This is a genomic window from Fischerella thermalis PCC 7521 (assembly GCF_000317225.1).
GTDB lineage: Bacteria > Cyanobacteriota > Cyanobacteriia > Cyanobacteriales > Nostocaceae > Fischerella > Fischerella thermalis.
In genome coordinates this window covers 1-41,125 of record NZ_AJLL01000017.1, presented here as the reverse complement: position 1 = coordinate 41,125, position 41,125 = coordinate 1, and the positions used below count along the sequence as shown (strand labels likewise).

Sequence of the window (41,125 nt, the reverse complement as noted above, 5' to 3'; positions counted from 1 at the left end):
GCGCTTTAAACAAGACTTGGAACACAGCTAATAGTTATGCACTTAAACAAGACAAGCGCCAAATCCACACTATGCAACAAAACGCAAGGTATGCCGACAAAGCATTTGCCTCTTACGTTATCTCTAACACTGAATAATTTGTTTTGTTCTTTCTTGCAACTATGCTTATGCTCTCGCCAAGATCCCACCACGTAAGAATTCGCCATCTAGCTTCCGGACAACTGCTTTCTTAGAGATTGTGCTTGGTGATATGCATTTCACATTTAACTTATTTCTTCATAATATTTTTAGTTACCCATGACCCTTTAAAGGCAAAGGTAAAAAAACACCTTATATTAGCAAGTTTGTTGCTGATTTTTTTATAACAGGTAGATAATAAAGGTCAAAACTCAAGCTTATTTCTGTGTTATCCAATTATTGTCAATACCCTTTCCAATAAAAAATATAGAGGGAGAATCCTTATTATAAATTACCTACGGGAACTTATTCTCAAAAGTTTCTCAGCTTTTAGTTGAAGCCGATTTTATGGGTTGTCTTGTTGATTACTTCCGAACTTGAGCGCCGAACCCAGCTGCTTTAAATTGCTTAAGCTTGAGAGGAGTGGGTTGATTTGCTGCTACGGAAATTCTTAATTCAAAATCACTGATACCTGGCGGTACTTCAGGTATGGAGCCAAGGCGGGTACGATTTTGCATGACTGGATCATTATTTGCATCATAGATGCGTCCAAAAATATCTGCATCGTAAACTGTTTTATAAGTTGGATTTTCAGCTTTCCCTATGACTAGAAAACAGTTAGCTGCCATTGTAGTACCACTAGTAACCGCTCCTTTTGCTATTTCTGGTGGACACTCTTTATAAGTTATGTCAAAGAGTCTAATTTGTGTCAGTGCTATGGCAGTAGGACTGTACACCCAGGATAACAATCCAAGTAAACAGGAAAAGAATATAAGCGTGAGCGATCGTAACAGCATAACGTACACCTTGGATAGTATTGAATAATAGCCAATCTACAACCCAGCTTATCAAACTTGGTAATTGTTGATTGTTGGTTGTTGGTTGTTGGTTGTCTCCCTATCACCCTTGTCTTCTTTGTCTCCCTTATCCCTAATTCGCCATGCCTAGCACTATCTAAAATATTAAACCTCCTTAATAGAAGATACTACTAAGGAGGTCAAAAATGGCACAATAATATCACACCCTGGGGTTCCTAGAAATCATCCAGATACTGACTCAGGCGGCTAATTACAGGATCAACATCTTGAGGAGGTGTGGCAGTATAAGTAGTTGTAACAGTATGATTTACAACCTCTGATACTGCTGTCGATGGTGTCGGTGACTGTATGGCTGGTGTCTGATGAACCATAATTGCCAGCTGTGCCACTTGTTGACTGAGTTGTGTCAAGTGGCGTTCCATCATCTCCAATCGATTAGATTCTTTAGCAAAAAAACGTTCCTCAAGGTCAGCTAGTTGCCTTTGTAGTTCAGATATTTGCAGTTCTACTCCTTGTGTCGGTACTGGTTGGGGAGTAGGCGGTGGGCTTGGTCTTACTGATTCCGGCACGCACAAAGCTTGCCACAGGGCCTCTTTACAAAGGTCGCTGAAAGTCTTGTTGGGATCTTTCTCCAATTGGCTTTCAATAAGCGCTAACAAACTCTCGTCAGCCACCCCTGGGTTGAACGTAACCGATTTAACCACCTTTTTTGACCATTGGAACATTATTTTTAAGCCCTAGAAGAGCGATTGGCGGATAGTTGTGCCTCTGCATAAATGAACTGCCCTAGAGCGTTAGCTTGTCGAGATGGTGATGCTAAGTGGGCATTAATTTTTGCTTCTTTCAACAGACGTTGAACGTCTTCCCAGAAGAACTCCCCACCGCCACCAGTGAGAATCACATCAGTGACGCGCTCTGGTAGCCATGCTAACACACGACTGCAAATTTCACGCGAAAACATTTCTATCAAGTTGGGCAGAAAATCATCTAGGTTGGCGGGTTTGCCTACACCTCTGGGACGGTAGTAGCGATCGCCTTTGGGACGGTTAACAGCAGCAATTAAAGCCAAAGATTGACTATCAGCCCCTTCAATTTCGGCGGCTACTAGTTCATAAAACTTACTCATACCAAAGTCTTCACTCTTAGAAGCACCTCGGGCAAAGCGGAAGTTATCTACCATCAAGCAATCGATGGTTTGATGTCCAATATCAACAATCGCCACTGATACTTTAGTAAAATCTGGCATTGCTGCGGTTTTCTTCGGTTGGGCTTCGCACCACAAAAGACTACCATAGCCTTCTGGCATTACCCAAACCTTAGTGATGTTTAGCGATACATCTTCACCGCGAAACTTCATTGTGTGAGGGCCACTCAATTGGCTGATTAGCTGGGCTTTTTCCTTTTCAAATTGTTCTTGAGAAAGGTAAGGCAAACCCAACACAACAGAAATATCATCTTTGAGCTTGAAGTAACCAGCACAAGCCAAAGTTTTTACAAGTGCATCTTCTACTTTAGATTGACCTACACCCAAATTAGCACCAAAATCGGCAGCTAGTTGACCGACAGCATATCCACTACCTTGATACTCCAACCACAAATCCATCAAAGGATCTGTTGCACGGGCTTCAAAAACGCCTCCCCGCACTTGTTCCATCGACATTTCTTTAACGTTGGCAGAGACGAATATTACATTTGCTGGTTCGCGACTCACACAAGCTTTTGTGGAGGTTCTACCTAAGTCAACACTAAGAATCTTTTTACCAGTGCTGCTACTAGCTGTTGGTGTAGGAGTAGCATTGATCGGAGTAGATGCCGATACTCTGTTCATTGGTATGGCAGCGGCATTCATCGGGGTGGCTGCGGAAGGTTGGTCTGTCATGAAAGCTCCTAATACTTACTTACCTTGAAAAAGTTACCATGCTCATCTTACAAAAATGCGTGTATCAGAAATTATTGGTAAGGTCAACATTTAATTGAAAACCTGCCAAGAATTACTTAATAACTTAGTGTGAGTTAATTTGCCAAGGCTATGCTGAGATAAAGTCAAATAGCAAACCATTTGCAGCGCTTTGTCATTTATAGCGCTACTTTTTACACCAAAACAGTTGTTTTTGGGAATCGTGATTGGGGGCAAGTTTTTTATCTTCTCCTACGTTTGTGCGTCCGCTTTAATACCAAGACAAGAAATGCTAAAAGTATAACCGCAAGCACAATTTTTGATACAGGAGCAAGGTACTTGTCCACAAGTTCATATTGACTACCCAATATATATCCTGAGTATGTTAGCAAACCTACCCAAACAGCGCTACCCACAGTTGTATAAAAAATAAAAGATGGCAAAGGCATATTGCTGAGTCCTGCGGGTACGGAAATCAAAGTACGAATTCCGGGTACTAGGCGTCCAAGCAGTACAGCTTTGTTACCTTGCTTGTCAAACCAATGTTTGGACTTGGTAATATCTTTACTAGTTACGGTTATCCACTTACCATATCTATCAGCCCAAACTTTTAAGCGGCTTTCCCCGAGAAATTTACCAGGATAGTACCAGATGAGTGCGCCTAGCACGGAGCCGAACAGTCCAGCTAAAAATACACCAGCAACACTGAGCTTTGTATCTGGTAAATTTGCTGTGTATCCTGCTAAGGGCATGATCAATTCTGAAGGAATAGGGGGAAAGAGGTTTTCAAGGAACATCAATAGGGCAATTCCTACATAGCCCATAGATTCGATAGTAGTTTTGATCCACTCTGTCATTGAGTCAATTCCTAAGATTGTTAAATGTTGTTTGTTGGTTGTTGTTTGTTGGTTGTTGCTGGGTTTTCCAAACAACAACCAACCATCAACCATCAACTATTTACATAGGTTAAAGGAGAGGGAAAGAGTAATTTCTTACTTCTCCCCCTCTCCTGATGTTTCACTCTCCCACTCTGCTTAAACAGTGGGTGTCAAAGATTGCACTCTCGATTCAGATTCCCAATCTAATGGGTTCCAAACTCTTTCTTCCAAAGCCATCTGCTCAATTAGACTTGCCAATCTTAAAGCTTTGAGAGCTTGTTCGCCACCAACTGAAGGTTGATTACCACCACGCACGCAGTTGACAAAATGTTCCAACTCTGCCCCCAATTTATCAGTATTGCTAGTATAAACTTTTTCAATCACACCATCTTGCTTGTAAAGCACTTGCCGATAGTCTGTCATAGAGTTAGCTATGGTATGACGATGAATCAAAATTTCATTCTTGAGAAAATCTGCCTCTGTATATGAAGTTTTACAATGGGCGACTATACTGCGGATTTTGCGGTGAGTGACTTTGCTGGCAGTTAAGGTGGCAACAATGCCATTAGCAAATCCTAAAGTTGCAGTCACATAATCTAAATAACCAGAGTCTAAGGTACGATTACCACTAGCCGTTAATTTCACCACTGGTGAGGCGGCTAATTCCAACAGTAAGTCAATATCATGGATCATTAAATCCAGAACAACTGAGACGTCGTTGGCACGATTTGAGTAGGGACTCATGCGATGGGCTTCTAACGCCAACACTTCCTCAGTCTTCAACACTTTGCTCAATTCCTGAAAGGCTGGACTAAAGCGTTCAATGTGACCTACTTGCAGAATACAACCAGATTCGGCTGCGGCATTGACTAGAGATTCTGCCTCAGAAATACTGGCTGCGATCGGTTTTTCTACCAAAACGTGAATTCCTGCCAATAGGCAAGAAATTCCCACAGCGTAATGTAGGCGCGTGGGAACAGCAATGCAGACCGCTTCCACATGGGGCAGCAGATCGCAGTAATCCTCAAAAAAACGCACCTTGTATCTACTGGCGGTTTCTAAGCCTCGTTCGACGTTTATATCTGCAACACCAACCAGTTCAACGTCTTTCATGGAACTCAGGATACGGGCATGATGTTGACCCATGTTACCCACCCCGATCACGCCTATGCGGATCGGGTAGGGCTGGGTACGGTGTCCGTGTCCGTTTTGTTCTCCTGCTGACATGCTGCTATCTTGCACTCTCATTCTCTCCTCAACCACCAATTTAGAGACGCTACAATCGTTGGCTTTGATACTTGAACTGCCACTGATTAGTCGTCTAAAACCATCCAGATGGTAACATAGAGGTTCTGTTTATGAAGAATTTCAAAGTTTGTTATGAGTTCCCACCATCTGGGTCTGTTTTATATACTCAGTAGAGTTTGATGTTTGTTTTTAAACTTAGCAAACTAAGAAAATTGGTGTTATTTTTGACCCGAAAAAGCAAGTATGATAACCACATATACTTAGTTAGTTACTTAGTTGGTTAAATTTAATAAATTAATTAGCGGTATAATTATCCAATTATTCCCAGTAAAAATAAATAACTTTTTTGTGAGTTAAATTACCAACTACAGAGAAGTTTTGATTTCAAAAGGCTTTATTGGAATAGCACGGGTCTGCATTAAGATCAGCAATTATTCTTGTTTATTAACCAGAGATGGGTTTAAGAGGGTAAAGGTGTAGGAGTGTAAGAGAAATCAATTTTATCTATGCCCCTACACTCATTCCTATACTCTCGCCTACATCCCCATACCTTATATCTCTACATCCAAGCGTGAATATGAAAGCCGTTATTTTATTGTCTGGTGGATTAGACTCTTCTACTGTTCTCTACCAAGCACTAGCAGATGGTTGCGAGTGTTACACTATTTCCTTTGACTACCAGCAACGGCATAAACGAGAGTTGCGCTCAGCATTAGCGATCGCAAAAACAGCAGGCGTAGTCCAAAATCAAATAGTAACCTTTGACTTACGGCAGTGGGGCGGTTCGGCACTTACAGACGACACTATTGATTTACCCCAAATGCGTTCCTTGGAGGAGATGTCGCAAAATATTCCTGTTACCTACGTACCAGCACGGAATACTATCTTTTTGAGCTTTGCCCTTGCCTATGCCGAAACTATTACCGCCGAACGTGTCTACATCGGTATTAACGCTCTAGATTACTCTGGGTATCCTGATTGCCGCCCTGATTATATCCAAGCAATGCAGGAAGTCTTTCGTTTAGGAACAAAACAAGGACGCGAAGGCAAGACCATTAACATTGTTGCACCTCTACTTCACCTAAAAAAAACTGAAATTATTCAATTAGGTAATAAATTGGGAGTTCCTTGGGAACTGACTTGGTCTTGCTATGCTGGTGATGATGTTGCGTGCGGTGTCTGTGATGCTTGTCAGTTGCGTCTTGCTGCTTTTGCGGAACTAGGACTTAAAGATCCACTAGTTTATTCCCAAAAATAAGGTGTAGGAGTATAGAGTCTAGAAAGAAAAAATATAATTCTTACACCCTTACTCAACTAATCTTCTTACCTGAATTTGGTGCAAACGGGGCCCTTCGAGTGACGTAACAGTTAATTCTAAATTTTGGTAACGTAAAGTTTCACCTAAGGCAGGAATTTTCTGCAATTGATATAGGATAAAACCTGCAAGTGTTTGGTATTCTCTTCGCAAAGGCAAATTAAGATGCAAGACATCGTTCAACTCTTCTAAATTTATTTGCGCTTGTACTAAGAATGTTTGATCATCAACAAACTCAATCAGCAATTCATCTTCATTTTCCGCAACACCGATATCACCAATAATTTGGGCAATTACATCTTGAATTGTTACTAGTCCAACTGTACCGCCAAATTCATCTACTACTATTACCATGCCCAACTTTTCTTGCTGCATCATTGGTAATAATTCACTTAAGGGAGTGTGTTCTGGTACAAATCTTACTGGGCGGATTAACGGTTTAATTGGTGTTTCTAAAACTAACTTGCCTGCAACTAGGGGTTTTGCTAAGTCGTGGAAGTAAACAATACCACGAATGTCTTCTAAAGATTCTCCGATAATTGGGAAACAAGAGTAACCAGTGGCTGCCATTTGTTCCAGAAAAGTCTGCAAGGTGGCATCTTGAGGCAGCGCTACTATATTATTGCGGGGAACCATGACTGCTTGTGCTGTTACTTCCCCAAACTCAAAAACATTTTTCAGTAGTTCTCGTTCCCCAGCTTCTAATCCAGTAGATTCACGTTCTGTAGAGATAATTAATTGTAATTCTTCAGGTGTAACAGGTGGTCTCCAACTTTGACCTGTATATTCGATGCCAAACAGTCGTAACAAATAGCGAGTTGATTGGTTAAGAATCCAAATAAAAGGATTAAAAAACCGGACAATTGCTTTAACAGAAGGACCTAAAAATCTTGCCAGCTGTTCTGAATACAGCATAGCCACTGATTTGGGACAAAGTTCTCCTAAAACAATTTGCAAGTAAGCAATGAAAAAAAAGGCAATCGGGATTGATAAAGAATGAGCGATCGCTATATTTATTCCTCCAGGAAGAGGCCACGATTGTAGCCATGATTTGACTAGAACAACAATTGTGCTTTCTCCAATCCACCCCAGCGCCAAACTTGACAGAGTAATCCCCAACTGAGTTGTAGACAACAATCGGTCTATGCTACGCTGTAGAACTTCAACGGCTAGTGCTTGTATGTCACCAGCTTCTACTAACTGATGAATACGCGATCGCCGTACTGTTACCATCGAAAATTCTGCCGTGACAAAAAAAGCATTTATGGCAATCAGTAGCAGCACTGATAACAATCGCAGCCCTACATCAGTCCAATTCAAGCTAGGAAACCCTATCACTACCAAAGCCCGTGTAAAATGCACACCCCATTTGGTAATAGGTGATTGATAATGGGTAATTAGTTGTTTTTTCTTATTATTACCTATTACCTATTACCCATTACCTATTACCTTCCTACAGGAATATCCGATACTTCCAACTTTAGTTGTTGAGCTGGATAATCTGTTAGAGAAAGTGAAATGCTTTTGACATCATCAAGTAAAGCTGTAGGAATGCTAATAGTACCAGTATATGTAGGGCTGTTATTAGGCAATTCTGATGGTAAACCATCTGTACTGGCACTCAGGGTTCGTCCTTTATCATCCGAGACATCTAAAAAACTATAGAGGAAGCGTACGGAATTTTTACCTTTGTTCTGCATTTTTACCCGCAGTTGCAATGCACCGCCAGAATAGCGGGCAGACTGTACCGAAAGATTTACGCCTTCACTTTCAGCAGAAACAGGAAATCCTGGTTGGGGTTTTTCTTCCACTTGTTCTTGGGGCTTTTCCTCTAACTTCTGTTTGTTGCTAACAGTCTCAGTTTCCTCTTCTTCTTCTTGCTCTGATTTAGGAGCTTTGCTTTTACCCTCTATTCTTGCCTTAACAGTTTTAAGAATTTCTTCCTCTTTTAAAAGCATTAGTCCTCCATGTTGAGAGTTACCCGTCTTAGCGCTGGCAAACTTGCTGGTGGGACGAGAATCAGGTGATGTTACGCCTTTGAGTGCTTTACTACCAATGTCAAATCCTAAAAAAGCACTTACAGAACCAGCTCCCAACATCAGGGCTAACAAAGTTAAAGTTAAAACTACAGTAGAATTTAGTTTCATTGCTGATAGGCTATGGCAGAAAAATATTGGTTTGTTTTAAACTCTGATTTCTAAGAGAACTTAATTAATATTAGTCTGCACTATAGCACTATCAAATTGTGTAGTGTTAAAACCTAATAAGCAAGTTGCGATCGCACGCAATTAATAAAATTGTGCTATAATTTATCAGACAACGACCAGGGTTGGCCGAGCGGTTGAGGCAGCGAACTCATAATTCGCCTTAGGCAGGTTCAACTCCTGCACCCTGGATTTAACCTAATGTTCAATTGATTGCCAGGATTTATCCGCTTTTTTGTACCCTGGGAGGAATAATTGGTCATTACCGAGTCTACGGACAGGGAACAGTTAACCAAGAAAAACTTCGTTCCCTGTTCCCTTTTCCCTATTCCCTTTTAATATTTAGCGAGGGGGCATTTGCTCAAACCGAAACTCAGTACCAATCTTAAGCTTGTTAGCATTCAAGCCTGGAGACATTAACAGGGAAGTGTTGTAAGGATTGGGTAAATCGGGAGTACGAAGATAAGGATCATTACTAACCTGCTGGTAGAGAACATCTTGATAGAGAATGTGAACCAACTCACTATCCCTAGCAATTTGATTTTCCGGAAAAGTATTTCGAGAAAATGAACCAGGTCCGAAAATATCGTTTATGTCACTTTGACTAGTGATACTACCGAAGAAATTAGGAGCATGTTTAAAATAAGCCCGTTCAAAAGCTTCATTTGGTGTCACATAGTCATCACTTAATGTTTGTGCCTTATCTTGGGCTAAAGCCGGAATAGCGATCGCGGTACTAAACAGCACCAACAACCCACCCAAAACTCTGAATTTTAAAGCCATTTTTATCGCTCCTCTGTGTTTGTGCGAATCTTAACTTATCCTTATTGTCAGAACTTCTAGTAGTGACTGTTGGTAGTTGTTAGTTAGTAGTTAGTGGTTAACAACCAACCACCAACCACCAACTACTAACATATTTTGTGGTTATGTTTTTTACCTCTCGTTACTGAGAAGTTCAACCATTGGTTTAGCACAAATTTTATTCTTTTGTAATGACCTACCAAGCTCAAACTCCTATCCATACTGACATTTGGGCAGTTAATGCTGATCTGCCGACCCTACGTAACAAATTACTGGATTTATTTTGTCAACTCGCATATCAAGAGGGTGATTTTGTCCTCTCCTCCGGACAACCTAGCTCTTATTACATCAATGGCAAACAAGTTACACTCCACCCGCAAGGTGCTTTAGCAATCGGTCGTATTCTCTTATCGCTACTACCACCAGACACTCAAGCAGTAGCTGGTTTGACATTGGGTGCAGATCCGATTGTGAGTGCGGTGAGTGTGGTTTCTGCCTATGAACACCGCCTAATACCAGCGTTAATTATTCGCAAAGAAGCTAAAGGTCACGGAACAAAGGCGTATATAGAAGGGCCAAATTTACCAGCAGGTGCAAATATAGTGGTTTTGGAAGATGTTGTCACCACAGGACAATCAGCGATGAAAGCAGTTGAACGCCTTAGAGCAGCAGATTATACAGCTAATCAAGTAATTTCTCTAGTAGACCGCCAGCAGGGTGGAGCAGAATATTACAAATCGGTAGGCTTAAATTTTCAGGCAGTATTTACAATTGAGGATATTCAGAAAAGATATCGGGAATTGAGGAATTAGTTAGGCGATCGCAGTTAGTAAATTTTATTAAACCCAGCATTATCAATCAAATTAAGGTTTGCTGGGTAGACTAACTGCTATGTAGTGGTGCTAACTCACAGCCAACTCGACGCCAAGTATAGTTTCAGATGCAGAATAATTGATTTAAATTCCCCTCTCTCAAGGCTTATCAAAAATTTTGACAAGATTTCGTTGTTTTTCACGAGGTAATAACAATTGGTTTCTGTCTGCGCTGCCAGTATTATAATTTACCTTGTAAAAAACATGGATATATACACTCAGAATGCGCATCTAGGTGGGCTTTGTTTGTTTAGCCCCAGACTGCTAGTCTGAGGGCTACTGGGAACACTGACTAACCCTGTGCTACAACTTCCTTATCCTTGGCCAAAAACTTCTCCAGTTCGGTCAATGCATCTGCATCCACCTTTGTCTGCATTGGACAGAACTTGGGTCCACACATAGAGCAAAACTCAGCAGTTTTGTAAATATCTGCTGGCAAAGTTTCATCATGGTATTCCCTAGCTCTATCAGGGTCGAGTGCTAATTCAAACTGGCGATTCCAGTCGAAGTTGTAACGAGCCCGGGAGAGTTCATCGTCTCTGTCTCTAGCGCCAGGGCGATGCCTAGCGATATCTGCTGCATGGGCTGCAATCTTGTAAGCAATCAATCCGTTGCGTACATCTTCAGAATTTGGCAGACCCAAATGTTCTTTAGGTGTAACATAACACAACATTGCAGTACCGTACCAACCAGCCATTGCAGCACCAATAGCGGAGGTGATGTGGTCGTAACCAGGAGCAATGTCTGTTACTAGCGGTCCTAGTACATAGAAAGGTGCTTCTGAACACTCTTCCATCTGCTTTTTAACATTAAACTCTATTTGATCCATCGGCACGTGTCCAGGGCCTTCAACCATCACTTGTACGTCGTGTTCCCAAGCTTTACGAGTCAATTGCCCAAGGGTCTTCAGTTCTGCTAATTGAGCTTCATCAGAAGCATCATGAGTACAACCAGGACGAAGTGAGTCACCTAAGCTAAATGAGACATCATATTTCTTAAAAATCTCAATGATATCTCGAAAGTGGGTGTAAAGTGGGTTTTGTTTGTGATGGTTCAGCATCCATTTTGCCAAGATGCCACCACCACGAGAGACAATGCCAGTCAGTCGGTTTCTGACCAAAGGCAAGTGTTCAATTAAAATCCCAGCGTGGATAGTCATGTAATCTACCCCTTGCTGGGCGTGTTTCTCAATTACATGCAGAAAATCGTCAGCAGTAAGATTTTCAATCCTGCCATGTACGCTTTCTAAAGCTTGATAAACTGGCACTGTGCCAATGGGAACAGGTGAAGCTTGAATAATGGCGGTGCGGATTTCATCCAAGTTACCACCGCCAGTAGATAAATCCATGACGGTATCAGCCCCATATTTTACCGCCAGTTTTAGTTTTGCCAGTTCTTCGTTGATATCAGAAGAGTTAGGAGAAGCACCAATGTTAGCATTCACTTTACACTTAGATGCAATGCCAATACACATTGGCTCTAAGTTAGTGTGATTGATATTTGCAGGAATAATCATCCGTCCCCGCGCTACCTCATCTCTGATTAGCTCAACAGGGAGGTTTTCCCGCCTAGCGACGTAGTGCATTTCTTCAGTGATCACACCCTGACGAGCATAGTGCATTTGACTCACATTGCTCTCGCCTCTTCGCTTGGCGACCCATTCTGTCCGCATATTTGCTTTCCTCAATAAACAGCTTCCCTGCGCCGGTATTACCCGGATTCAGGTGCAAAGGGTATAATCTCAGCCTGGATGCAGGCACCCCTAGCATGAAAGTTAATTTTAGCATTTTGTATAGTGGCTAAGAAGAGGGAATTAACATATTTATGACTAACTTCATAACACTAAGTTTTTGTCAATAACCTCATAGGATTATATCTATATAAATAGATATATTTATTACTTTTGCAAGGATGCCTATATTGTCATCTACCGATTTCAGTATTTTTTGAAATTTTGTTAGATAAGTTACACGTGTGTTAACTAGTGCTCCTATACGAAAATTAATAATTACTAAGTTTACTGATTTATATCCTCGTAAATAAATGGTTATTTTTTTTACGCTGCACTTTACTAGTAACTTGCTCTACTGGTTGTTAATCAAACTAAACGTCTATTTGTAAAAATATTAAACAATGTCATCAAATATTAACACGCCATAAAATTACCTAACAAAAAAAGTTATTTTTTTTACTTAATTTCTACAGATTTTTATACTCATAAATTTTAATTTAACCGATAACTAGCATGAAAAATACCAACCACAAAATATACTTTTATTAGCAAGTAATAAGCATCTTAATAAAGATCAAATGTGATATTAATAACATTGTATCTTTTTGTTTTAATTAAGATTAATAATTCTAGGTAATTACGGATAGCTTTTTAATAAAAAATTAAACATTATATTTATCAATGGTTTTAAGACAAAAATATAGTAAAACAATGCAGGCAGTGTAGGCAATTTTCCCAAAAATTGATTTTAATACTGTTTAGTTGTTTATATAGCTAACATAATGTCTAAAACCTGGTCTTTCCGAAAATAAGGATGTAAATAAGTTCATCCCTATTTATTGCTTGGTTTATCTTTTTTATGTCTAAAAATATAATTATCGACCCCAGATAAAGCTTAGTTATACTATCAGCTTTATTTAGATTGTGTATCGTAATAAAGAGTACACTATGTGGATTTATACTGCAACTAAATAATCATCTAATTTGACTTAGAGAATATGTGTGCAAATGCCTTCAAAAACATATAGTGCAGCTGATTGCAGATACAGTTGCCCTTTGTAACCCTAAGAATGAGTTTTGAGTCATCGCTAAAGGCTTCAACTTATTATCTTTTAAATCAAATAAGTTTGCTACAGATATTTAGTCACAAAGTAAATCCTACCAATATCAATATTTTCTTTAATTCGATACGAATTTTGACTTATGGGGTTAAGTTGATTTGCTGTTTACTTGAATTGCAAAGCTTTTATGAATGAATTTACCTTACCTGAATTATACTGCCCGTTTCCATATCAAATTAACAATTATGCCGACGTTTTAGAAAAACATGCTCTTGAATGGGTGCTTAAATACAACCTTTTAATTGATGAATCATATTACCAGTATTTCTGTAAGTCAAAAATATTTTTACTAATAGCAGGTTCATATCCTTACTGTGACTTAGAAGAACTTAAGGTGGCTAATGACTGGTTAACTTGGATGATATTTTTGGATGATTATTATGATACTTCGGATTTTAAAAATAAACCCGAATTAATCACAAAATTACATAATAGATTTTTTGAAATCTTAAGTGGTGCAGAAATCACAAATCAAGATACACCCTATAGTCATGCTTTAAATAACTTACGACATCGGACACTTCAAATCGGAAATCCTAGATGGTTCCATTTCTTTGTTTGCGCCCTTAGTGAATTTCTAGATGGGTGTGTTCAAGAAGCTCACAATCGCGCCAATGGCATTTTACCGGATATTGAAACCTATATTATTCTACGTAGGTTAACTGGAGGAATGGGGCCTTTATTTGAATTAATAGAATTTTGTAACCATTTGGAGATTCCCTATTTATTGCGAGAAAACATCATTTTGAAAAAATTAAAAATGATGTCAAACAATATTATTTGCTGGTGCAACGATATCTACTCTATACCCAAGGAGCTTAGAATTGGCGATCCGCACAATTTAGTACTGTTACTCAAGAATCACAAAAAAATTTCTCTGAAACATGCAATTACACAGGTTTCAGAAATGCACGATCAAGAAGTACAAAGGATGATAGAGCTAGAATCAACTCTTCCATGTCTTGGACAAGAGTTAGATGCTGAATTAGCTAAATATATATCAGGAATTCATGCCTGGATAGCTAGTCATTTTCACTGGTATTCCCATTCTGGTCGCTATGAAGTCACAGAAAAGCTAGCACTAGAAGAAGATGTGAAGCTGGTTAATGCTTAAAGAATAACAGTCCACTTATGAGCAACAATTACTCTGGATATCATGCTAATGCATGAGTAATTGTATAATTTATTTCTGGATAAAAATTTATATGCAATTACCCAATCGTCTTGCAATTCCCTCTTTTCTTCAAAAACTCCATTGGGCTATTGATCCTGTGACATATTTTGAGAGAGCAGCTCAGCAATATTCTGATATTTTCACTGCTCAAATAGTTGGTTTTGGAGACACTGTGGTATTCATCACTCATCCTCAAGCAATACAAGAAATTTTTACGAATGATAGAAAGAAGTTTACTGCTGCTGGTAAATTAAACAGGCTCATGCAACCTTTGCTGGGGGAGAAATCATTATTGTCGCTAGACGGCGACAGACACAAACATCGGCGACAACTCTTAATGCCCTCTTTTCATGGAGAGCGGATGCGAGCCTATGGTCAGCTAATCTGTAATATAACCGAACAAATATTGAGTGAAGTACCACAAAATCAGCCATTCTTGGCTCACGCTGTAATGCAGAAGATTTCCCTACAAGTCATCTTAAAGGTTGTTTTTGGCTTGAATGAGGGAGAGCGTTGCCAAAAAATACAATATCTGATGCCATTACTTTTAGATATTTTTCGATCCCCTTTAACGTCTAGCTTCTTCCTTTTTTCTTTCCTACAAAAAGATATAGGAGCTTGGAGTCCATGGGGAAAATTTCTGTGCCAACGACAACAATTGGATGAATTGATATATGCTGAAATAGCTGAACGTCGTAACCAAGAAGATCCTGAACGCATCGATATACTCTCATTGTTAATGTCTGCCTGTGATGAAAACGGCCAATCGATGACCGATCAGGAGCTGCGTGATGAGTTAATGACTCTGGTATTTGCTGGACATGAGACAACAGCAACATCAATGGCTTGGGGGTTGTATTGGATTCATCACTTACCGGAAGTTCATGAGAAACTCAAAAAAGAACTTGATACTCTTGGAAATTCTCCAGACCCTATGAGAATTTTCCATCTTCCTTACTTGAGTGCTATTTGTAATGAAACCTTGCGAATTACTCCTGCTGTACCATTTACACCACCCAGAATGGTACGTGACACAGTGGAATTACTTGGACATCAATTAGAGCCTGGGACTGTAGTAATTCCTTCGATTTATTTAACTCATCGACGTGAGGATATATACCCACAGCCTCAACAATTTAAGCCAGAGCGTTTTCTTGAACGGCAATTTTCCCCCTATGAATTTATACCATTCGGTGGTGGTGCCCGTAGCTGTATTGGTCAGGCTTTGGCAATGTTTCAAATGAAGCTAGTATTGACAACAATTTTGTCGCACTATCAACTTGCATTAGTGGAAAAGCAACCTGAGAGACTTCAGCGTCGAGGTGTTGTGCTTGGACCTGGTAATGGAGTCAAGATGGTAATTACAAAAAGGCGTAAGCAGCAAGAGCCTGAATTTGACTACACTTATACTGCTGTTTGATACTTATTCACTGTTGTATTGGAATCTCTATCACAAATTCAGTCCCTTGTCCTGGTTTAGAATCGCAGATTAGCTTACCCTTATGTTTGTCTACAACAATTTGATAGCTAATCGATAATCCTAAACCTGTCCCGCTTCCAACTGGTTTTGTAGTAAAAAATGGGTCAAAGATTTTTTGTTGTATTTCAGTGTTGATACCAGGGCCATTATCGGCAATACAAATTTTGACAGTATTTTTATTTGCTAACTCAGTAATAATCCGAATTTTAGGGGCTGGGGACTGGTGGTTATTTCTATTTCCTTCGTCGAGCGCATCGATCGCATTAGACAAAATATTCATAAACACCTGATTTAACTGACCAGCATAACAAGTCAACTCTGGCAATTCTCCATATTCTTTGATGACTTGTATCTCAGGACGATCATTATTTGCTTTCAGCTTGTGTTGTAAGATCATCAAAGTATTGTCGATGCCTTCATGAATATCTACAGGCTTCATGTCAGCTTCATCTAAGCGGGAGAAGTTGCGTAAACCCAAAACAATATTGCGGATACGCGACGTTCCTACATTCATAGAATCCAAAACTTTAGGTAGGTCTTGCACTAAGAAATCTAGATCTATTTCTTCAGACTTCTCTGCAACTTGAGCAGAGGGATTGGGTAATTCATGTTGATAAATAGCAATCAACTCTAATAAATCTTGCACATATTCTTGTGCATGAGTAATGTTCCCATGAATAAAGTTGATGGGGTTATTGATTTCATGGGCAATTCCGGCTACCATTTGCCCTAAACTAGACATTTTTTCACTTTGAATCAGTTGCGTTTGGGCGTTTTGCAAATTCACTATTGCTTGTTTTAAGCGCTGATTATTCTCGTTAAGTTCCTGTGTTCTGCGTTCAACTTTCTCTTCTAAAGTATGACTATATTCCTCCAAGCGTTCTTTCGCTTGTGCCAAATCTTTGTAGAGGATAGCATTCTCAAGAGAGATTGCTGCTTGGGTCGTAATTACTTGCAGAAGTTCTAGGCGATCGCGTGTAAACGCTCCTGTTGTCAGATTATTTTCTAGATACAATATACCAAGGAGTTTCCCCTGATTAATAATCGGAATACATAACAGACTTTTGGGTCGCTCACGCAGGATATAGCGATCATTGGCGATAAAATCTTCTAATTTGGCATCATCAACAACAAATATTTCTTTCGTACGTTTGACATAATTAATCAAATTAACTGGCAAATCATAGCTACAAGAAAGGCTAATGTTAGGGAATTCTGTGTAAGTAGATGCTAAATTAGAGTTGGAACTCATAGCAGTAATAGTTAAGTCCAAATCATCACCTGAACTCAGCATTAAAGCGCATTTGGAGGCTCCTGCGTTTTCCATGACTACTTTCATTAAAGTAGATAATAACTGCTCCAGTTCAATTTCTCCAGACAGTGCTTGTGAGGCTCTAATTACAGTAGTTAAATCTAAAGAATTAGATACACTTGTGCAAGAGCTAATTAAAGTTTGGTGACTGTTTTGTGTAGATAAAGTGGCGTGATGAGAAAGAGTAATTTTTTCACTGGTATATGGACTTAGTTTACCTTGCTGGAGAATAGGAGCAAGTAATTGGGAATAGCGTTTTGCCAAATCGTCAACTTTGGCTTTTGCTCCCCAGCGCAAATAACAATAATATGCATCAGTAAGATAAGTTTGGGCTATCTTATGTTTGCCCCATTCTAAATAAAATCTAGCGGCAAGTTCATTAGCGAGAGCTTCTTCATTTATATATTCGTATTCTTTGGCAAGAGCAATGGCACGATCATAAGAGTCAATCGCTTCCAAATATTGACCTAAAACTCGATACCTTTCTGCTTCTACTAAATAATATTTGTGCAGATAATTCATTGGAGCATGATGGCCCCATTTCTGCATTTTGTTCTGATTAGCTTGTATTCTATCAAGGATGGAATGTTGTTCAGAAATGGGTACTTGTGAATATACTGCTAGTCGCACCAATGAATCATAAAAATGAAAAAGAGGAAAAACTAACTGTCCTATTCCACCCTGTAAATATTTTTCCGCCATGTTAGCATTTTCTATACCTTGATGAAATTCTTGAAATAAATAACAAAGATATAGTTTATTGAAAAATAGAAACAAAAGTCCCATGACATCATTATTTTGCAGGTGAATAGGTAACATATTTTCCTCATCATATGATTCACCGCTTAAATGATAGGTATTCTCCCCACTCTCTAATAAATTCAAAACACTCTGGTGATAAATTTCATTCCAATGAAATACTATTTTTTGGTTGATTTCAGCTATAGCCTTGCTGTAGTTTGCGATCTCCTGTTTTAGCTCTGTCAGTTCTTTACCTATAAAATATGAATAGTAGCAATAAGCATTTAAAGCATAAGCACTGTATTCTAAATCTCCAGTTTCTAGTCCAACGAAGTAAGCTTCCAGTATAGGTTTTAATATTTTGCTAGCATGTTCTTTCCAATGCCTGATAATGATATTAAATGACCCTATAGTCTTGGCTTTGACTTCTTTAGCATTGAACTTAGTCAGCAAATTTGTACCTAATTTACCAAACTGATAGCCAGATTCAATATCTCCTATTACCCCACACAAAAATAAACCGTAATTAACGTATACACACGCAGAAAATAAGGTATTGCCGTATTTCAGAGATAAATGAATTTGTCGAAAGCAAATTAGTGGATACAATTCAGGAGCAGATAGATAGGCGTAGCTACTTACAGTTGATAAAATGCGCATAACTGCTAATGGTTTAGCTTCCTTCATTTCTGGCAGGTCAACTAAGTCTTCAATAGGTCTGCCATTTAAATTTGAAGTTATTTCTGCCATTGCTAGCTGTACATCAGACTGGGTAGGATTCTCAGGAAATTCTACTCCTAGCTGTTTGAGAACTATAAGCGCAGTTTTGACTGCTTTTACTGCTTGGTTCTGTGCTCCATAAGCTTTAATCATTACTTCATAAACTTTTACTTTTTCTAGTAATGTTTTAGCTTTTGCTAAAACTATCTGGACAAGTTGTTCTGTCTGCTCAAAATCACCAAGTAGGTATGCTACCTCTGCTGCTGTTTCATACAAAGATAGGATCAGTTCATATTTTCTCTTCCAACTATCATCTTTTAAGAGTTCGATACCAGTAGTTAAATACTTCATTGCTGTTGCATAAGCGGTTGATGCTAAAGCTCTACATCCAGCGATTAAATTCATATTAGCGATCTCGTCGATTTCTACTGGATTAGTAATTAAATCTACTGCAATATTGAACTGATTGACGAGAGAAAATATATTTTCTTCCCAATCTTGAATTGGGATTTTTTTCAATAACTGCTTGCCTATTTTGAGATGAATTGATTTTTTGTTATCTTCAGGAATTAATGAATAAGCCGCTTGTTGGACTCGATCATGGACAAATTTATATTTTGGTAATTGATTATTGGTAATTGGTAATTCAATCGATTGCTTCTCATTACATCTTATCAACGCCTGATTACTTTCTCCAATAAATAACTTGTAATCATCAGTTTCAGGTATAACTAATCCTTCGTGTAAAGCTGTCCACAAATCTGAAGCTGTATCTATCGCATTCTTTTCATAAACAATTGATAGTGTTTTTAGATCAAACTGATTGCCAATACATGCTGCTAATTTCAGGACTTCTTGGGTATATTTCGGCAACTTTTCTAGTTGCATAGCCATAAACTTGACAACGTCGTCTGTAAGGGACAACGTTATAATTTCTGACAGATTATATTGCCAATAACCAACATCAAAATGAAATTTAATTAGTTGCTCTGCGTGCAGAGACTTAAGAAACTGATTGGTAAAAAATGGATTACCTTTAGTTTTGGCAAACACCATTTGAGTTAGAGGAATAGCAAGGGCTTCCGAGCAATGAAGAGTGTCAGCAATCAAGCGATTCAAATCATTCTGATTTAATGGTTTGAGTGTGATGGTATTAATGATACCTCTATTTTTTTCAATTTCATTGAGTGTTAAATAAAGTGGATGTGTTCTAGAAACTTCATTATCTCTATATGCACCTATTAGTAATATACTTCCTTGATTACTACCTATTTCTTCTGCCTTATACTCTCGTGTATCCTCTGATTTAGTAGAATACAATAGAGGAGACTGCCTGGAAGTTGTGAGTGATTGAATGAATTTTAGAGAAGCAGCATCTGCCCATTGTAAATCATCCAAAAATATTACCAAAGGATGCTCTTTACTAGTAAAAACCTGGATAAGTCTTTGAAATAATAAATTAAATCTATTTTCGGCTGCATTGCCAGATAGTTCATCAACAGGAGGTTGCTTACCAATTATTTTTTCCAGTTGAGGAATGACATTAATAATGACTTGAGCTTGCTCGCCCAAAGCCGCCAAAATTTTGGCTTTCCATAGTTGAATTTCAGCATTAGATTCTAATAATAATTGCCTGATTAAATCGCGAAAAGCTTCTACCCAGCCAGCAAAGGGAATATCGCGTTGAAATTGGTCAAATTTTCCTCTAATGAAGTAGCTGTGGTGACGGGCGATGGGTTTGTGAACTTCGTTAACTACAGCAGTTTTCCCGACGCCAGGATCACCAACAACCAATATCATTTCGGTTCCCCTTAATTCATTTGTAAGGGGATTAGCAAGACGTTCAAAAGCGGTGAGTAAAGTTTCTACTTCCCGTTGACGACCATAGAGTTTTTCGGGAATAAGAAAACGGTCTGAGATATCCCGAGTTGCTAACTCAAATGTATCGATCTTGCCAGTCTCTTGTAACTGTTGTTTGCATATCTCTAAGTCGTGCTTTAAACCCAAAGCACTCTGATAGCGATCTTCAGCATTTTTTGCCATTAGCTTGCTGATGATATCAGACAAGATTGGCGGAATTTTAGGATTAACTTGGTTGGCTTTTGGTGCTTCCTTGGCAATGTGAGAGTAGACTAACTCCATTGAATCAGTAGCGGTGAAGGGTAAATGTCCTGTGAGGAGTTCAAAGAAGGTGACACCGAGGGAATAAAAATCAGTGCGGTAGTCAATTCCCCGATTCATTCGCCCAGTTTGTTCTGGGGAAATGTAGGATAGTGTACCTTCTAAAACATTAGGATTAGTGAGACATTGAATTTCTCTTGGTAGAAGGGAAGCGATGCTGAAGTCAATTATTTTGATTTCTTTTGTAGTGGGTTTGATCAAAATATTGGCGGGTTTGATATCTTTATGAATGACGCGTTGACGGTGCAGTTGATCAAGGATAGAAACAATTTGAATACTAATATCAAAAAAGTCAGTAATGGATAATTCAAATTTATTGATTTCTTCAGATTTGGGAATTGCTGTGCTTTTTTTGCTTAGCCATTGTTGAAGTGAAATGCCACCAAAGTCTTCCATGACTATGGCATAACCATTGCGATAATTTTCTAAACTATAAGTTTTAACTATACCTGGAAAATCAAGTTTTTTGCTAATTGTATACTGATTGCGAAATTGAGCTAATTCATTGAGGCTAGGGTATTCATTCCGCATCAATTTGATGATTACAGGTTGTTGGTCTTGCTCTCTGATACCCCGATAAACACTAGTTCTACTACCCAAGTAAATTTGCTCAGTAATGTGATAGCCAGGAAGGGGAATAATTTTATCTAATGGTACTAACATTTTTCTAACCAAGTCTAATTATGGTGTCCATAAATTTAGTATTCCCACTGGTCGATTACTGCTATCATCTAATTTCAGAGAATTATGTATGTTTTGTATAATATAAATAGCGGTTTGCAGTTGGGTACGGTAGAGGAAAAAACGAACACGGATGAACACAGATGCACACTGATAAAGCTGTACTTCATGCAAACGATAAGAGGTTCGTTCAATTACTTCCACTCTCACCTGTTCACCACAGACTTGCTGAACTGCATTGGCAAAGTTTTTACCAGAGTAACCCTGGTCTACCCAAATAACTTCTAATCGGGACAACTTTTCCTTTGCTTCATCCAATACAATTATCGCTCCCAATCGTTCTGGGGCATTTGCTTCAGTCACAACAACACCAATCAATAATCCTTGCGAGTCTACAACTATATGGCGCTTACGCCCTTTAACCTTTTTGCCACCATCGAAACCGTAGACCTCCCCTTTTTTTCCGTTGTCTTCACCGACTGAGAGTCAGCGATGGCAACGGTGGAATGCTCATCTCTACCTAATTCCCTTCGTAGTTTTTGGCGCACTTGATCGTGTATCTGTTGCCAGATGCCTTTACGTTGCCATTTCTGAAAGTAGCCATACACAGTGGTGTAGGGTGGGAGGTCATGAGGTAACATTTCCCATTGGCATCCTGTACGTTGTACGTAAAAGATGGCATTGAGAATCTCACGAAAATCCACTTCTACAGGATGACCAAACCCTTTAGGTGCGGGTAGAAGTGGTTTCAATACTTCCCACTCTGCATCACTCAGATCGCTAGCATAGGGTTTCCTTTGGGGATTGGCAATCTCAGGTAAACTACTCATCTTTTCTACAACTATTCAACCTGATCTAGATTAAAATCTAGTCCAGCTCACTCAAAAGCTCTTTAGATTTTCTTTACGAATCACCTCTAAGCGCTATAAGTAAACTTATAAATAGACTATATAAAGAAGTAATATAAATTAATAATTATTCAAACAAAAAAGCCTGCTTCAGCAGGCTAGTAGCTCTAGTTGTGAGCATAAAATTTGAATTGATACTACTTGATTTTCTGTTTTATAAAGGTGACAACCTGAGCTAATTGTTTCTTCAAGGCATCTATTTCTGTTTGCATTTTGACTATTTTTTCATTCAATGCTTGAATCTCATTAGCTGAGGAAGGAATGCCTGCATCAGGAGTTGTTGTAGCATTGTTCTCAGTACTAGATGCGGCCACTGGTGCAGGTTCTTGGCGTGGCTGTTTAGCTTTTGTCATGGCTGACTTAATTGCGCCAATGAGTTGCTTTTGATCAAAAGGTTTACTAAGAAATTCAAAATTTTCAAAAGGTTCTGCAATTTTCTCTGTAACCTCTTCCTTGCGACCAGACATGATCACTAGGGGAATTTTCCTGAGTTCTGGTTGGGATTGGATCTGCTGAAATACTTCCCAGCCGCTCATTTTTGGCAACAGGAAATCCAACATTATTAGGCTGAATTTTTCCTGACGGATTAGATTAAGTCCTTCTACGCCGTCTTTTGCTTCTAATACATCAAAGTTGCCCGGAGGCAACATTTCTCGTACTTTTACCCGGACAACTGTAGTGTCATCGATAACTAGAACTTTGTTACTTGCCACGACTGCTCGCTCTAACAGAAACTTTAGGTTTTGATACGGTTTTTGCTGCCTTACGGCTGTTGAATTCTCCCACTATACCCAATATTTATCTTGATTGGGGGATAGTATTTTCCTGGAGAAACTTTGATATATGAAAGTGTTTTAACTAACCTCGGCTTTGATTGACTGTAATTTATGTCATGGTGATAAAGAAGGATGAAGGATGAAGGATGAAGGCTGAAAGAAACAATAAGTCTGAAATTGCTGCTATGCCAACGTGGTTGCGTCGCCCTATTGGCAAAGCTAGTGAACTCTCGACGGTACAACGTATTATCAAGCAGCGCCAGATTCACACGATTTGTGAAGAAGGACGTTGTCCGAATCGAGGAGAGTGTTACGCCCAAAAAACTGCGACTTTTTTACTCATGGGACCGACTTGCACTAGATCTTGTGCTTTTTGTCAAGTAGATAAAGGACATGCACCTATGCCTTTAGACCCAGAAGAACCCAAAAAGGTGGCAGAAGCTGTACAAATGTTGGGATTACGTTATGTGGTGCTGACTTCCGTAGCCCGTGATGATTTATCCGATCAGGGTGCTGGTTGGTTTGTAAAGACAATGGAGGTGATTCGCCAACTGAACCCAGAGACTCAAATTGAGGTGTTGACTCCGGATTTTTACGGTGAACGGCAACGTATAGCTGCGATCGCTAACGCCAAACCAGCTTGTTATAACCATAATATCGAGACAGTAAGACGGTTAACCGGACCTGTACGCCGAGGTGCAAAGTATGATCGCTCGCTTTTAGTTTTACAAATTGTTAAAGAAATCGATCCCACCATCCCCACTAAATCTGGTTTGATGTTGGGACATGGAGAAACTGTGGAAGAAGTCATCGAAACTATGGCAGATCTCCGTAAAGTCAAATGCGATCGCCTGACAATTGGTCAGTATATGCGTCCTTCATTAGAACATTTACCAGTGCAAAAATACTGGACACCAGCAGAATTTGATAAATTGGGTGCGATCGCCAAAGAAATGGGCTTTAGCCACGTCCGTTCCGGTCCTCTAGTTCGCAGTTCCTATCATGCTGGAGAGGAAGGGTAGGGAGAGTGCGAGGGTTATGAGGGGTATGAGGAGAAAAGACTTTTTATATTTTTCACACTCCCCCCACTCCTCAGCATCTGGTTTTCCCCTTTTACTGACCCACCAGCTTGAGCCACGGTTTAAGATTTGCTGGTAATTCTGAAACAAGACTTAACGGCAGTTGTGATCTAGAGAGAGATTGAGCGTAAGCTGGTGTCAGAAATGGTTGATAGGTTTTGGCTTCTGGTGTCTGTTGTTTGACAAACGCCAAGCTCACACCTTGCAGCAACTGACGTAAGGCTTTAGTTTCTTCACCCCGCCGTTCTCTGACAATGGTAGTAGCATCACTAGCCTGATATGTAGGGTCGCTAATACTTAAGTGCGTACCACCAACAGCACAAAGTAAATATTTTTCGCCTCCTAATTGGCTAAAGGGTGTGATTTGATGCTTGAGTGCGGGAGTCAGAGTATCTTCGGTTCCAGTTAAAATTAGAACTGGTTGTTTGACTGGAGCTAACCCGTTTTTACCAAAGAGATTGCCAACCAGAGGATTAAGAGCGATCGCACTTTTTACTCTTTCATCTTTAAGCCGCAGTTTTCGTTCTGGTAGAGAAGCTGCTGCACATTGCAACCAGTCACCGGGAGCTTGGCCAAAACTTAAAGAATCTTTGCAGAATTGCCGCAATTGTGGCAAGTCAACCTCTGCTCCTAGCAAAGCTAAGGCTGTATAACCACCTAAAGAATGTCCGATCACAGTAACCTTATCTGTATTTAGTTTTCCTTGCAGTTGTCCCGGTTGGTTATCCAGTTTCGCCAGTTCATTGAGTGTGAAGCTAATATCTTTGGGTCTGTCAATAAATTCAGTCTCTGGTAGTAACTTCTGAAGATTGGGTTGATTTGAGTTTCTACTAATAGCTGTGACGTTGCTACCTGGATGTTCAATTGCGGCGACCGTGATACCGTAAGAAGCAAGATGACGCGCCAAATACCTCAAAAATCTACGATTTGCCCCAAACCCGTGAGAAATTACAACCATTGGATTTTGGCGATCGCCATTACTCCAATAAATATCTACAGGTATAGTACGATTCCGTTGTCGGTCTTGTAGGATGAATGTTTGTTGCTGGACTGTTTGTTTCCCAGGAGCAGCAGGATCGAAGTTTGTTGTTATCGGTGTACTATTTTTAACACTTAATTCACGTGATAATACTGCTCCAAAAATTTGGCTTTGCCAGTAGCCGGGGTTTAATTCCAGTGCCACAGAGATTGCCTGAGATGCGTCTACTGTTACATTTTCTTGCGGGTAGGCTCGTAAAAAACCCAGCGCACTCAGACCATTGACTTGCCGTAGTGCTAAATTGAGGGTTGCTTGCAGACTTTCGGCGCTACTACCTGGTATTACAGCCGTCAACGATGAGATAAATTGTTTGCCTACTGGGTTTTGTTTTAATTGTGCAACGAATTTGTCAGCAACAGCTGGATCTATTTCCAGACGCTTTGTGAGTAATTCTCTAATTTGAGGTGTCAGTATAGATGAAAATAGTTGCAGATTATCTGGTAAATCTCCGGTTTTGGCAAATTTTTCTAAATCCGCGATCGCTACTGACTGTTGAAATGGCCCTAAGCGAATAGTAACTGTTTCTGCCCCTAGAGTTGCAGGCATGGCTGCACCCCAACTTAAAGCTAAAGTCAGGCTACACAGTAATGACTGTCTCCAGGATACATAACGTCGCTGTCTGCTAAGCTGAAATTGCATACTAGTCACTAGTTATTGGTAACTCATATGACTTAATGACATTATCAGTCTACAAACAGTTTCGTATCAGCCAACAGTTATCAGTTATAGGGGTATGGTAAGGAAATGTGATCTGCTAGCAAAACTTTCCAGAAATTGATATGGGATTTAGACCCAGCAATAAAACTGATAACTGTTTACTGATAACTGTTTACTGTTAAAACCCGGTGAGTACAGATCTAATAATACCTAAGACAGTACCTATTGGATTAAAGATAGCGCCTATAGAATCACCAGTTAGAGCTGCATTAGAACGGTTAACAACTATAACATCATTATTGCGAAGTATGGGGTTGGTTTTCTCGTTAATTCCTGCGGAGAAATTAATTTTCACTCTACGCTTGGTGACAGAACCATCAGGATTGAGACGAATCAAATCAACGGTGGAACTTCTGGCTCTAGCATCATTAAATCCACCTGCTGCCAGCACAGCTTGATTCAATGTACTATTGGGCAGAACTTCAACTCTTCCTGGATTTTTGACTTCCCCTACCACACCAACTTGAATGCGTGACGGAGACAGAGTAGTGTTTGCTAGTTGCGTAGCTTCTGCTGGATTGACTTCTGTAGCAGTGGGGATAACAATAGTATCACCATCTTGGACAACGATGTCTTGATTGATATCACCACTTTGCAGTAATTGCCAGAAATTGACCCTAATTTGTTGCTCTGTGCCAGTTCTTGTGGGTCGGCGAATAACTATATCGCGAATATTAGCTTGTGGTGTGATCCCGCCAGCAAGTTGAATTGCTCGTGATACAGTAGGTTGACCAGAAATAGCTGGCGCATTAGTTCCTGTTGTAGTTCCAGTACCTGCACCCTCTGCTTGTCCTTGAGTGACAAGGTATGTACCTGGACGGTTAACTTCACCAGTCACTACTACTGAACGAGGTTGGGTGATATCAGCAGCAAAGCTAGCGGCAGATAAGTTGCGTGCATCTGCTAAATTCAAGCCAGTTGCTGTTGGTACAAAAATAGTATCGCCATCCCGCAGAGTAACGTCTTGTGGTAAAGTGCCTGTTTGGATGTATTTCTTTAAATCGAGGGTAATGACTTGTTCTGGACCGTATCCCAACCTGCGCCGTAGTTGTACTTGGGTGATGTCTGCGGCTTGTGTTACCCCTTGAGCCGTTGTCAGTGCCGACATCACGGTTGGATATTGCACACCAGGATCTTGACCTGCACCTCCTGATAAGCTGAGACTATAAGCTCCTGGTCGTGATACCTCTCCAGCTACGGTCACATTAATGGGGCGAGGCGATAACAAATTCACTGAGATGATGGGACGCTTCAAATAAGTTCTGTAAGCACACTCAATTACGTTAGCAGCTTGCTCTGTTGAAAGACCTTGAACAGGGACAGTGCCAATAAGAGCTAAATTGATTGCTCCACCAGGAGGAATGGTGTATTCCCCAGTATATTCTTCAACTTCAAAGACATTTACACGGATGCGATCGCCACCACCTAATGTATAACCTGTATACGAAGCTTGTGTATTTCTACTGTCAGCCAATTCTTGGTCTAAGCACTGTTTCACAGTGGGTGTCTGTGTTTGAGCCATGACCGCAGGTAAGAAGTTTGTCAACGCTAGGGTGAAAAACAGCAACCCTGCCACTGGTTGACTAAAAAGTTTCCACAAACTTGTGTTAAGCATATTTACCTGAAATACCATGAGTAAAGCACTGTCTTATCAGTTTATCGTTGACTATACTTAAATATTCGGGTTCCCTAATAATATTATTTTCTGAAAAAACCGTATTCTTCAGAAAAGAGATTGTATGTGCAATTTGAATTTTTAATGAAGCTAATTTCAAGCGGCTTTTAAAAATACTCTAGAATTATACAAATAATTGTGGCAATAATTACAATGTATTTAGTTGGTTGTTGGTTGTTATTAGTTTATTTCTGAATATAGTGATCAATCACTAATGACCAATGACCAATAAAAATCCTCTTATTGTTTATACTTTTGAATCTGTTGCATAAAAAACTCTTCTAAAGATAAACGTGACAAATTCATACTAATTATTTGCCCACCCATGAGATTCAGACTTGCAAAAAAATCATAGGTGTCACCTTGCAAGTCACCTTGCCAATAACCATCAGGTACAAATTCCAGATTAGGAACCCATTTTTGCAAAATTTCCCAATCGCCACCTTGACCTTTGACATGGTATGTGTTGTATGTTCCCAAGAGTTCATTAAGAGAACCAGAACAAATTAATTCACCTTGAGCAAGAATAGCAATGCGATCGCAAATTTGTTCTACTTCACTTAAAATATGACTATTGAAAAAAATTGTTTTGCCTGCGGCTTTCAGTGATAGGATTATTTCCCGCATCTGTAACCGTCCTACCGGATCTAACCCAGACATAGGTTCATCTAAAAACACCACTTCTGGATCGTTAATTAGCGCCTGTGCCATACCTACACGCTGTAGCATACCTTTAGAGTAGCGACGCATTTGCTTGTGACGAGCATCAGCTTGCGATAAACCGACTAATTCTAGCAATTGAGGAATACGTTGGTGTTGCACCTTTGCAGGAATTTGGAATAATCCGGCTGCTAGCTGAATAAATTCCCAACCCGTAAGATAGTCATAAAAATAGGGATTTTCTGGTAAGTAACCAATACGTTCTTTGACTGTGCGATCGCCCAGTGGTTTACCTAAAAGTAATCCCCGTCCAGAGGTAGGACGTATAATACTTAGTAATAATTTTAACAATGTTGTTTTGCCAGCACCATTTTGCCCCAGTAGCCCAAAGGTTTCTCCTTTGTAAACAGTTAAAGAACAGCATTTGAGGGATACGACTTTTTGATTCAAAAAAAAGCCAGTGCGGTAAACTTTTCGCAGCTCAGAAGTGAGAATCACTGGCGTCCGTTCTTGCGTATGCGATGGAAAATCAGTAGTATCTGCAACAGGTTTCATTGTCGGTTAGCTAGTGCTAAAAATTACAGTAAAAACAACTACCATTCTAAAACATCCTGTTGCAAAATAACCATATTTTAACGCTGTAATACTTAGTTAGCTTTTCTTCCCTAGCTCTAGACAGTCAAAATGTCGCCCGTGACTTAAGTGCAGACACGGGGCGAAAATCCACTTTCTACAGTTACTGATCGGTGTTCAGTGATATAGATGAATCCAACGCAGAATTATGTATGAAGCGATCGCGATGGAAAGTTCTCTATATAGATTGCAACTTTGATATTATTGAAAACTTTTATTTTATCCAGAGGTTTTGCCCACACTAATTTAGCGTTTCTTACGAGCAAAAACCTCTGGATTTCAATGGGAGCGTGCTTGTCATAAATAAGTTGCCAAAGCTAATGGTGAAGAGTTTTAATTAACCATAGTTAAGTTATAAAACAGTCAGTTTGTCATTACTCTTAACCATAAATGATTAGCAATAGGCTGTAATATCTTCACCACATTCATCTGCTAAATAGCAAAGAGCTTTGAAACGTAAACCGACAACTTCTTCATACAGAGGATTGAGTTTACACATTGGTGGGATGTGGAAAAGCTTGCGACCAAATACTACAACATCACGCTCAAAAGGACATTGGGCAGGAATGAGTTTACATAGAAAATGAGCTAATTTAGCGTTATGAACATCAATAGAGTCTAACCATTCACGCACAGGAGATAATAAGTCACCTCTTGTTTGGATTTGAGTAAAGCTAGTCATAATTGTTTTCCTTAGAATTTAGAATTTGTATATTGATTGAGTTGGCTTTTTGAACCTTTTCCTATATATACAGTTGGTTTCTTGAGTTTTATGCAAAGTTATTGCAATTTTTTTTGGATTTGAGATTTCGCTTTTAGTGTATATCTCTTCTTTAGGAACACATTTAACTACAAACTCTAATAACAGGCTTCCGGATAAACTCACGCATTGATGTAAACTTGGCGCTACACTGGGAAAACTTGAGAGCAAGTTTTCCACTCATTTATCTATATTGTCTAAATTTAGACGGCGATCGCCTTCATCCAAGGGAATCACCCAATCGGGTGATTTTATTTAAGTCAGTGAACAGTAAACGCATAGCGAATTACCTGATAACTGATAACTGTTTTTATCAACTACTTACTGAAACCTTAGAAAAACTTCTGTCGTCTTAGCTACTGTCGTCAAAACAAGCCGTACCAATAAACAGCAATAGGTGTTAGGCGAACCTTGCTTGCCTAATAATTACTTGTTTGATTATCATTTTTATTTATTTGGAACCAAGCGATCGCTCTTGTCTGTCAGAGTATTCATCCTATACGAAATATCATGGTGGCCCACAAACAAGTTGTTTTGTGCTCAAATACACATGACCAAAAACCCTAAATCCTGATCTACGCTGAATTTACAGAGAGCGATTGTATCTGTGTAAATTCAACTAAGTTAATTCGTCATTTTCCGTGTTCAAAAGCGATACCAAGTATTCATTTAGCACAGGTGTATTTATTGCGGAGATATTTATTGACTTCACTACCTTCCCAGATGCTTCCATTACTACCTCTGGAGTTCATAACACTAGAAGAATATTTGAAAGCAGCTAGCATATTTTCTTAATAAAATGATGTGGAATAAAACTAGATAACGTAACTTTCAGCATAGAACTTCTACCATTAGTATACATCGGTAGAGAGGTTAAACATAACTCAGAAACAATAGTCAATAATATCACGTCATTTACTCTACTAAGGCTAAAGAAGGACTATTTATGAATCGCTTGCTTTATTGGAAATCTGGAACAACAGCATTCATGGCAATGGTAATGTCAACCAGCGCCATAGTGCCTTTGTTTGCTCCTGTTGCAACTGCACAACAACCAGCAATTTTTACTAGACCAAATCAACCAATTAGTCAATCAAGGACAGTTTCAATTCCTCCTGGAGTCACAATTCCTGTTACTTTCGATAAAGATAGAATTGTTGTTACTCCTGACGAAACCACATCTGTAACCTTAGAAGTTGCACAGAACGTAGTAGACGGAAATCGCAATGTTCTAATTCCTGCGGGAACTAAAATTAAAGGACAATTACAACCAAGAACCATAAATGGTGTAAAAGGTTCTCAGTTTGTAGCACAAGAATTAGTTTTTAGCGATGGTAGAAGACAGCCTATTGATGCAAGTTCTCGAGTGGTTACCAGAAAGGAAACAATCAAGAAAGGAGCTAAGACTACCACGATATTAACAGATGCAGCTCTCGGTGCAGGTGCTGCTACTGTTATTTCTCTGCTTACAGGTAACAAAAAAGTTGAAGTCCTAGAACCCGTAGCTGGTGGTGCTGTTGGTGCTTTAGCAAGTACTTTACTACGCAGAAGAGAAGTAGAAGTTGTTGTCATTAACCCACAACAAGATTTGGATGTCACTCTCAACTCTAATTTGGTAGTATCCCGCTTCTAAGATGAACAGAAATTAAATTGTGACTTTCATCATTCTCAAAACTGATGACCCTACTTTGAGGGGTTTCCTGTGTGGAAACCCCTCTCTGATTTATGAAGAAGAAGCATATATTGGTTATACCAATATAATTTAAACGTAAAACATATTTGTGTTGTACCAGACCTGCCACGGCATGTCTCTACAGAATTGAAATGTATTGCGATTAAGGTGAAATAGTATTATATTATACGCAAAGTATGACCAGTTGTAGATTTTAGATTATACATTTGAGTCCTTTTTAATGGACTTGGGCTATGAGGGTTGAACTTCAGTTCAAGCCTTGCTCAGGGCGAGGTGCGACTCAGGTGAGTTATCAAGTCAATGATAACCTCACTCTGGTGGTCTGGAGATGTAGAACCTATACATTGGCTAACACTGAAACAGGTTAGGAGCTTTTAAATACTGCTGTTTTGCATACATACGGAAAATTTTGGGATTTGAGCGAAACTATTTTTGCAAGTTTGCGTCTATAAAAACTAAAGGTAAAAATGATAATTTGGCTGAATGTTTATTAGCCAAACAGTAGTATTTTTACTAAAAAACAATTTATTTCTATTACTAAACACGAAGATTTAAGGAACATTTTGCTACACAAATAATCTTATTAAGTAATAGAAAAAACAAAAATTTAGAGAGGAAAAAATAAATGTTTACTCAATTCCGTTGGCAATCGGGATGTGCTGCTTTCATGGCATTAGGTATTACAGCAGGTGCGATCGCGCCTTTAGTAACAGCTGCACCTTCCTTCGCCCAAACTAGTTTTTCTGATGTTTCTTCTAACTATTGGGCAGGACAATTTATTCAAGAATTAGCACAAAGGGGTGTCATCGCTGGCTTCCCTGATGGTAGCTTCCGTCCAGAAGAACCAGTTACCCGCGCTCAATTTGCTGCTATGCTCAACAAAGCTTTTCAAAAATCATCAGAACGGCAGGCTGTGAATTTTGTTGATGTTTCCAGAAACTACTGGGCATACAGTGCTATTCAGCAAGCATATACTACTGGTTTTTTGTCAGGATATCCAGGAAATCGGTTCGAGCCTGGTCAAAATATTCCCCGTGAGCAAGTTTTAGTTTCGCTCGCCAATGGTCTTGACTATACTGCTAGCGGTAATATAGACAGCATTCTGCAATTTTATAGTGATGGTAATAGCATCTCTAGTTACGCCCGTACACCGATAGCTGCTGCGACTCAAAAGCAAATTGTCGTCAATTATCCAAGTCTGAGATTCCTACAGCCACAACAAACTGCCACACGCGCCCAAGTAGCAGCTTTTATCTATCAAGCTTTGGTTAGTACTGGTCAGGTTGCAGCGATTAATTCCCCCTACATTGTCGCTGTTAATCAACAGAATCCACAAAATCCACCTGTAGCTGTGACTATTCCCCAAGGAACTGTTATTCCTGTGAAGTACGATAAAGCAGAAAAAATTCTCGTCACCAAGGATGAAACAGCACCTTTAACACTGACTGTTTCACAAAATGTGGTAACAGATGCAGGAACAGTAGTTATACCTGCTAACAGCCAAGTAGTTGGTCAACTGAAACCAGCTAAAGGTGGTTCTCAATTTGTGGCAGAAAGATTACTTTTAACTAATGGTCAAGAGTATCAAATCAACGCTGCTTCTGAAGTAATTACCAAAACCGAAACTGTCAAAAAAGGTATTAGTACTAGTGCAATTTTGAAGAATACTGTTTTAGGTGCAGGTGCAGCTGCTGCTGTATCTGCGGTTACAGGCGATCGCGCCATTGCCACAGAAGAAGTGTTGGGCGGTGCTGGTATCGGTGCTTTAATTGGTCTATTCTTCGGTAGAAATAGTGTTGATCTGATTGCCATTGACCCAGATACTGACCTGCAAATGACCATTGGTCAAAATTTCCAAGTTTCACTCAGATAGATAGTTGTTGGTTGGTGGTTGTTAGTTGTTGATTGTGTACCACTAACCACTATCCACTAACCATTAACTATTAGCAATTGGCAACCACACAATAAAAGTAGTTCCTGGTGTTTGAGGTGATGTAATAGCTAGATTTAAAGCAGGACTTTTGACTTCAATTTCTCCGTGCATTTGTTCTATCAGTTGTTTAGCAATAGCTATTCCTAACCCTGTACCAGGAATTTCAGTTTGAGCTTGTACACCCCGGTAATGCCTTTCACCCAGATGTGCTAAATCTTCGGGCGGAATGCCAGGACCTGTGTCTGTGATCGCAACTCCTTGGAGATTGTCTTTTTGTTGTCCGGCTTCTATTAATACCTTGCCACCCGCAGGAGTGTATTTCAAAGCATTATCGATGATGTTGCTAAACACTTCTGTTAATGCCTTACGGTTAGCGCGTACTAATGGTAAATTAGATGGAATATTTGCAGTCAGTTGTAGGTTACGTTCTTGAGCTATTGCTTGCGCTGAAATTAACAAGGGTTGCAAGATATCAGTAATATAGCAATCTGCTTCTTTTTCGCCTGTTCCTGGTAGCAATAATGGCGGTTTATGTTCTTTTTCTACAGTTGCTTCTACAAATATTTCTTCTTGTTCTGGTAGTTTCAAAGGTGCTAAATTTTCTACACCCAAATCAATCACTTCGTCAAATTTCTTCAACAATTCTTGCAGGCGATCGCTTTCCCGCACAATGCTTTCTGCTACTTCTCTATTCGGATCTCCCGGTCGTAGTCGCTTCAGAAGCAACTTGCCAAAGGTTCGCAATGCTGTCAGAGGATTACGAAATTGATGTAACAGGTTATCTAGCAAATCCTGCTGTTTCTCTTGCAGAATTTGTTGTTGATGCAACTGTACTTCTAACCATGTGCGTCGCTGGTCTAAAATACAGGCTATTGCCAGTGTTCGAGCTATACTTTCTATACGACTCCGCTCTTGCTCATTCCATGCTCTATCTTCTCTGGCTGTCACCAGTAGCCCCATCATGACATCTTCATAGACTAGAGGTAAAACGATTTTGTCGCCGCTTAAAAGAGATTCTTCTGCTGAATCCTCTAAAGTTCTATCTTCTGTCTTAGAATCTTTTGATGGGACAGGAAAATCTTTTGCTGCTGTCAATAACTTTTGATTTAGTGTTGGTAGTGCCAGAGCATTTGTACTTTGACCTCCAACTGCTGCTTCTGGATAAACCACCAATGGAATCAATTTCGCTTCATTTGTTGGAGCCTCTACCAATTCTTGTGTTAAATATACAACACTCAAAGACGCTCCCAGCCCTTGGACTAGTAACGCCATTTGCTCTCGGCACAGAGCAATAAATTCCGAACTGGCAGACATTAGCATTTTTCAGATCTTGCTCAGAATTGGGACAAAATAAGGAAAAAGTGTGAGTTCTATATGTAACAAAGCTTAACTATATTTTGCAACTAATGCATTAATCCGAAGGCAGAAGGCAGAGGGCAGAAGGCAGAAGGCAGAAGGCAGAAGGCAGAGGGCAGAAGGCAGAGGGCAGAAGGTATGAAGTATGGGGCTTTAGAAATAACCAACTACCAACCCCTAACTACTAATGTACAGAGGTGATGTTCCTCGCGTCTCTACACCAACCACTAACCACTAACTACTAACAAACAACCACCAACCCTGTTCATAATACTTACCAAACTTATTTATCTACGTTAAGAGAAATTATCTTTCTTGTATCAAAAGTTTAAAAACTGTTGATCTTTTGAACTAGAACTTTTATAATGACGACGGATTTTGTAGCTATAACTACAATCTGTAGCTTTGAAGAGGAGGAAAAAAGGTTGGCAAGGAGACGAAAGCGGAAGAGCCGTCGTCGGCAAGAAGGACGGCGTATCTTAGAGCATGTGCCCCAATATAGCATTGAAAGCGGCGAAGATAAACCTGTGACAGCAGCCAGAAAATTTATTCAAGCTGAAGGGATCTTGCCACCCGCTTTGCTGCTCGTAAAGCGTAACGAACATACAACAGATAGATACTTTTGGGCTGAAAAGGGGCTATTTGGCGCTCAGTATGTAGAAGAGAATCATTTTCTATTCCCCAGTCTGAGAACCTTAGAACCTTCTGCTGTCCCAGAACCGATGGCATTGGTAAGTCGCTGAAACATCTAAGGCGATTTAGTTAGGTAGTGATTGTGGCTTCTGACAATTATTAACTGGCAAAATGCTAAAGATATATAAAAATTTAATTTTTTTTAGTTTTCAGCTAATTTGCCAGTCAAATTTAGCGGTCTGGATAAGATTAATCAAATCCTGCCAAACCATTGTGTTTGCAGGATGAGGTTTGGATGACAAAGATGTACAAAAAACGCGAATGTAGCGACTCCTCCCTCAGCAAAGAGTTCGTATCATATGAACGACGTGCTTAGGAGCAAGTTCTCTGGTGGAAGGCAAACCACCAATTAGTCTTTGTACAATTTGCCAAGCCGCTTTGTCAAACAAAATATAACCTACTCTCCACAGGAATTTTAATTCTTGTGGAGAATAGTCTTTGATCGACATTAGTTGTATTTTTTGTTTCCATTTCCGACAAATCTGCATTTAGTGATAGTGATTTGAAGATAGTAAAACCATTTTGGATTGATTCCGCAGATCAATCAGGCGGCTTGTACTATCAAGAAATCATTGGTGATCGTATCTTGGTGGCTATTCAGCAGACTTTAGCTTTAATACCCTTTTTAACTCAATCAGTTCATCTCGATGGGCGGTTACAGTAATTCGACTTGAGGATGGTGATTCGCTCTGGGTTTGTTCCACCTTCAGCGACACCTTCTCAAGCTTTCCGGCTTTTTTCCAGTAGAAAATCCCACTGAGAGGAGATAGCAATACCATCCCGATAAAAAAACTACTTAGGTTAGGGAAAAGCTGTGACAAAACCAGTGATAGACAAAGAATACCAGTAGCACTTAGCATAGTCAAAAATACTGCTAAAAACCAACTGGGACGAACATTGCCTTCAAACATAACTTGGTTTTGTTCTGGGTCTACCGCTGCCACTCGGTAAGACCTAGCTCGGAAATACTCCCTTAATTGAGACATGAAAGTAGCTTCGTCTTGCTCAGATACCAGTTGTGCAACTTCAGTACGGTCTTTAGTAGAGGCACGAACAAAGAAAAATAATCCGACCGATAAAAGAAAAGTGAGCAACAACGTGGATGGCAGAATTGCGGTATCCATATAGTGAGTTTTTACTGCTTGATTGGAGGGGACTTATTCATTATCAATTATTCGTTAATTTGTCCTCCCATTAATGTACTGTTGCCAAAGACGTGCTAAATCCTGTGCTTGTGGAATCCACTCTGAAGAAACTTGGTACATCCGCCGGGGACGTCCGCGTCCTTCGAGTTTTTTCCAATACCCTGTAATGGCTTTGTAGTCTTCGAGAAACTTAATCGCACTGTAAAGTACGGTGTCCGAAAGACGATAGGTGGGGTATTCAGTTTCTAAGCGTTGGATTAACTCGGTTCCGTAAGACTCCCCTTGTAATAAAACGTACAAGATATAACAAACTGCTAGTTCTTGACAAAGGTAAGTTGGCGGAGGATTCTCAAAGAATTGATATATATCCTCAAGTTTCATGGTTAGTGAAGAATGGCTAAAACAATGCCCAAGGGTCGAGCCTACAATCCCTTTTGTGAGTATATAGTGCTACTCCCTATCTGGGTAAGTATATAACGCTACTTAGGCTGGATTGGCAAGCGCACACAATAAAATCATTAACCCAAGTTTTTAATTGTGGGAATGGCACTTCATGCACCGGAAATAAATTCCAGTGACAGCACCTTATCAATGCGCCAGCTTTAGAGGTGCAAAAAATGCACTCCTGCCCCAAGCTCTAGGCAGTGTGGTGAGGAGCAAACAGACAACAGTTTGACCATTGTCTTTGTGTTTAGTGATGCCGAGCGTGTGAGGACTGTTTAAGCATAAATTGTTGCCTTAGCAATTTTAAAGGTAAATTGCAAATTTTTCTGTAAAACTTAATAAACACTTTTTTTACAGCGATCGCACCAGTGTAAATCTTTAAAATACAAAGCATAAGCTAACATTTATCTATCTAATCCCTGCACCTCTTGACACATTCAAGCCAGCATAGTCTACTGAATTTTTAGACTTGGAATACTTAAAGACTATTGTTGTACCCATTGGGAAAATGATTGGGAATGATGGATAACACCAAAGCTTATCCAGTCAAAATTTACCAATCCAAAATCTAAAATCCAAAATGGTATTAAGTGTCATAGTTAATCTATCAAGCCCCCCCAGCACATAGGTGATCAGTATGTCAGTGGACTCCCAATCATCTTCTTCTCGCCGTCAGGAAATTGCTAAAACCTTTCGCCTCGTTGGTTGGATTAGCTTTTGGATTCAGCTAGTACTAGGTGTAGTTTCTACAATTATTGTGCTACTATTTGGTATTTTCAGCCAAAGACCTGGTAGCCCTAGTAATAACCCAGGCAGTGGGTTTGGTATATTCCTGGCGATTTGTGGACTAGTTACCCTGGGTGTGGGTGTATATTTAGCTTTCCGTTATACCCGGATTGGTAGACAACTATTATCTTCTAATCCTAACAATCACCCTAGCAAATTAGAAACAGTCCAAGTCTTACGGTTTGGGCTATTAGTGAATTTAGTCGGAATGTTGTTGACTCTGTTAGGAGCGCAGGCGATTGTTGGTACTCTGGTAGCAAGGTCTATATCTCCCCAAGCAATTACTACACAATTATTTGACCCCAACCGCATCATCAGTGGTCTAGATATGCTTGTAGTGCAAGCAAATACCAATACAGTCTCTGCTCACTTTGCCGGACTTGTAGGGTCAATTTGGCTACTTAATCGTATTACGCGTTAGGTGGGGATTAGGGGTAATGGGGGAGTGTGAGGGGTGGGAATTGGGCATTGGAAATTATCAACAACCATCAACTACCAACTACTAACCACTAACCACTAACTACCAACCAACAACGAACCACCAACAAATAACAAATGACTCTTTTCCGGAATCATCCTTCTGGAGAGTGGAGACTAATACATGTTTCTGACATCAAAATCTAACTAACGAGTGATACGAATTGAGTAAATAAAGTGATAAAGGTGCTTGGAGGTCTAACACGATGAGAGAATTACAAACTTGGAGATTCGGAATACAGTTCCTTTTCAGTACAGTGATGATTGGTCTTTGTACTTTCCAGCTGGTCAACGATAAAACTAAAGAAAATCAGACACTTTATTGGACTGGTTTAAGCACTGTGCTGGCATACTGGCTACCTTCCCCTGCTGGTACTCCAGAAGAGCGTTTCAGCCAGGCTAGAGAAAACCAACAAGAAGGACAATCTTAAATAACTATAATAATTTCTATAACTAAGTGATAAAAAAGCGATCGCAATAATCAAATATTCAGACTATTGGTCAGATAAACATCATAAATATTTGGAAAATAACCTTGGAAATGCCTAAAATAAATTGCAGTGTGATAGCCCTGGCGATAAAGCTGGGGCAAAATTTTGGCATTAGTCAAAAGTCAAGAGTAAACAGCTAAGAATAAATGCTCCTTTCTTCTGCCTTTTGCCTCATGCCTTCTAATACTAGAAACTGAGAAAAATCTGTGCTGGATATTAAGCAAATACGGGAAAATCCGCAATTCGTACAAGAAAGGTTGAATACTCGTGGCGGTAACTATGATATTCAGCCGATAGTAGATTTAAATAAACAACAACGTGAATTGGAGGTCAAACGTAGTCAACTCCAGGCACGTAGTAACGAAATTGGTAAGCTAGTTGGGCAAAAGATTAAATCTGGTATAAATCCTCAAGACCCAGAAATTCAAACCTTGCGGGATGAAGGTAACTCTCTGAAAGCCACCTTAAGCGAACTGGAACCCCAAGAAAAAGAAATCATAGCCAAAATTCAAGAACTGGTACTTGCACTTCCTAATTTGCCTAGTGACTCTACACCCATAGGCAAAAATGAAGAAGAAAACGTGGAAGTACGGCGCTGGGGTGATGAGTACATTCCACACAATGCGAATATTTTGCCTCACTGGGAAATTGGCGAAAAATTGGGTATTCTCAACGTCGAACGGGCTGTGAAAGTTGCCCAAAGTCGCTTTGTGACGTTAATTGGGGCTGGTGCAGCACTAGAGAGGGCATTAATTTCTTTTATGCTCGATCGCCAAACAGCAGCAGGTTATCTAGAAGTCATTCCTCCATTCTTAGTTAATAGTGCTTCGCTGACAGCTACCGGTCAATTGCCCAAGTTTGCGGAAGAAAGCTTCAAATGTGCTGATGATGATTTGTGGCTTATTCCCACCGCAGAAGTACCAGTAACCAACCTCTATCGTGGTGAAATTATCCCTGCTGAAGATTTGCCGATTTATCACTGTGCTTACACTCCCTGTTTTCGGCGCGAGGCTGGGAGTTACGGACGGGATATGCGGGGATTAATTCGCTTGCATCAATTTAATAAAGTAGAATTGGTGAAATTTGTGCATCCTAGCACTTCCTTTGATGAGTTAGAAAAATTAGTCGGCGATGCCGAGGCTATTCTACAAGCGTTAAAGTTGCCTTATCGAGTCATTAATTTATGCACTGGGGATTTAGGATTCCATTCTGCCAAAACCTATGATTTAGAAGTTTGGCTTCCTTCTTCTGGTAAATACCGGGAAATTTCCAGTTGTTCTAATTTTCTCGATTACCAAGCCCGAAGGGCTGATATTCGCTTTAAGGAAGCTGGTAAGAAGGGAACACAGTTAGTTCATACCCTTAACGGTTCTGGGTTAGCTGTGGGACGAACTATGGCGGCTATTTTGGAAAATTATCAACAAGAGGATGGGACGGTGAAGATACCGGAAGTCCTACAGCCCTATTTGGGACGGGAAGTTTTGTAATTTTTGGTTCGTGCTTGGTAGGGTGTGTTAGCGACAGCATAACCCACCGTAAATCATGGTGGGTTACGAAGCTAATTAATTCAGTAGTCAGTAATTAGATTATTGTTACGCACCTAATTTACTCATTGGTGAAGTTCAAAGACTCGTCAGCGAGTATTCAAAACTCATTAATGAGGTTCAAAAACTCGTCAGCGAGTATGAAAGACTCGTGCGTGAGAATAAAAGACTCGTTGGTGAGAATAAAAAACTCGTTGGTGAGAATATAAAGACTCATCAACGAGAATCAAAGACTCATCGACGAGAATCAAAGACTCATCGAAAAAACAGAAGCCTGCGATTGAAATCGCAGTCTTATAGTGAAAGTCTGCTTAAGCAGACTTTTTGATTTATTTGAGTCGTCTTCAGACGACTTGCGCTATTAGCTAAGGGTTTAAACCCTTAGCGATAGCGATAGTTCAAGCAATCGCAGAAAAGTTTGTTATGGCTAATTGCTATGACCTCAAAATTGCTGCCAAGTTGTTTGATCATTATTCCTCGTCACAGTGCCAGGTATGAAAAAGGCTGAAATACCTATGCTTTCGTAGAAATATCTTTTTTATACAATTTTTACAAAAGGCCGTATCGCTTATGTGTTAGAGCCTACAAGTTTTTAAATGAGAGAAGAGGAAGCATCCCTTCCAGCGCACCCAGCGTTTCCCCCCAATCGTCATTCTTCCCACAACATCCTTAACCGAAATGAACGATTCCGTTCTTATATGCACTTGCCTCCACCCACAAAGGTAAATTTATCTGGGGTAATTGGTTAACTAAAAAAGCCAGCAAACCAGCACTGAGCAATACCTGGAGTAATTTTGGCAGCAAATCGCTGATATTTAATTTGGACATGAGAGACTAACGCAAGCAAGTAGGCGCGTATTAATAAAATAAATCCTCTCAGTAAGACGACTGAGGATTTTAAGAGAGAATTTATATCGATTTTCAATTGGATGCAATATATTTTTACCTCACCCCCAGCCCCTCT

General features: G+C 39.7%; 31 protein-coding genes, 1 tRNA gene, 1 pseudogene and 1 riboswitch. Of the genes and pseudogenes, 12 read left to right on the top strand and 21 right to left on the bottom strand.

Annotated features, from left to right (window positions below; genetic code table 11):
• Positions 1–542: 542 nt before the first annotated feature.
• From UYK_RS0104825 to UYK_RS0104805, 5 genes are all read right to left on the bottom strand, one after another.
• Positions 543–974: a hypothetical protein gene (locus tag UYK_RS0104825; protein ID WP_009459890.1), complete on the bottom strand. Its 432-nt coding sequence runs from the start codon at positions 972–974 to the stop codon at positions 543–545.
• A 236-nt stretch (positions 975–1,210) separates the two neighbouring features.
• A complete protein-coding gene (gene fcmC / locus UYK_RS0104820) occupies positions 1,211–1,720 on the bottom strand; it encodes a filament morphology membrane protein FcmC (RefSeq protein ID WP_009459887.1) in 510 nt (169 codons plus the stop codon).
• Positions 1,721–1,725: 5 nt separating this feature from the next.
• Complete coding sequence (gene fcmB / locus UYK_RS0104815) at positions 1,726–2,874, bottom strand: filament morphology actin-like protein FcmB (protein WP_009459880.1); 1,149 nt, start codon at positions 2,872–2,874, stop codon at positions 1,726–1,728.
• A 260-nt stretch (positions 2,875–3,134) separates the two neighbouring features.
• Positions 3,135–3,749, bottom strand: coding sequence for a DedA family protein (locus UYK_RS0104810; RefSeq protein WP_026086365.1), 615 nt, complete (start codon positions 3,747–3,749; stop codon positions 3,135–3,137).
• Between the two features lie 177 nt (positions 3,750–3,926).
• Positions 3,927–5,018 carry a Gfo/Idh/MocA family protein gene (locus tag UYK_RS0104805; protein ID WP_009459876.1) on the bottom strand — a complete coding sequence of 364 codons (1,092 nt, stop codon included), beginning with the start codon at positions 5,016–5,018 and terminating at the stop codon, positions 3,927–3,929.
• A gap of 577 nt (positions 5,019–5,595) precedes the next feature.
• On the opposite strand from UYK_RS0104805, the gene queC reads away from it, so the two are divergent.
• Entirely contained in the window at positions 5,596–6,276 is a 681-nt protein-coding gene (gene queC, locus UYK_RS0104800) for a 7-cyano-7-deazaguanine synthase QueC (RefSeq protein WP_009459874.1), read from the top strand.
• 48 nt (positions 6,277–6,324) lie between these two features.
• Here the strand turns inward: queC and UYK_RS0104795 are convergent, their stop codons facing one another.
• Both UYK_RS0104795 and UYK_RS0104790 read right to left on the bottom strand, forming a co-directional pair.
• Positions 6,325–7,695, bottom strand: coding sequence for a hemolysin family protein (locus UYK_RS0104795; RefSeq protein WP_009459869.1), 1,371 nt, complete (start codon positions 7,693–7,695; stop codon positions 6,325–6,327).
• 83 nt (positions 7,696–7,778) lie between these two features.
• Positions 7,779–8,480, bottom strand: a complete 702-nt coding sequence (locus UYK_RS0104790; protein WP_009459868.1) for a hypothetical protein — start codon at positions 8,478–8,480, stop codon at positions 7,779–7,781.
• Between the two features lie 176 nt (positions 8,481–8,656).
• Between UYK_RS0104790 and UYK_RS0104785 the strand changes: the two genes are divergently transcribed.
• Positions 8,657–8,729: transfer RNA gene (locus UYK_RS0104785), tRNA-Ile, on the top strand.
• Positions 8,730–8,879: 150 nt separating this feature from the next.
• Here UYK_RS0104785 and UYK_RS0104780 read toward each other — a convergent pair.
• A complete protein-coding gene (locus UYK_RS0104780) occupies positions 8,880–9,320 on the bottom strand; it encodes a tudor domain-containing protein (RefSeq protein ID WP_016871011.1) in 441 nt (146 codons plus the stop codon).
• 209 nt (positions 9,321–9,529) lie between these two features.
• On the opposite strand from UYK_RS0104780, the gene pyrE reads away from it, so the two are divergent.
• Positions 9,530–10,150 carry an orotate phosphoribosyltransferase gene (gene pyrE, locus UYK_RS0104775; RefSeq protein WP_009459863.1) on the top strand — a complete coding sequence of 207 codons (621 nt, stop codon included), beginning with the start codon at positions 9,530–9,532 and terminating at the stop codon, positions 10,148–10,150.
• Between the two features lie 352 nt (positions 10,151–10,502).
• On the opposite strand, the gene thiC is transcribed toward pyrE, so the two are convergent.
• Entirely contained in the window at positions 10,503–11,882 is a 1,380-nt protein-coding gene (gene thiC / locus UYK_RS0104770) for a phosphomethylpyrimidine synthase (RefSeq protein ID WP_009459862.1), read from the bottom strand.
• A 7-nt stretch (positions 11,883–11,889) separates the two neighbouring features.
• Positions 11,890–11,984, bottom strand: a riboswitch (TPP riboswitch).
• Between the two features lie 1,206 nt (positions 11,985–13,190).
• Here thiC and UYK_RS0104765 point away from each other — a divergent pair.
• A complete protein-coding gene (locus UYK_RS0104765; RefSeq protein WP_009459861.1) occupies positions 13,191–14,177 on the top strand; it encodes a terpene synthase family protein in 987 nt (328 codons plus the stop codon).
• A gap of 91 nt (positions 14,178–14,268) precedes the next feature.
• Complete coding sequence (locus tag UYK_RS0104760) at positions 14,269–15,657, top strand: cytochrome P450 (RefSeq protein ID WP_009459859.1); 1,389 nt, start codon at positions 14,269–14,271, stop codon at positions 15,655–15,657.
• 7 nt (positions 15,658–15,664) lie between these two features.
• Here the strand turns inward: UYK_RS0104760 and UYK_RS0104755 are convergent, their stop codons facing one another.
• The 3 genes and pseudogenes from UYK_RS0104755 to UYK_RS0104740 all read right to left on the bottom strand — a co-directional run bounded on the left by UYK_RS0104755 (position 15,665) and on the right by UYK_RS0104740 (position 22,973).
• On the bottom strand, positions 15,665–21,334 hold the full coding sequence (locus UYK_RS0104755; RefSeq protein WP_016871010.1) for an ATP-binding sensor histidine kinase: 5,670 nt from the start codon (positions 21,332–21,334) through the stop codon (positions 15,665–15,667).
• 198 nt (positions 21,335–21,532) lie between these two features.
• Positions 21,533–22,182 (bottom strand): annotated as a pseudogene (locus UYK_RS0104745) (IS5 family transposase); the annotation flags it as partial.
• A gap of 215 nt (positions 22,183–22,397) precedes the next feature.
• A complete protein-coding gene (locus tag UYK_RS0104740; protein WP_016871008.1) occupies positions 22,398–22,973 on the bottom strand; it encodes a response regulator in 576 nt (191 codons plus the stop codon).
• Between the two features lie 209 nt (positions 22,974–23,182).
• On the opposite strand from UYK_RS0104740, the gene lipA reads away from it, so the two are divergent.
• Positions 23,183–24,058 (top strand): lipoyl synthase, encoded by an 876-nt coding sequence (gene lipA, locus UYK_RS0104735; protein WP_009459856.1) that lies wholly within the window; start codon positions 23,183–23,185, stop codon positions 24,056–24,058.
• A 91-nt stretch (positions 24,059–24,149) separates the two neighbouring features.
• On the opposite strand, the gene UYK_RS0104730 is transcribed toward lipA, so the two are convergent.
• The 4 genes from UYK_RS0104730 to UYK_RS0104715 all read right to left on the bottom strand — a co-directional run bounded on the left by UYK_RS0104730 (position 24,150) and on the right by UYK_RS0104715 (position 29,521).
• On the bottom strand, positions 24,150–25,793 hold the full coding sequence (locus tag UYK_RS0104730) for an alpha/beta hydrolase (RefSeq protein WP_009459855.1): 1,644 nt from the start codon (positions 25,791–25,793) through the stop codon (positions 24,150–24,152).
• A 196-nt stretch (positions 25,794–25,989) separates the two neighbouring features.
• Complete coding sequence (locus UYK_RS0104725) at positions 25,990–27,486, bottom strand: SLBB domain-containing protein (RefSeq protein ID WP_016871007.1); 1,497 nt, start codon at positions 27,484–27,486, stop codon at positions 25,990–25,992.
• Positions 27,487–27,786: 300 nt separating this feature from the next.
• Positions 27,787–28,761, bottom strand: coding sequence for an ABC transporter ATP-binding protein (locus tag UYK_RS0104720; protein ID WP_009459853.1), 975 nt, complete (start codon positions 28,759–28,761; stop codon positions 27,787–27,789).
• 472 nt (positions 28,762–29,233) lie between these two features.
• Positions 29,234–29,521, bottom strand: a complete 288-nt coding sequence (locus UYK_RS0104715; protein ID WP_016871006.1) for a Mo-dependent nitrogenase C-terminal domain-containing protein — start codon at positions 29,519–29,521, stop codon at positions 29,234–29,236.
• Positions 29,522–30,545: 1,024 nt separating this feature from the next.
• Here UYK_RS0104715 and UYK_RS0104710 point away from each other — a divergent pair.
• On the top strand, positions 30,546–31,232 hold the full coding sequence (locus tag UYK_RS0104710; protein WP_009459850.1) for a hypothetical protein: 687 nt from the start codon (positions 30,546–30,548) through the stop codon (positions 31,230–31,232).
• A 685-nt stretch (positions 31,233–31,917) separates the two neighbouring features.
• Positions 31,918–33,165, top strand: coding sequence for an S-layer homology domain-containing protein (locus UYK_RS0104705; protein WP_009459849.1), 1,248 nt, complete (start codon positions 31,918–31,920; stop codon positions 33,163–33,165).
• Positions 33,166–33,228: 63 nt separating this feature from the next.
• On the opposite strand, the gene UYK_RS0104700 is transcribed toward UYK_RS0104705, so the two are convergent.
• Complete coding sequence (locus UYK_RS0104700; RefSeq protein WP_026086364.1) at positions 33,229–34,545, bottom strand: GAF domain-containing sensor histidine kinase; 1,317 nt, start codon at positions 34,543–34,545, stop codon at positions 33,229–33,231.
• A 461-nt stretch (positions 34,546–35,006) separates the two neighbouring features.
• Between UYK_RS0104700 and UYK_RS0104695 the strand changes: the two genes are divergently transcribed.
• Entirely contained in the window at positions 35,007–35,324 is a 318-nt protein-coding gene (locus tag UYK_RS0104695; protein ID WP_026086363.1) for a DUF3155 domain-containing protein, read from the top strand.
• Positions 35,325–35,552: 228 nt separating this feature from the next.
• On the opposite strand, the gene UYK_RS0104690 is transcribed toward UYK_RS0104695, so the two are convergent.
• The 3 genes from UYK_RS0104690 to UYK_RS0104680 all read right to left on the bottom strand — a co-directional run bounded on the left by UYK_RS0104690 (position 35,553) and on the right by UYK_RS0104680 (position 36,800).
• The gene (locus tag UYK_RS0104690) at positions 35,553–35,723 is read right to left on the bottom strand and encodes a hypothetical protein (RefSeq protein WP_235182302.1); all 171 of its coding nucleotides are present in this window, start codon (positions 35,721–35,723) and stop codon (positions 35,553–35,555) included.
• A 144-nt stretch (positions 35,724–35,867) separates the two neighbouring features.
• On the bottom strand, positions 35,868–36,398 hold the full coding sequence (locus UYK_RS0104685; protein ID WP_009459844.1) for a cofactor assembly of complex C subunit B: 531 nt from the start codon (positions 36,396–36,398) through the stop codon (positions 35,868–35,870).
• A 54-nt stretch (positions 36,399–36,452) separates the two neighbouring features.
• A complete protein-coding gene (locus UYK_RS0104680; RefSeq protein WP_009459843.1) occupies positions 36,453–36,800 on the bottom strand; it encodes a PadR family transcriptional regulator in 348 nt (115 codons plus the stop codon).
• Between the two features lie 700 nt (positions 36,801–37,500).
• On the opposite strand from UYK_RS0104680, the gene UYK_RS0104675 reads away from it, so the two are divergent.
• The 3 genes from UYK_RS0104675 to serS all read left to right on the top strand — a co-directional run bounded on the left by UYK_RS0104675 (position 37,501) and on the right by serS (position 40,104).
• Positions 37,501–38,070, top strand: a complete 570-nt coding sequence (locus tag UYK_RS0104675; RefSeq protein WP_009459842.1) for a DUF3611 family protein — start codon at positions 37,501–37,503, stop codon at positions 38,068–38,070.
• A 262-nt stretch (positions 38,071–38,332) separates the two neighbouring features.
• Positions 38,333–38,557, top strand: coding sequence for a hypothetical protein (locus tag UYK_RS0104670; RefSeq protein ID WP_009459841.1), 225 nt, complete (start codon positions 38,333–38,335; stop codon positions 38,555–38,557).
• 266 nt (positions 38,558–38,823) lie between these two features.
• Positions 38,824–40,104, top strand: coding sequence for a serine--tRNA ligase (serS, locus tag UYK_RS0104665; RefSeq protein ID WP_009459840.1), 1,281 nt, complete (start codon positions 38,824–38,826; stop codon positions 40,102–40,104).
• A gap of 802 nt (positions 40,105–40,906) precedes the next feature.
• Here serS and UYK_RS27115 read toward each other — a convergent pair.
• Positions 40,907–41,125 (bottom strand): hypothetical protein (locus UYK_RS27115; RefSeq protein WP_040469035.1); only part of this gene is annotated, 219 nt, incomplete at its 5' end.

Coding starts and splice junctions, on each gene's coding strand:
- UYK_RS0104705 (WP_009459849.1), top strand. CDS start 31,918: ATGTTTACTCAATTCCGTTGGCAATCGGGATGTGCTGCTTTCATGGCA.
- UYK_RS0104825 (WP_009459890.1), bottom strand. CDS start 974: ATGCTGTTACGATCGCTCACGCTTATATTCTTTTCCTGTTTACTTGGA.
- fcmC (WP_009459887.1), bottom strand. CDS start 1,720: ATGTTCCAATGGTCAAAAAAGGTGGTTAAATCGGTTACGTTCAACCCA.
- UYK_RS0104700 (WP_026086364.1), bottom strand. CDS start 34,545: ATGCTAATGTCTGCCAGTTCGGAATTTATTGCTCTGTGCCGAGAGCAA.
- UYK_RS0104715 (WP_016871006.1), bottom strand. CDS start 29,521: ATGACTAGCTTTACTCAAATCCAAACAAGAGGTGACTTATTATCTCCT.
- UYK_RS0104810 (WP_026086365.1), bottom strand. CDS start 3,749: ATGACAGAGTGGATCAAAACTACTATCGAATCTATGGGCTATGTAGGA.
- UYK_RS0104790 (WP_009459868.1), bottom strand. CDS start 8,480: ATGAAACTAAATTCTACTGTAGTTTTAACTTTAACTTTGTTAGCCCTG.
- UYK_RS0104730 (WP_009459855.1), bottom strand. CDS start 25,793: ATGCAATTTCAGCTTAGCAGACAGCGACGTTATGTATCCTGGAGACAG.
- UYK_RS0104755 (WP_016871010.1), bottom strand. CDS start 21,334: ATGTTAGTACCATTAGATAAAATTATTCCCCTTCCTGGCTATCACATT.
- UYK_RS0104670 (WP_009459841.1), top strand. CDS start 38,333: ATGAGAGAATTACAAACTTGGAGATTCGGAATACAGTTCCTTTTCAGT.
- thiC (WP_009459862.1), bottom strand. CDS start 11,882: ATGCGGACAGAATGGGTCGCCAAGCGAAGAGGCGAGAGCAATGTGAGT.
- UYK_RS0104780 (WP_016871011.1), bottom strand. CDS start 9,320: ATGGCTTTAAAATTCAGAGTTTTGGGTGGGTTGTTGGTGCTGTTTAGT.
- fcmB (WP_009459880.1), bottom strand. CDS start 2,874: ATGACAGACCAACCTTCCGCAGCCACCCCGATGAATGCCGCTGCCATA.
- UYK_RS0104690 (WP_235182302.1), bottom strand. CDS start 35,723: ATGTCGATCAAAGACTATTCTCCACAAGAATTAAAATTCCTGTGGAGA.
- UYK_RS0104710 (WP_009459850.1), top strand. CDS start 30,546: ATGAATCGCTTGCTTTATTGGAAATCTGGAACAACAGCATTCATGGCA.
- UYK_RS0104805 (WP_009459876.1), bottom strand. CDS start 5,018: ATGAGAGTGCAAGATAGCAGCATGTCAGCAGGAGAACAAAACGGACAC.
- UYK_RS0104685 (WP_009459844.1), bottom strand. CDS start 36,398: ATGGATACCGCAATTCTGCCATCCACGTTGTTGCTCACTTTTCTTTTA.
- queC (WP_009459874.1), top strand. CDS start 5,596: ATGAAAGCCGTTATTTTATTGTCTGGTGGATTAGACTCTTCTACTGTT.
- pyrE (WP_009459863.1), top strand. CDS start 9,530: ATGACCTACCAAGCTCAAACTCCTATCCATACTGACATTTGGGCAGTT.
- UYK_RS0104760 (WP_009459859.1), top strand. CDS start 14,269: ATGCAATTACCCAATCGTCTTGCAATTCCCTCTTTTCTTCAAAAACTC.
- UYK_RS0104675 (WP_009459842.1), top strand. CDS start 37,501: ATGTCAGTGGACTCCCAATCATCTTCTTCTCGCCGTCAGGAAATTGCT.
- UYK_RS0104725 (WP_016871007.1), bottom strand. CDS start 27,486: ATGCTTAACACAAGTTTGTGGAAACTTTTTAGTCAACCAGTGGCAGGG.
- UYK_RS0104680 (WP_009459843.1), bottom strand. CDS start 36,800: ATGAAACTTGAGGATATATATCAATTCTTTGAGAATCCTCCGCCAACT.
- UYK_RS0104720 (WP_009459853.1), bottom strand. CDS start 28,761: ATGAAACCTGTTGCAGATACTACTGATTTTCCATCGCATACGCAAGAA.
- UYK_RS0104765 (WP_009459861.1), top strand. CDS start 13,191: ATGAATGAATTTACCTTACCTGAATTATACTGCCCGTTTCCATATCAA.
- lipA (WP_009459856.1), top strand. CDS start 23,183: ATGAAGGCTGAAAGAAACAATAAGTCTGAAATTGCTGCTATGCCAACG.